Consider the following 42227-nt stretch of genomic DNA (forward strand, 5'->3'; position numbering starts at 1 on the left):
ATCTGGCTGTCAAAAGCCATATGCACAACAAGCTTCATACCCAGTTGAATGGTGCAGTCGTCTTCTGAAAATGACAGCCCGCCGACCGCGCCCGGGAGTGCAAAAAACCCTCGTTTGTTGGACCCGGCCGCGCTGGTTTCACTTGCAGTTATAACTACGCAGGTCGGCACGGCAGGTCACCATCTATGACTTCTCGATCAAGTACGGCAGCGCGCGGGTGAAATAACCGCTACCGTTGGCGACGATACCGTGTCGGGGGTTATGATCAGACTGGCCGGTGGCCCATTGCGATGACGCCGGCTCCAAGCAGCGCAAGACCAGCCCCAACGTAGTCGTTCCAGGTTGGCGTCACACCATCGACGACGGACAGCCAAACCAGCGCCATGACGATATAGACGGCGCCATAGCTGGCGTAGACCCGGCCGCTGGCCGAAGGATGGAGGGTCAGCAGCCAGACAAACACCGCCAGGCTCACTGCCGCTGGCACCAGAAGCCAGGCGGAACCCTTGCCGGTCAGCCATAGCAAGGGGAGATAGCAGCCCAGCAGTTCGGCCACTGCGGTTGCGGCGAACAGGCCTAAGGTGTGGATAAGCATTCCGTCCAAGCTCATTTCCGTTTCAATTCAGTGGCGACAAACGGCGCGGCTGCGGCCACTCGCAGGGATTTCGTGCCGTAGGACGCTGTCGCGGCACAGCTTGATGCGCCGACGTCAGGCGACGCCATGTCCTCGATAATTATGCAATCCCTGGTCAGCCCGCCGTTGCAAGCAGCATTACAGTTGCAGACGAATGCTTCCAGGCTTGCCTCCAGTTGGCGCATCTCTTCCAGTTTGGCGCGTACCTGGTCCAGGTGCACTTGAGCCAGGTCGCGCACTTCCACGCATGCGCGGTCGCCATCCTCAAACAGCCCGGCGAGATCGCGCACCTGTTCTATCGGAAATCCAAAGTCGCGGCAGCGCTTGATGAAGGTCAGCCGCTTGAGGTCATCGTCGCGATAGTAGCGATGGCCATTGGAAGCGCGCTCCGGACGCGGCAACAGGCCGATTTGCTCGTAATAACGGATCGTCGGTACTGTGCAGTGCGTCTTTGTCGACAAAGCGCCAATCGTCAGTTTCAGTGCAGCCATGAGATTCCTTAAAGTCCTTGTACCTAAAGTTACTTTAGGTATTAGAGTGGACTTTATCAGAAAATCACTTGGAGAGGGATCAGATGGAACTGTCAAGAAAGCGCGTCAAATTCTGGAGTGGCGCCACCGGGGTCGCTGGGGCTTTGTTGATCGCCTGCATGGCATGCTGCCTTCCGCTTATGGCACCTGTGCTGGCCTGGCTGGGTGTTGCGGGACTGGCGCTCATGGGGCCATATGGCCTACTGGCGGCAGCGCTCGCTGCAGCCGCCATCGTGAGCGTGATGCTGATGCGCCGGCGTCGGCGTTCGCAGTGCCAGGGCGTCAAATCAGGCGCGACATCGGCGTGCCAGGCAGGCTGCACGGCGCCGCAGAAGGTGGTGGAAGAAGCCATCGTCGCCCCGAGCATCCCAGCCCCGATCGCCTGCACACTGTCGACCAACGATTTCAAGGAGCGCGCACTCTGGTTGAACGAGTTGAAGGCACGCTCCCTGCTCAGCCATCGGTTCGCTGGCCTCAGCGTGCACTTGTCGTACCGACTCGATGCAGCCGACGATGTTGAGAAAATGGTGCGTCAGGAACAAGCGTGCTGCAGCTTCCTGCATTTTGATCTGCGCCGTTCGGGCACCGCCATGGAGTTGACCGTGACCGCCCCCGCAGAAGCCGCAGCCGACGCCAAGATTCTGTTCGCCCATCTGGTGCCAGAATGATGGCCGGCCAGGGCGCTGAGACACTGCACCGCACATACGACTCACTCACAAGCAAGATAAGGCGTTCCTGCGGAATTTTAAGGAATGTGGACCCTTTTCTCAGCCAGCGCAGCAAGAAAGCTGTTTAACATCTTTGTTGAAGGTCTGTGCAGCGAGCTTCAGACCCTCGACCATCGTCAAGTACGGGAATAGCTGGTTTGCCAGTTCCTGTACAGTCATCTGGTGGTGGATCGCCAGCGCTGCCGTCTGGATCAGCTCGCCTGCTTCCGGAGTGACCGCCTGCACGCCAATCAACCGCCCACTGCCGGCATCGGCCACTAGCTTGATAAAGCCGCGTGTGTCGAAGTTAGCAAGTGCCCTCGGCACGTTGTCCAGCGTCAGCGTGCGGCTGTCGGTCTCAATGCCGTCGTGGTGCGCTTCCGCTTCGCTATAACCTACGGTGGCCACTTGCGGGTCGGTGAACACCACGGCCGGCATCGCGGTCAAATCCAACGCCGCGTCACCGCCTGTCATATTGATCGCCGCACGGGTCCCCGCCGCTGCAGCCACATACACAAACTGCGGCTGGTCAGTGCAATCGCCGGCCGCATAGATATATGGCGCACTGGTACGCATGCCTGAGTCAATGACGATGGCGCCCTGCGGAGTGACCGTGATACCTGCTGCGTCGAGCGCTAGGCCGCGCGTGTTAGGCGTGCGCCCGGTAGCAATCAGCAGCTGGTCCGCACGCAGTTCGCCGTGCGCCGTGGTGAGCACGAATTTGCCGTCCGTATGGACGACCAGGCTGGCCTGCGTATGTTCGTACACCTCGATACCTTCAGCTCGGAACGCGGCCGTCACCGCCTCGCCGATGGCCGGGTCCTCACGAAAGAACAGCGTGCTGCGCGCCAGAATGGTCACCTTGCTGCCCAGCCGAGCGAAGGCTTGCGCTAGTTCCAGTGCCACCACCGATGAACCGATCACCGCCAGCCGCTCGGGAATCTTGTCGCTGGCCAGGGCTTCGGTGGACGTCCAGTAGGGGGTGTCCTTCAAGCCCGGGATTGGCGGAACGGCTGGGCTTGCGCCGGTGGCGATCAGGCAGCGGTCGAACGTCACCACACGCTCACCGCCGGCATTAAGTTGCACGTTCAGAGTGCGGCCGTCATTAAAGCGAGCTTCGCCTTGCAGGACGGTGATGGCGGGATTGTCGTTCAGGATGCCTTCGTATTTGGCGTGCCGTAGTTCATCGACGCGAGCTTGTTGCTGGGCCAGCAGTCGATCACGCAAGATCGTCGGCGATGCAGGCGGCATGCCGCCATCGAACGGGCTTTCGCGGCGAAGATGGGCGATGTGGGCGGCGCGAATCATAATTTTGGATGGTACGCAGCCGACATTGACGCAGGTGCCGCCAATGGTGCCGCGCTCAATCAGGGTGACGTGTGCGCCTTGCTCGCCCCCTTTCAGCGCCGCCGCCATCGCGGCCGCGCCGCTGCCAATGACGGCGATATGCAGCCCACCGATGTGGGAGCTGGCCTTGTCGCCGTCACCGCTTTCCCCCTGCGTGGTCGAGGCGTCGATAAGCGCCGCGCGATAACCGAGCCTGGCCACGGCAGCGGTCAACGCGGCGGGCGACGTGCCTGCCTCGACGTTTAGCTTGGCGCTGCCCTTGGCATAGGAGACATCCGCCGACTGTACGCCAGACACTTTTTCCAGGGCTTCCTTGACGTGTACTGCGCACGAGTCGCAGGTCATTCCGGTGATTTTGAGCGTGGTCATAGATTCTGATTCAACGAATTACTATTTGACGCTGGACGGGTAGCCGACGTCTTCGGTCGCTTTTGTCAGCTTTTGCACGCTGGTCTTGGCGTCGTCAAAGGTGACGACCGCTTCGCGTTTTTCGAAGGTCACGTCCACTTTACTGACGCCTTCGACTTTGGATATCGCCTTTTTGACGGTGATCGGGCAAGTAGAGCAGGTCATGCCCGGTACCCCCAGGATGACGGTTTGGGTGGCGGCCAATACTGGGGCGACAATTGCAGCGAGGATGAGTGAGGCAAAAAATTTCTTCATGATGTACTCCTGTAATTAATAAAAAAATGGCATGACGTAGGGGAAACCGAGCGCAACCAAAACAAGCACGGCTACAAACCAGAAAATGAGCTTGTATGTGGTCCGCACCTGCGGAATTGCGCAGACTTCACCGGGCTTGCAGGCAGGCGCCTGCCGGTATATACGACGCCACGCAAAGAACATTGCCACGAGCGCTGCGGCGATGAAGATCGGCCGAAACGGTTCGAGCGCAGTCAAGTTTCCGATCCACGCCCCGCTGAAGCCCAAGGCGACTAAAACCAGCGGCCCCAGGCAGCACGTCGAGGCAAGGATGGCTGCCAAGCCGCCGGCAAAGAGCGCGCCGCGCCCGTTTTGCGGTTCAGACATGTGCTTTTCCTTTCGAATTCATACTGGATAGAGTAACCTTACTTCCGTAGTTATGTACGGAGTCAAGCGAAATGGAAAATATGTTGGACAACGTGACCATCGGCGTTTTCGCCAAGGCGGCTGGGGTCAATGTGGAGACGATCCGGTTCTATCAGCGCAAGGGATTGCTGCCTGAGCCAGACAAGCCGTATGGCAGCATTCGCCGCTATGGTGCGGCAGATGTGACGCGGGTTCAGTTCGTGAAATCGGCCCAGCGGCTTGGTTTCAGCCTGGGCGAGATTGCAGAGCTTCTGCGGCTGGATGACGGGACTCACTGCGAGGAAGCCAGCAGCTTGGCTGAGCACAAGCTTCAGGACGTGCGCGAGAAGATTGCTGATTTAGTGCGCATGGAAACCGTCCTGTCTGACCTGGTATGCGCCTGCCATCGGCAAGGGAACGTTTCCTGTCCGCTGATAGCTTCGCTGCAAGGAAAACCTCGCAGTACCGACACGATGTAGCCAAAGGCTATACGCGTGGGTTGGCGCGCTACACAATCGGCCCCGAATACAGACCAGCTTTCCCGATGCCGCCACCGTTCGCAGCGTCGTGTCAGATGCAGATAATGTTGGTTTGCGGGGATGGAATGCAGGTCGGCGCGGATAAATGCAGGTTCACTTGCAGCTAATGCTGGTTTGAAGGGACTGTCAGTTGCAGTTATTCCTGGCCGAGAACAGGCTGGAATGCTGGTCGGGGCCGTTTCAAATGCAGGTCATTACACATAGCAAGCTGGCTTGGCCAGCGTGCCCACAGTCGAAAGGAAATGAAACATGAGCAAAGCGGTTTTGAGCCGGTTGATCTCCGAGAAGCATGGTGTGCCGAAGGCCCAGGCGGATGAGATCGTTGATACCTTGTTTGGCGGCATCAAGGATGCTTTGGCATCGCAAGGAAGTATTGGCTTCGTCGGCTTTGGCCGCTTTCATGTAGATAATCGCGAGCCTCGCGTGGGTCGTAACCCCTCGAATGGCAGCAAAGTAGATATCCCGGCCCGCAAGGTGGTCAAGTTCACACCTGGCGAGCCATTGAAGAAGCTCATCAACCAGTAGTACAACTAAAAGGACCTGTAATGAAATTCTCCCACTCCCTGATCGCTACCTGCTTCGGCCTGGCTCTGTTGACCGGCTGCGCTACCAACTACGGTAATTCGTCGATCACCGACGAAAAGAAGGTGGCCGCGATCGAGGTCGGCAAGTCGACCACCAAGGATGTCGAGGCATTGCTGGGCAAGCCCAGCTATGTACAGACCGAAGAGGGTGGCGAGCAGGTCTGGCTCTATCAAAATGTCAACATGAAAGGTTCGGCCTTCATCCCGTTTGCAGCGATGTTTGGCGGCACTATGAACGAGAAGAACCTGTCGGTCCGCTTCACCAAGAAAGGCGTTGTGAAGGCGACCGGCGCTGGCGAGAAGCAGCTGTAAAGCGGAAGGCGGCCGCGAACTGGCCGCCGTTTTTTTCTAACGTAATTGTATTGCGCAATACAATGTCCAGCATTCTCAAAACATCCCGTCCCACTGAAGTCGCCTACGCCGAGTTGCAGAGCGCATACGATTTTTACAACCTAGACCTCTTCGACGGAGTGCTTCCGTCGTGCATCCTCACGTTTCAGCGTGAGAAGCGAACGATGGGGTACTTTTCGTTCCAGCGCTTCAGGAACCCTGTTACTGGCCAGTGGTCAGACGAGATTGCCCTGAATCCGGAATACTTTGCTCTATATCCCATGCTCGAGGTGCTACAGACGCTCGTACATGAGATGGCCCACCAGTGGCAGTACCACTGCGGCAAGCCCAGCCGCACCTGTTACCACGACCGGCAATGGGCCGACAAGATGGAGAGCGTCGGCCTGATGCCATCTGACACGGGTCAGCCAGGAGGGAAGCGAACAGGGCAGAAAGTAGCCGACTACGCGATCCCTGGCGGGCGCTTCGAGAAGGCGACGTCCGCCCTGCTCGCCGACGGTTTTCAGATTTCCTGGCTTGACAGGTACCCGATCGCACCACCGCGGCATCTCGCCGGCACGCCGATGGCGCGTCCGCTCGACGAAGGCGATGCGCCGCCGGGTGCTGAGATCGGTGCCGATGCCCCCGGCGTAGGCCCGATCAGTACGTTCGAGGCGGCCAGCACGATGTCACTGGCTCAGCTTCACCCGGGCCTTGGCCTCGTCGAGCGACCTACCGGTGTCAATCGCAGCAACCGGGACAAATACACCTGCCCGGACTGCGCGATCAGCGTCTGGGGGAAACCGAAATTGCGCGTTAAATGCGCCGATTGCGACGAGCTAATGCTCGCAGGCAGTCAGCCGGACGAGCTGTCATCAACGACTGATGCCGCTGACTAAATACCACTTGCAACAGGTGCACAAGTGCACCTATACTTTGTCTGAAGAAACTACCGAGCCACCCATGAATACGGACACGCGCCCTCCTTTGCCTACAACCCCTGGCCACGTCATGACCCTTTTGCGCCAGCGCAAGGGGGTCCCTGCCGGCGACACTAGCTGGGACGTGGAACTGGACGCCATGCCGGCGATCGAAAAAGCGCGCGAAGCGCTGATCGCTGAAACTGGAGATGTGGACATGGTAGAGCGCGTGATATCGTTGCTCGGTGATTGCGGAGTACTGGCCAGCGCGAGCACTTCGCTCAAGGCCACAACATCGTCCACGAACGGACTATCTTCCCTAGTGAAGAACTTGATGGGTATTGGCGACGCTTTTTCGCTTGGGATCATGAACGGGATCCTTCGTCATGGAATGGATTTCGATACCGCCGCCGATCACGCTCGCGACATGGTGGCCAAGATCGCAAAGTCTGGATCGTCCGATGCCTACTCGATTGAAGTTCTGAGCGGCATGGTGGACGAGATGTATGAAGCCGCGCGAACGGACAAGCTGACCGGCCTGCTGATGCGGGCCGCATTCGAAAAAGAGTACCTTCGAATGCAGGAAGGCGTCAATGCACTGGTGCTGATCGATTGCGACCACTTCAAGCGCGTCAACGACACGCATGGCCATGACGCCGGCGATGCGGTATTGCGCGGCGTGGCTGAGCTGATTAAGCACGGCGTCCGTGCGGTCGACCTGGCATCCCGTTGGGGCGGTGACGAGTTCGTCGTGCTGCTGCCCAGGGCAACGCTGGAGGACGCGCAAACGGTCGCGGAGAGGCTGCGCATGGAGGCAGTCTCCGCCGATTTGAAAGGGGTCACCTTATCGATCGGCGTCGCGCTGACGAGCCGTGAGGAACCTCTCGCCGCAGTGCTGCAGCGCGCCGATGCCGCTATGTATGCGGCTAAGCGATCAGGTAAAAACGCAGTTGTCATTTCGTGAAATCGCAGTGGAGAAAAAATGAACGATCAGGAATTACAAAGTGAGGACGAAGCCCGCATGGTGGCCGCGGATTTCGCGGTGAGCAAAGATCTGGATGTGCGACGTGCACAGGAGTTTGCTGCGCAGTGGTTTCGCATGGGAGAAGGATTCCCTGAGCGCCGGAGCGAGGCTCTGGTCCGGATTCTGAAGAAGCAGTTTGGGCTCATCGAATAAGAGCTACACGTGACGCCAATTGAACGTACGTTACTGGCCCTGCTCGAACGCGAAGGACCTGTAGTCGGCACCGCAGCACTCGGGCGCGCTTTGTGGCCGGATCGTGACATGCAGGCACAAGGCGCTGCATTAGCGGCGAGCCGCGTGCTCAAGCGGCGGATGGAACAAGGCCATGTGACCACTACCGAGTACGATGGCCGGCATCAGTACCATCTTACTGATGCCGGCACCCAGGCGCTCGCTGCGGCGCGCCTGGCTGATAGCGATCCCCGCCAGCTGTCGCTATTGGACTAGGCCAGCTGGCCGCTTCGCTCACTTTGGACGTAGCGCCGGCGCGGGCTCTTCGTACTCCATCCGGTTCTCCGCCAGGATCCGGAGCGTATTGCGTGCATAGTCCACCATGTTGCCGGAAACTTGGTATGAGCGCCCCTCATCCTTGTTGACGAGGCGATAGCGATCGACGGCCCCAACCTTTTGCGTTTCCAGTGACACGAAGCCGTCGGCGATCACATCGTCTAGGAACTGGCGCGCAGACTTCTCGACTCCGTTGTGTCGCACACGCGTGCGCTCTAGGGCCGCAGTTGCATCTTGGATCCGGCGCTCCGCTTCGCGTGCCTGGTACTCAGCTTCGGCCCTCTGCTTGATGTCCGCATCGAGGCGCTTGCCCTCCTCCGGACTCATACCGGCCCAGCCGTAGATAGCTGTCCGAATATCGGTAGCGGTTCGTGGCAACTTCACGCCGGTGACCTGGCTGAAGAACTTCTTGGACAGGTCATTCTGGCCCTTGGGGCGCGCGAGCCAGCCGATGAAGAACTGATGGCTCTTGGCGGTCAATGCGAGAGCGAAATTGCGGTGCATGCTCGCGACCAGGCCGTTGTGGCGTTCGGGATCGTGCGACCGCATGAATTCGGCATATCGCTGCGCGAGCGTATTAAGGCCATCGCCGCCATCTTCTTGTGCCGATTTCGCCTTCGCCCAGGCGGTCTCTTCGCGGATTTTGTTGACAGCGGCAGCCAGTGCGGCCGCGGCATCCTGACGACGACCTGGCGCGGCCGCGTCAGCTGCAGCGATGACGATGCCGAACTGGGATTCGATCGGAATGCTGGATAGGACCAGCGAGCGATCGGACTCCCAGGTAAGCGTGAAGTCGTCGGGGATCACGACTGGATCTCGCCGGCGGAATCGCGGCGTGTCGTCGTCCACCGTAGCATCCGCATACTGCTGGCGCACGGCCGACAGCGTGGCCATGCCATCGCGCACCTGGCCGAACAGATCGGCAAACGAGCTCTCGTCGACCTCGTAGCGTGGCATATCGGTTTGATGCTCCTGCAGTGCACGATCGAGCCAGGCTTTCGCGGATGAGATCTCCCGGGCTGACCATAACAGCGAGTGCATCAGGGTGGTTTTTGGGCCAGTGGTCGATCCTTGACGCGACGGCAGGTACACGCCTGGGCTCTGGTACTCCAACATGGCGCGGAATGGCTGCTCGGGGTCCTTGAAGCGCAACTCGTAGGAATCTCGGCCCACAGAGTTGACCTGGAAGACAGCTGGATTAAGTGGCGCTAACGCCTGGCGCGGATCGTCGAGGTTTGCATTCGCCTCCTGGATCTGGATGTTGACCTCGGCCAGCAGCTGGTCGCCGTCAAACTTCTGCGCGGTCGTGCGGGCGAAGTTGATGGCGATGGACAATTCGGAATTGCTGGGGCGCACACTCGCCCACGGTTCTCCGAGGGGCCTCCACTGGCCGTCCAGATATGCCCTCGCCCATGTGCACGACTTTCCGGCCAGGTGCTTACGCGGATCGTACCGCGAGATCTTCCTGCGTTCGAATGCCACAGCCACGCCGGCGACCACCGCGTCGACGACGTGGCCACCGATCACATCGCCCTTGACGGCTACGCCGGCAGCTTGATCCGCTGGCTGCACACCTTCGTGGCCGGCGCGCTGTGTCTTGAGCTCGTCAGCAGTGAGGTATCGGATGTCCCTCTGCCCAAAATCAACCACCGGACCGAAGTGCGTCATGTCCGCAGATTCCGCCACGCGTTGGCCACGCTCAACAATGGCGCGCACGCCCAACGCGTCTTCCTCGATCGTGCGGCCGTCCGCGTTGACGCCGATAGCACGCCACTCGCGCTGCGCGCCAGACAAGGCGAATTCGACCTTGGCCATCAGGAGGTCCGTAGCCTGTTCCAGCGTGGCCGCTTGAGCCGAGAGGCCGACCAGGCCATCAGCAGTGACAGCGAGGCGTTTCCAGCCCGTGTAGGGGCCTTCTGGGACGTCAATGACGTTGTGCTGAGGGATAGCCGTCTGCGCCGCCCACGAGACCATTTCGCGCGCCGCAGCGCGCTGGCGATCGGTGGTGACGCTGTCGGAAGACTCGATGACGTTTTTCTGACGCCTCATGATTTCGCGGCATGCCGCGAAATTGGCGGCGAACTGGCTGGCGAAGCCTTGGCCATGCGAAGTGAGTGGGCAAACAGTGGATTGATGGCTGCCTTGATTGTGCTTGCTGTCGGCGGCGTAATACCATCGGCCGTCGATCTCCGCCAGGCGGATCAGCGCGGATGCCGCTTCGCGTTTGCCAATCTGCTGGCTGGAGACGAACGACAGGGTGATCACTTCCACGTCTGAAGGTGATTCGTCTGCGTCGAGGTTCACGACGTCGGTCTTGCCAACGGTTGGGCTCACGCCTGGCCGGGTCGCCTCGACCCGGCTGTGCACGAGGTCGTGGGTCAGCTCTGGGGTAAGACGCATGGGCATGACGCCGGCGACAACCTGGTCGTTCACTTTGGCCTGCACGATCATTTCGGCGGGCACTCCAGAACCCCACTGAGTGGCGACGAAGAAGGAGGCGGAACCGTGCTTGCTCACCAAGTAGTCGTAATATAGCTTGTCCATGCCGATGAGTCGACCGTCGGGGTGCGCGAAAAGCATTGCGTCCCGATCCTTCGTAAAATCTCGCTGCACAAAAGCGGGCCGCAGGGGCACCGAGGTTTCGAGCTCGATGTACCGGTGGATGTCCGGCCGCTCGGTGAGCGGCTTGCCCGCGAACCGCGAGCTGTGGAATTTCTCATGGCTAGCGTAGTGCGGCGCGGTCAAGTCGAACAAGTGGCCATTCGTCCACGCCGGCGCATCTCCGTAACGCACTTCGAACCAGCCGTTGTCCTGGCTGGCCCAAGCTTTGGAAAAGCCGATCAGGCTCGGAAGCGGCTTTTTCACAGGGCCAGGCTGGAACGGCTCAAATTTCTCCCATTTTTCGCGCTCGGCATCATCCATCTGCGCGTTCGCCTTCTCCTGGTAGTGCAGCTGCGCGACGCGGGCTTCTTCAAGCGCTTGGACGCGCGCCTGCGCCACAGCCGCTGCGATCTGACTCTCGGGGGACAACACCTGAAGATCAGCCAGCCGCGGTCCTGTCGTGCGGTCGAAGGACGCCTCGAATGCCTGCACCGCCTGCATCTGCTGCTCTGTGAGGATGGGGTAGTTCGCGGCCGGCGGCACTTCACGGTCGGCCAAGGCATCGATCTTGAGCTGTTGTCGCATTTCCACCAAGGAGGGGAAATGCTTTCCCATCAGGTCGACCAACTCCGGTTCTGTCTCCGGCACCGTCACGTTGAAGGTGAACTTTTCGGCCCACGAGCCGGCAGGCCTGCCGCCTTTTCCCTGAACCAGAGCATGGATGAGCGCCTCGATGCGACGGGGATTGTCTGGCCCCGTCATTGCGACCGCGCGGGCTCGTCCGAACGGCGACGGGATTGGAGCTGCCAGCGCGGGTTCGAGCAGCTCCGGGTACTCTGCGACGACTTCGAACGGCACCTTGTGGCCTTCCTCCAGCGCCTTGCGCACGACGTCGTAGTGAGTCGTGGGTTCGCCCAGGTTCTCGCGGGCGACCATGTCCCCAGCCAACGCCTTGGCGTGTTTCCATTCCGCGACGCCGAAGGCCAAAGCCTCCAGCCGCCCGATCCGAACGGCTTCGCTGCTGGCATTGACCACAGAAGGTGCGCGTAGCACGGCCCGGGCAGTGTGCCACTGGGCTGAAGTCATTTTCCATGGAACGGCGTCGACCTGGAGCGTGGCGCTGTCGGTACTCGCTGGCGGAGCAGCTGGAACGGAGGACGGCAGGTAGAAGATCTCGGCCGAGCTGAACTCGCGAGTGGCAGCTTGCGGGAAGTGGGCGCGGATCTCGTTCAATGTGAAACGAAGGCTGGAGCGCACATAGTGCTCGCCGCTTCGCGTGAAACCAAGATCGCTGACGCTGTCTGGTATCGGGTAGTCAGGGGACAGTGCTCGTAGCATGAGCACCTTCCCCGCAGTGGATTGATAAACGTTAAGACTTGCTTGGTGGGCGGAAAGATCAATCCAGGAGGGCATCCATTACCTCATTATCAACTTCGCTTTCGTTGTAAAAAGAAGTGTTTCAGGAGCCGATCGAACTCGTTCCGCTTGTTCGCCGCAACTGCGATTTCTTCCAGTTGCGTGAGCATGCCCGCTTTGCCGTTGTACTTGGCCTGCAACTGATCGAAGATTTTCCCCATCTCCTCGTCATTCAGGTGCTTCTCCAAGTTCTGCTTCGTGGCGTCCATCAGATGAATGATCGTCATCTCTGGCGTGGCGCAGTGCATCTCGAACTCGCCGAGCGGATCCTTGAAACCCGTCAACTCGTACATCCGCTTGTCCTCGAGCAGAGGGTGAACCATGCTCTGCACAATGCGGAAGTCGCCGCCGTAGGGAGCGATCTGCTTCTTGTAGGGGTATTCCCCGCCAACGAAGATCCTGCCGCCCACCGGCCGCTTGAACCAGGCCGTTGAGTGCGTGAGTGCTGCTTTCTGGAAGAAGTGATTCGCCAAGCGAATTCCATACTCCTCAAACAGCTCTGCAGGTTCCTTGCCGGCCCGGAAATAGACGCCTTGCGCGACCCTTATCAACAACTTGTCACGACGGCTAGCGAAGTAAGCCTCGTGCTTCGTTGTGTTGAATCCGACTATGAATACGTCGACGTTTTCGTCCATTTGACAAGTATTGTATTATTATTCGCTGTTATAGTACAACGAAAGTTATGCTAAAATCGGGTCATTGCCCGTCGTATGATGCAGTCTGTGCAAAAGTTCGGTAGAGTATGCACACATCTTCGATGCTACACGATAAAATAACCGAAGTTAATTCTCACCAATTGTCACGGAGGTCTAATGGAAAACGCAATGGTCAACTCGCTTAAAGCCCTTGTTTCGCAGGTGAACAACGCTTCTCTTCACTCTACGCAGAGCACCGCGCCACAGGCGCAATCCACTGTTCGCATCGCCGATGTGCGCCGTGCCGCTGAAGATGCCAAAGACACTCTGCGTCATCGCCTCGGCTCGTGAAACTCGCCGCCACTCGGATTTTTCCGACTATAGTCGGACAACACTTTTTAGCAATCTCCCTGCCTCCGAATACACAAAAACGCCCTGGTCTACCGTAACGGCCAGGGCGTCCTGCTTTTTTTTTGAAGTGATTGATTATTCATCAAACATTTCCTAATGCCAAGCTGTAGTGTACAGCAATCGGCTTTTGATTTACATACTACATTCGCAATCGTCTCGCGCCTTCCCGGAACTCCTCACGCCACTCGTCATCAGGCTCTTCAACGTGCCCTCCGGCGGTTGTAAAACCGAGGTCAAGAACATCGTAGGATTGGCCTGCAATTTCCTCATCAGGGTACGTTGACTTTAGTTCGTCAATATCGATCCAGACCGGTGCTGAATCGTGATCGAACTCAGCATTCGTCGTAGTGGAACCGTATAGCGGTCCGAGGACAGCACCCGTTTGCGCATCGAAGTCAAATTCACCCCAAGTGCCGCGGGCGCTGGCCACCGACCTAGGAGCCGCGCGCTGCTGTTCGATCAATTTTCCCGACTCAATAACAGCTCGCATGCCCGCCGGCGTCAGTTCAACCTCGGGCCAGCTGCCGCCAAGTTGGTTCGGGCGGTCACTGCCAGTGCGGCGGGCCAGCCCAAGCAGCACGAGGTGCGTCAGCGTCTCAGCGCCGCGGTTGCCGTCCGAGCCCCGGGTGTCGCCCCATGCGTAGCCGCCCTTCACGCCTTCGTGTCGGAAGATCCTGGCGATCTCGTCCAGACAGGGCGTATGGCTGCCGCGCAGCAGCTGCGCCATCGGAATGGCAAGGAGCGGCTTGGCCATGGCATCCTCTGGATAGACCCCCGCGTATACCAGCAGTTCACCGCTGACAAGGTTGTTCCCCTGTTTTGGCAACACGCCAAAGAAGGGAGCCTTCTCCAGATAGAGCCCGGTCTGCTCAAACGCGCAGTAACGCACTTCTTGCGTCGACGTACTCCCGTCCCCGAGCATGACCGGCGAGGTACCGACGTGGACGCGTTGAGATAGGGCGCGAAACGCCGCCAACGCGAAGTTCGGGGCCATGTCGCCGTCCAGTATGGTGTCGAGCTCAATGGCGCGGATAGCGTGCACCAGGTCGCTGTAGAACACGGCCAGCCCTGCATCGCGATTCGCCTGCAGCTTATCGAGTAAGGCCGGAATCGGTCGCCGGCCGTGGTCGTTGAAGATCTGGTACGCCACCGACCCGGCAAACTCCCAAGGGGAGGTCCCGTATGTCTCCGGCCAGGTCAGATTGCGCGTGTCGTCCCAGAACTCGCGCAATTTTTCCAACGTTGGAAATGTCGCCAGGAGCCGATCTACCCGACCGGGTAGACCAACTTCTTCACGTGGCCACTTGGCCAGGGCCTTGTCCTTGCTCGTCATACGGTCCCCCTGGTCGTTACGGGTGCATGCCCATCAGCGGCATGTCGGGTTCGAAATCGAAGTCGGAAGCATCGAAGATCTCTTCCGGCCCGCCCGCCTGCACGGCTGCGGTCATTTGGTCGCGGTGTTCAGTTTCTAGCTCGTCACGGAAGTCCGGGTGGAAGCTCAGGACATAGCGCGATAACTTCTCGGCGTCTTTGGCAGCGCGGAATATCTCCTTCTTATCTCCGCGCAGCAGCTTGAGGTAGCCATCCACATAAGCCGAATGGTTTTCGATGGTCGAGGGCAGACCGAGGCGCATCGAGAGCATCACGCTGCCCATTTCGGCGCGCAATTCTTCACGCGCATAACCTGGCGCTTTCCGATCAAAGCTGAACTCACGATTCAAGCGGGTTTCATGCCCGGTCCAGTGCCCAATTTCATGCAGCAACGTTGCGTAGTAAGCGCCATCAGATTCGAACGACTCGCGATCGGGCATGTAGATCTTGTCCTCGCGAGGACTGTAGTAGGCTTGGCGATAGCCATGCACGACGTCGACGCCGGCGGCCTCTACGATTTCCTCGCATAGCTGCACAGTCAGGTCCGAAACGTCGCGGGTATGATTTGCGGTCCGTTCCGGATCGGCTTCCGGCACGTTGTCGATCTGGGTGAGATTGAACACCGTGTAGCTCTTGAGGATCGGGATGGTTTTCACCTCAGGCGCGCCAGTTTCGAGGTCGATCTCGCCAGTTTTCTTCTGGAATGGCTTGTAGAAGTAGATGCGCGTGCCACGTTCGCCTTTGCGCACTTGCCAGTCCTTACCCTTTGCCTGCTGGTAAGTGCACCACCGCCCATCCTGGAAGCCCTCACTAGCCAGCAGCAGCACGTTGATGCCGTGATAGGGTTTGCCCGATGTCGGGTTCGATGGCCACAGCACGCTGCCGTCCCAAGGACGCTGCCACGGCGCGGTCCCGTTCTCGATCGATTCCATGATCGAATCCGTCACCTCCTGGTAGAGGTCGCGCGCCGCGACGTCCTTGGCCGGTCTGGCGCGGCTTCGCGATGCAGGCTGGCGCGGGGCAGCGGCAGGTTCATCCGTAGGTTCATTTACAATCGGAAGCGGCTCCGCCGCTGGGGCAGCTGGCGCAGCCGGTGTAGCCACAGGTGTGTACAAGCGTCGAATCACAGCCATCGCGAACGCTCCTACTGGTCGGCCGTATCGCCGTCCGCAGCCATGCCGGCTGGCTCGGGCTCGATGCCGAGGTCTTTGACCTCTTCCCAGCTTGTTTCGTTCGGATCGACTTGTTGCGCGACCTGGTCTTGCGCTGCCTGATTGGTATTGGACATCGTGCACTTTCATAAAAGCCCTGGCGAAGTGCCAGTGACTTTGATTGTATGTTCAAACAGGAACATAGTGCAACGAAAGTTATTTTTGAGGTGTTGTCCGATTATAGTCGGAGAGACAAAGCCAGGCATTGCACCTGGCCTAAATTGTCAGCCAAGGTCCTTCTCAACGTAGGCCATACGCTCGCGGAAACGGCGCTCCTCGACAGCATTCATGTCATCGACAGCATCGTCAACCATCTTGCGAAGCATGGTCAATTTCATAGCGCGCACAATGTCGTCCCGTTCTTCCACTTCAAGCATATCGACCACCACGCGATATGCCGCGTCGTCATCGATTCGGTGGGCGGCCACGACCGCCACGACTACGTCAAGCACAGCCTTGCGCACGATCGGCTGGAACTCCTCGTCGCTATAGCGCTCGATAAAATCTTCGCGTTCGGCTTCGTCCGCAATTTCCTGGGACGCATACAGCTCGATCGCGTCGACCAGAAGTGCTTCGGAAACGGTCGTTTGAATAAAACTGTCAAACAATTCTTTCGGATTTTCCATTCTTACGTGCTTTCCAAGACGTGCGCAAGCGGCAACTATTGCAGAGAAGAAACTGATGTTACCAAAAGCTAAGTACGATACCAGAATAGTTGCCTTGAGTCAAAGTGACCCTACTTATGTGCTACCGCAACAACGCTGCCAATTCAGCATCACTTGGCGATCCCATTGCAGTGCGGACCTTGCCGTTCTGGCGGTAAATAATCGTAGGTACACCAGTGTAACCGGTGTCGCGCAGCAACAGCAGGTTGTAGGCCATTTTCTTGTTGGCCACGTCGGAAATCGCCACAGGCTGCAACTGACGGTTCACCATGTCGCTCAGCACCTGAGACGGAGTCTTCGACGCATAGATGGCTGCCGCCAAGCCTTTGCTCGAATCCTTCAGGATCGCCACGGGCAGCCAACGGATCTGGACGTTGCCCGAGGCGACCGCGCTGCGCAAGGACGTCCACAGGCGATGGCAATAAGGGCAGTTAGGATCGAACAGCACGTAAATCGTTTTCTTCCCTGCGCCCTCCGGGATCCAGCTGAGCTTCTCCGCACGTGTCCAGACAGACTCCAACTCGGCATCGGTCAGCGTTTTCGCCCCTCCCACGTCGGTGACGCCGGCGCGGCTCATGTCCGAAGTGGTGACGTTCTCACCAGCCGTATCAAACACCATCCCCACGATCAGGCTCTTGCCGTCCGGCGTGACATAGAACAGGCGCTTTTCCTTCCCGTTATCAGCGATGATGGCCTTGAGGCCGGATGCCGACGGGAAGGTCTGCACGATCTGCACGCCCTTTGCCATCAGATTTTTTTCGACAGGCGTGACGTTGTCCGCCGCGCGCGCCGGCTCGCCAATCGCCATCATGGCCAAAGCTGCGGCCAGCATCCAGCCTTTAATCATTTGCTTACCCAAACTCGTACTCCTCCAACATCGGTGTGAATAAATTTGCGGCGGTCGATGTAGAACCCGACGCCGCCACTTCGAAATGCAGCCATCAGCTGCCCTTGGTACTCAATCGGCAGATCAACATACTTGCCGTCGGCCGCCATGGCCTTGGTATGAAACGAATCTTTTTTTGCACCTTCCGTCGTCGCATTGGTGTGTTCGCTACGGAAACCGCTATTGACCTGGTACGGTGCGCGGAACCCGTAGGCAGCCTCCAGCCATCCCTGCTGCCCGCGCAGCAGGTTGAGCAACCGGAGGTCCATCGCCACGGTCTGGTTCGCGCGCACGTCGCGCAACAGGTGACAGGCCTCGCGGTACCCCCCTTGGTCCAATTGCCCATCGCGCCAGTAGCACACCACGCGGTGCTCCCCTGTCTCCTTGCGGTACAGGTTCAGCGTGCGAGGAAGCGCCCAGAAGGCGGCCGCGTCTTGGTCATTCGCGTAGTACTGGGGAAGGAGCAGGCCGGATTGCTGGCGCAGCGGATTTGCAAACGATGATGTCCCCATTGCGCTCAGGCCGAGCATGATGGAGCGCTTGATGAATGCGCGGCGGCGGCGCAGCTGCTCGACGTTCTGCATCAGCGGCCCCCTATCAAGGATTCAAGGCTGCTCATGACGTCTTCCATCTCCTGCTCCTTGCCCTCTTTCTCCGGCTTAGGGGGATTCGGGTACTCGGTGCCGGTAGTGGCCGCCTGCACCATTGCTGCTGCGTTAGCGCGCGCATCCGCAGGGCTCGCGCCCAGCCCGGCAGCAATCGCGTTGAGCTTGACCGACGTTTCGCCAGCATCGAGCAACCCGCCGGTTCCAATCGCCTCGCCAGCTGGCTGTGCGGCGGTTGAGACCGGACGTTCCAGGGCGGTTTCAATAATCGGCAGCGCTGCGGCGGCCAATGCAATGATGTCGACAGCGAACTCCTGCTTAGCTTTGTGCTCAAACAAGTTCACGGCCTCGAGACTGCCACCGTCGAAGGTATGAGTGTCATCGGTCGGATCGGGCGCTACCGCAGATGCCAGCTGCGCGCCATCGCCTGGGCCTGAAGCGAGGACGGCGGGAGCAGCGTCCGAGGATGGGCCGGCGGCCAAGCCGGGCGCGCTCGCCAGCCCAACTCCACCACCACTGGTTTGACCGCCATCTTGATCAGACGATGGCACTGGTGCGCTGGCCGAGTCGTCAAACGCCAACAACAGGCAAATGCCGCGCTCCACGCCGAGCTTGGCTTCCAGGTACTGGCGATACCGCGGCGTCTCACTGAGCGGCCCTACATAGCCAAAATAGCCATCGCGGGGCCGGAGCTTGGCCATAGGGTTGGCCACCAGCGAATCGATCAGCGCACGCGCATTGACTTTCAGCTTCTGCAGGCTGGCCGGATCCGGAGGCATGACCTTTATAAAGTGATTCAGGCGATACTCTTTTGCGAGCTTAGGGGCCGCATAGAACACGCGGGCGCGAATCACCTCCCCTTTTACCATGATGTGGACCTCTCCCTCGATCTGGCGTTGAAGGTCCTGCAGCTCGATCCGTTTGACCTTTTCAATTTTTGCAGTTTGGTTGCCGCGATAGCCACCCACGCCTTCCAGGTTCTGCTCGAAGCCGTCTACCACCGAGACAAAAGCCTCCGCAGCCAGGCGCTCGATCAGGTCGTATGAATCGGTCGGGTCCTCAAGTTTTCCGAAGATCTTGATGTTGCTGTTGGAGACGATCGCAAGCGTCTCCTCCTTCGACGTGCGATAGAACGCCTGGAGATCCTGGCCGGCACCGACAAGCGTGAAGCCGAGCGATCGCGCCTGAGCCCACATCAGCGCACTATCTTCCGGAGGCATATAGGGACCCAATTCGTCCTTGATGGCGATGAATGGGGTAGGCGAATTCGTGGCGCGCGAGTCCAGCAGTTCCAGCTTGCTGCCTTCGAGCTTGTTGCCCAGCTGCGACCCCATCATGCCCTTCATGCCGGCAATGATGATCTTCCCAAGGTTCGCGAGTTCAGGCCTGGATTTTTCCAACGCGGGCAAGAGCACCAGCATGATGCGCCTGTTGGTGACGATGTCTTTGAAGTTAATCTCGCCTTGGGGCGTGTTGTAGATGTGTCCGTAGGTGTCCGCCAGCGAGCTCAGAATACGAGTGAACTGCATTTGCTGGTACCCGTACTGCTCGAGGAACGTGCTGCTTTGGTTTTCCCCTTTGTCACGTTTGTAGCCAGGAACATCGGCGAGGTAAGCCATCATCATTTCGCGGGAACGCTGCGAAATGTTCGGGTCGTTCATGAGCTCGATATACTTCCAGAAGGGCATGTATTCGCGGACACGGCCGATATATAGCATCAGGTAGCCCGCATCACGCAGCTCGATAAGCGCGGGCATGTAGGAGCTGAGGAAGGAGATCGCACGTCCCTTCCACATGTCCCCCTTGCCGTCGCCGGAGTCCATCAGGCTGACCAGCAGCTGAATATTGGACTCCGCGTTGCCGACCATGAGAGGGTTGTATGTGTTCGACAGTTTGTCGCTGCGCTTCTTCGTCGTGTCTGCGTTGCCGGTCATGTAGTTGATGACCAAGAGGTCGTCTTCGCGGCCCATTGCACGAACCATTGAGAACACTTTCGCGAAGAGCGAAACATCGCCCTTGCCATCGGTATAGGAGAATCCCGATCCCCACAGGAGCGCGTTGTACGCGAGCGAAATCAGCATCTCGGTCTTACCGGCTCCAGTGGAACCGAGAACGAACATGTGCGTTTTCAGCAAGTCCGCATCCGCCCAAATCTCTGCATCGTCCGAAATCCGATTTCCGAGAAAGCCGATGCCCCTGGACGTTTGCGCCTTTCTGGTTCCGGGGTGGATGTCGTTGTGGTCGACCTCATGAAGCGACTTTCGCTTGCGAAGCGGAATATCCGGCTTGCGCGACAGCGGGATAAAAAAATACACCACGCCGACCAGCAACACGAGTTCAAACAGCGGAGGGATGAACACGAGGCAGAACGCCAGGCAAACGTACATGATGACGACGGCTGGCAGCGTTGCCAGCATCTCCAGAACCTGCACGCTCATCGGCCGCGTGTCGCGCAAGATGCGACCGCGGTTGATTTCGTGCTTTTTCTCAATGCCCTGTAATGCCATTGCTCTGTGCTCTCGCTATGTGAACGATCTGTTCTGGCTCGCGCTTACTTCGACTTTGGCGCGCTTGGATTGGGTACAGTGAAGGCTAGGCCTGGGTCGCAGCCAGGGCCTGCCTGCCCCTCGGTCTTCAGGCCGAATGCATCGAGGCCTTTCGTGTCGCCACCATTCGTTGGCGGCATGTTCGCATGGTCAGAACGCGCCTTCGCGGCCATCGCCTGCTGGTAGATGTAGTCCGAGAGGTTGCCCGAACCCTCTGCGGCACCAACCGACGGCATAGCCTGCGGCCCCATCGCTGCCGGCGGCGTGAACTCCGCAGGTTTTTCTGCCGCACCGCCAGACGCCACTTGCAGGTAGCTGGTGACGAACAACCAGGCGAACCAGGCGATTAGCGCCCAGACGGTCCACTTGAAGACCCGCGTGCCGGTGAGCGCGTGGTTCAAAGCAGCCAAGGCCTGCTTAGCTTCCGCTTCGGAGCCGAAGGTCGCCAACGACTTCACCGGCGCATCACCAGCGAGCAACTGCAATGCAAACGCGCCTTCAGCGGCTGCCACATTGAACGTGATTGCTCCGCCCAGTCCTGGGCGCGGCAGCACGTGCAGGTCACCGCCTTGCGCGGCAGGAAGCCACACGAACAGGTTCTTGCGCGTCAGCTTGAACTTCAACTTCGGCTGGCTGGAGCGAACCACTTTTTTTACGCCTTCAATCATCTTCTTCAACATCGAGAATCTCTCCCAAATAAATTTTAAGTCCCACCAGCGCCTCGTCGATCATCGGATTGACGATCGGTGTTTTGGTGATGCGTTCGGCATTCCAGTGGGCACGGATGCCGCCAGCTTCCACGCTGGCCACTTCCATACCCAAATCACTAAGGGCGTACCAGGTCACGCGGTCGACGGTCTTTAGCCACCGGAACCAGGCCGCTGGCATAACGCCCGATTCACGCGCTCCTGACAACATTGACATGAGCACGGTTCGTTTGTATGCGTGGCGGGAAACCAGGCGTTTGACCGCCGTGGTGTTGCCATACTCGTGCAACGCCCGTTGCGCGCGCAGCGAATTGATCAGGGTGATCTTCTTCTCGCGGCGAGCTCGCAGGTAGGCCCGCGCGAGATCGTCGATGATCTGCTGCGCCAGTTTGTTGTCGTTGTTGAGCTGAGCAGCGCAGGCGGCGAAAATCGCCTTTTCGTAACCTCGCAACTCTCCAACGCCTTGCCAGACCTTGCCGAGCTGCTTGGTGAAGACGTCACGGGCGCGATCGAGTCGCAGCGCGCTGCGGCCGTCCAGAATTTCGATCTGCGCGGGGTCGTCCTTCTCTCCCAAACCTGCGATAGGCACGATGAAACCGTGCACACGGCCATAATCCCGCGGACGATGACGCATACCATTAATAGGGTCATCCAATGGAATATCGATCAGGCCAGCATCCAGCACAGGCTGGATGGCCGGGAATTCTTGCGCCTCCTGGCGCGCCAGGGACTGCATCGTGTACTTGCTTGCGTATTTGCTAGTGCGGTCCGGCGACTTATAGATCAAGTACCCAAACATACCTGTCAAGATCGCGAGCACGCCCCACCGTAGTGTGCGGCCCGCGACCATGCCGGACTGCCACAAAGCGCCCAGAGTCGCGTCCTTGGGATGGATCGTCGCAACCCACTGTTGGATAGCATCACGGCCCTCCTGGTCAAAGACCAGCAGATGAGCTTCGAAAATTCTCACCTTCATGACCACACTGGATATTTTTTCATGCCCGATCAGCCAAGCGGCGATAGCACCAACAAACAGCAGGCCCAGCGCCCAAAGCAGTTCATCGTCCGTTTTCGTATTCCCGTTTGCCTTCATTGCGTACCCCGATGCTGCCACTGCAGCTTCTGTAAATTTGACCAGACACGGCCCTGGTACTCCACGTTCAAGCTCGGGGTCCTCGACCGGTAATTGCCCACTCCCTGCCAAAAATCCTTCGCCTTGATAATCTCCTTCTGCAAGTAGTAGGTGCCGATGTAGATGTTTAAGCACGCATCCCGCACGAGCATGTCCTTGGTGATGCCGAGCTTGGAGAGCTCCGGTAAGTGGACAGTATTGATTTGCATTGGCCCCAAATCAGACGAGCCGTCCTTGTTCACGCTCACCTGCCCCACTTTGCCGTTTTCGGTCATACGTACGGCGCGCACCAGCAGCGGGTGGGCTCGGTAGTGGGCTGACGCCTGCTCGATGCACTGCTGCTCGGTGAGATACGGCGGGAAAGCTGCTGGCATATCCATCATTTGCTCGTGCGACCAAGAAGCCAGTCTTTGAACTCGAAGAATTGCCGACGACGGATCTGGGCAATCCGGAACCTGGTGGTGATGAACTTTGTGCCAGCGACGAAGAACACGCCAAAAGACATCGCACCGTGATTGACCCGAGTCCAGATGTTGGAACCGACATAGGGCGTCAGTACCAGAAAGAGAAAAGCAATACCAGCGATAAGGCCATACAGAAACGCCATCGCCGCGAGCTGTTTCGCCCGCTCGTCCAAGGCCTTCTGCGGCAGTCGCAAACGGGTTGCCGCCTCGTCGAACGTCTCGTTGCGGTACTTGCGATGCAGGATTCCCTTCACGCCATCCTTGATGCGTTTCGTGTTCTCCTTCAGCTCTGTGAGGTCACCGGTCACGCTCCAGACGTAAGCGCTACCGAGGCGCTTAGCTAAGCGCGCCGATCGGATAAAAATTCCAGGCTTTGCTGGCTTATTGCTCGCCATCTCAAACTCCCTTCCGATCCGCCGGCGCAGTCGTCTGCCGCATCATCTGCAGTGCGTACTGGGTCGTGCCCGTGAGACGACGCAAAGAGTCGGCAGCCCGCTGTTGCAGCGCCTCAAGGGGGAAGCCGTGCGTGTATTCCGGTCGTTGAAGGATGGCCTCGGCTTCTTCAACCGATGCGGCATCCTGAATCGCGCCGAGGACTTCGCCGCGACATTGCTCCCATGACGCGACAAGTACGCCTGCGCTTTGGGAAATCATCGTCTCGAACATGATCTTGCGATCGTCGTCCGTGACATCGTTGGCGTCTGAGATGAACCGTTCGAAATGCGAGAGAGCCTGCTCCAGCAGAAACTTTGACACAGCTTGCACCAGCACATCCACCTTAACCGGCTGCGCTGGAATGCGGGTGTTCACGATATGTGCGAAGCGCTCCACCTCGAGAGCTACCGGTGTCATCGCCTTCAACATGGCGATTTGCATAGCGCCGCCAAAGGACAACTGAAACTTCTCGGCTGGCGCAGGCAAATCGGCAGGAAGCTCCATGACGGCGCGCACCGCCGGAACGAAATATTCGACGCTGACATCAGGGGAATGCCCCGCGACCGCGCCACCATTGCCGAGTACAGTAGCGATCCAGTGGTTGGCCACCAGGTCGGCCGTGAAGTCATGCAAGTTGCGCTTGGCCCAGGCAGAGTCCATTTCAAGCTGGTCCCCGCGCGTAGCGATGTACTCGGCCAGGCCGACCGATACCTGGGACATCTGGCGGACGGCTGCCCCGATCTGCTCCGGAGCAGCGCCATGTCCCGGATAGACAAATGCCGCCTTGAATACAGGCGCAAGTGACTTCAGTATGTTGAGGTAATCCAATGCAGCGCGCGGCGCGCTCGATGAGGGGGCGGCGGTTTGCCGCTCAGCGTCGCCCGCGGCAGCAGCACGCTTGAGGAAGCCGGCCTGCATCTGCGGTTTTTGCGGCGCGATCTGCTCAGCCGCTGGCACGGAATTAGGCGCGAGGACCACAGTCGAGGTCGCGTTCGTTGGGGCCGGCACTGTTTCCTTTGCCACGTCGGTCAGCATACCTTCAAGCGCGCCCATGGCGTTCGATTCAGGTGCAACAGCGGCCGGCGTTGCCAAGGCCGGCGCTGGTTTAGCGCCTTCGACCTTGGCCTGGTCCTGCGAATGCAGTAGTTTGATGAGCTTGCTCATTCGCCCCCCAGTGGTGCGGAAGTAGTGGGTGCCAAATAGGCAGAGAAGCTGTCGCCCAGCACAAACTGCAGCGGATCAAGCTCAACGTACTGCCCTGCCCTTGGTAGCGATTCGACAATCATCGCGGTGGTAGCCAGCCGCCAGATCTGCGAATAGACTCCATTCACCGGGGCCTCGAATTCCACACGCGCGCCGAACAGCGAATTGAATTCACCTTCCAGGCGGATACCCAGATCGCATGCAACACCGCGCGCCTCAAGCTCGGCCTTGGCGGCAGTGAGTAGCGCCGGCGCGTATGTGGCACGATTGAAGACGTTTTGCGTCGGCACATGCTCACCGGCAAATCTGAATTGCCAGCCACGTTCTGCCGCGAGGTGGATCATGATGTGCTCGAAGTCTATATAGCCGGTCAGTTTTACGTCGTCGGGAGATAACATACCTGATTTCATTGAATCTACGTGATTAGGTTGCACGTATAATACAACAAAAGTTGCATGCGATGGCGCAACAAAGTCACTTTGACCGCATAAATTCTGTCTGCGATAGTAAGACGTTAGTCATTATTGCAATCTAGAAACGTCGTGTCATTCCTGCTCAGGACGGCAAAATACTCTATAGTCATCTGATATACTGTTTGCATATACAGTTGTTATTTCGAGGCTCAGATGCTGGTTTGGCTAGTTAAACGTCGCGAATTCGGTGCGGCCGCGCCAGAACCGGCGTATTCGTTTCAAAAAGACGGCGCTCCCGAAGCTGTCGAACTGATCATTAAAACTGGGACTGACGAAGGTCGACGCGAGGCAGGCAAAATTGCCAGGGTTTACCAGCCAGGCACGCAAAGAATCCTTGCTGAGCTAGAAAGGCCGAAACTGCTGAAGATGCGGCGAAAGTTTATCGTCCTGACAGGCATTGAGCACAATACAAACCAGTACGGCCGCGTCGGCTGCATTCAGACATGGGTGGCCACGTTCGCGCCGCCATTTGACCATTGGGAGATCAAGGTTTCCAGCCAGTTCACACTCGGCGTGGAAGTGCCGCGTAGCCGTGTCTTGGAAAGCGGATGGGCGGGACATGTAGAGGTAAATCAGATGCACGTTTCCGAGCTGGGACGATACGCCAACGTGGCATCTTTCATCGCGAATACAAGCTCTCAGGAATCGCAGCGTCTACTTGACGTAGATATTGCGTGGATCGGGCAGGATCGACTGGGATTAGGGGGGGTCCATCGAAAGGCGGCCTATCGGACAGAACCGGAAGCTCTGTATCAGGGCGGGTGGCTTTGCGTCTACCGCCCACATGAGGAGCCCGTTGACAATAGGCGATACAAAAACATCCCTTAGCAAGATATCCGTCTACGGATTCCCCCCCGCTGGGGGATACTCGTCGCTGATCAGGCCGTAGCCAGGATCCTGTCGTTTAGCCACCTCGATGATGCGTTGCACTTCATTCGCAGTCAGGCCATCTTGCCGGGCCCGATCATACTCCCGCGCTACTGCCGGCGAGTTCGTCCCGATGACGAAGTCTCGGACCAAGCTTTCCTGCTTCGATGTCAATGCCGGACTCAGGTCAAGCAGCGACAATGCCAGCATCAGCAGTGCAAGCCCACCAGCTGCCACCGCTGCCGCGACACGATGTCGACGCACCACGCGCATAGCGGCTTCGCCCCGGTCAAAAAGTTGGCCGATGACGGTGTTCCAATTCATCTTCATCAGTGTGTTCCAATTCCAGTTGTTCGATCACTTCATTCAATCGCACCTCATCACCGTCGGCGGCCGCCAGGAGCGCAGAGCGCACCAGGTCGGGCACCTCGGCTTCCGTGTCATCGAGCAGCTGCTCGATGTTCGCCGATGTGAGCACGTTCTTCAGACCAGGTGGCGCGCGATCGAACATCGCACGTCCTTTCGCAGTCAGCGTCAGGTGCTCGTCGACGAGCCCGCGTTCGATGAATCTGGCGGCATGTCCTGCGACCGTGCTCGGCCGCCCGATGCCGTGGGCGCTCATTGCCGTCAAGACCGCGGCCGCGGGATCCAGTGCCTGGACCGGCGCGGGATCCGGGGTCGCCCAGGGCAAGACCACGCGACGTGTGTCCCGGTGCCATTCGATGCTGCGCGCCCATGCCGGCACGGCTTGCAAGTCCGGTACTGCACGTTGAACCGGGACCCCCGCACACACCGACTGCCGAGCGATGATCGCCAGTGCAGCATCGCGCTCCGTCGCCTGTAGCTTCAGCGGTTTCCCAATGTCCAGCCGCGCCAGAAGGCCTTCGTTTAGCACGCGGATGGCCTCATGGGGCTCACGTGCTGACGGCGTCATTGCGGACACTATGCCGCGCTTGAAAGCCATGATGCCTTTCAGCCTGGCCAGGCGCGCGACCGCGTCGACGCCGGCACCGGTAAACGCCCTGGATTGCGTCCGCGGATAGGAAATGTCCCCTGCTTCGTACATTTGCTGTAGTAGGTCGCCTGCACGCTCGACGCTCATGTCCATACCGGTATTGAGGGCGAGCAGCGCATCGCTAAAATTCATCGGGCTGGCCATGGGCGTCGTCCAGCTATCGGCAACCGCAGCTGGCGACAAGTCAGGCGTGCCCAGCTCAGCCAGCAGCTGCGCGGGATTGCGTGCGCCCGTGACGGGCAACTTGCCCAGGAAGGGTTTGCCGCCGTCGGCGGCGGGCATTTTGAGATGGATCCGGCTATGCGGGATCCCTTGCTCTGCCAAGCCCAGTAGAGCGCTCTGTACGCGTCCAACCGGTGGCCCGTTCTCGAAGCCGGAAAGCCGCGATGCAATGAGCCGGTCGGCAATGCGACGGGCTGTCCCTGGCCGCGCCTCACTGTCGTCCACCGGCCGCAGTGTGTTGAGCGCCGCCTCGACGCTGGCCCGATCAAGTCCGCCGAAGGTCATGCGGTAGACGGGCTGCCGCACGCCCATCGCATCGATCAGGGTAGCGACGTCGGACGCGATCACACAGCCCTCTGCATCGTTGTCTGTGGCGATCAGGATGCGTCCTTCACAGCGCCGGATCTGTTCACGCAAATAGGCGAACGAATCGATCCGTTGCGGCTGCCGCTTGGTCTCGACGAATTCGCCATCGCGATATTCGATCGCCGTGTCCCGCAGGTCCGCAGGATTCTCAAGGAAGTGCCCGATGGTCGCGCAGATATCGGCATGCAGCCCGATCTGGTCAAAGACGGAGTGCAGCGTCCTAAGCTTCCCGGGTGCTTCGATGATGACCAGGTCGCGGCTCATCGAGGACGCGGGCCGATGATAGGTTCTTCAGATGGTGTGGCGTGATTGCCAGCGCGAAGTAACACCAAGCTTCGCCCATCGAACGTATTCTCAATTGCCGAACCAGTAATTGCCTGTAGGTCAACAACACATTTATCAGCGTCCAGCAAACGTCCTTCTTCATCGCAGTGGGAATAGGTCGCCCGAAACGCATCGCCTGCCACACCGTATATGTCAGTTCCTCCGGCATTGATCAGATAACCGCCGTGTTCGATTTGCATCAGCTCCCCCCAAGGTGCGCGGAACTCAACATTGCGCTCCAAGAGAACACCCAACACAGGTTTGCTAATGGATCGATATGAAACAAATCCCCCTTCAGACGAAGACATATCTGCGATTTCGTACTTAACAAGGAATTTCTCACTTGATACCAGATATTTTTCGCCCCCTGGATTTTGGACCACCATATCCGCTGACGTGGCGGTATTGGACGTCTCGAGCTTCCCATTGATATAGGTGTCAATTTTCTCCCCTTCTACAGCAGCCCTTGCAGTCACTCGGGCCGTTTTACGACACCATATCGCAGTCGCCACAGCGGCATCGAAGGTCACTTTGGGATCAATGTGTTCAAACATTGCAGTCATCTCTAATTCCTTAGGCAAAATTGGGGCTCATCGAGGACGCGGCATCGATGGTTCGGCGTCGTCGGGCGTGGCGATTTCAGGCATTCTGCCAATTGGGCTTGGGCGGCCGCCGGCAGCCGACAGCGACTGCAAGGCCATACTGCCACCGCCGAACGTATCCGTGATGCTGGGCCTTCGTTCCGATCGCACCTCATTCAGTTTCGTATCCAGGAAATTGCCGACGGCCTTGAAGCCACGCGACAGCAGAACACTGGCTGTCGACAGCACAGGCCCAACCGCAGCGACACCAAAGCCAACCCCTTGCTCGTTGCCGCCAAACGAGCGGTGTGCACCGGCAAACGCAAGCTTCACATACTCGGTCATCGAATCGATCGGCACGGCTTGCATGGCCGTGCGGTAGGCATCTACGGCCATGGAGCCGCCTTGCCGCAGCAGTTCTCCCTGGCCATGCACTTCCAGCCCTACGCCATAAAGCGCCGTACAAACGCCTATAGCCGCCGGCAGCGCAGCTGCGGCGCGCAGATCCACGCTCGCCATGCGATCACAGAATGCGCCGAACAATTTGCGGGCTTCCTGGCCCAAGTCTTCAAGGTTCATTTGTCGTCCTATACCTGTTGAGGTTCCAGATCGCTCTCCACCAGCATGCAGAACTTGAGGACCAACTCGGTCATCTGCAGCACTGTAGGGTTGAAAATGCTCACTCTGCCAGCCAGGACATCGGCCAGAAAACCAGCGTAGACCAGGCACTGGGCTTGCAGCTCGCCCAAGACGCCTGGCGACGCTGGCTTCGGTTCGGCCGCCAGCGCTGCGCTGAGTGTCTTGAACACGGCGTCCACGCGTTTGGAAAGTTGCTCGATTTGTTGAGTGTGGTTCACTGTGCCTCCCTGTTAGCGTGGCTTGAGGCGGCCCATGAGCGAATCGACCAGCTCGCTGATCCGTTCGCTGATCTGGCGCGCCATCTCCTGCAGGTGCTTGATTACGCCGTCCTTCTCGAACACGAAACCTTCCGTGGAGGCCGAAATAACTTCAAGATTGCGGTCGATGGCGTCGCTGTAGTCGAGATCCAGTTCGACGCCGGAGGCAGCGTAACGCGACGCGTTGAAATTGAACTCGTCGAGTACTTCCTGCAGTCTGGCGTACTTCTTGCCGAATTCGGGATCCTGCATCAAGTCCTGGAACCGCTTACCCAGGTGCTCGTACTGTCCCCCGGGTCCCATGCCGGCGCAGACCTCGCGCGCGGGTCGGCCAGTATCACGCATGGCGGTGATGAGATCCTCCATGCCATGCTGGCGCAGCGATTTGGTCAACGAAGCAATTTCGTTCGCGTGCTGGTCCAGCTGCGCTGCCAGGATGGAATGGCCGTTGATGCGCTCCTTGGCATACATCGACTTCGCTTTCCCACCCAATGCTTTGAGCGAGTTGAGCACCATGCTGCCGGCGGCGGCCGTCAGCGCGAACGGGGCGGACAGCATCTTAGACAGCATATCGACGCTGCCGACGCCTGCACCGCCGCCGCTTGGCTGCGCTGAAACCTGTTGGCCGTTCTGGCCGGCGAGCAGCTCATCCAGCGCCGACATGCTGTCTGGTTTGAACGTTGGGCGCTGCGCCCAGTTCGGTCGCTTGTAGCCGTCTGCGAACGCCTCGTCCGGGATCTCACTCACATCGACGTCGATGACGCCAGCGCCATAGTCGTTGTCGGGCCGGTACTCGTGGATATACGGTGCAGGAGCCTGCGCCAGGACAGGTTCGATGATGGCCGGAAGATCCTGACCAGCAGCGCCCAGCTGCGGTTCAGCGTGCATAGATTGGAGGACTTGGGCTAAGCCGTCATGGCCTGGAGGCGCGAACTCGTTCCACAGCTTATGCACTTCGACGCCATGACCAGCATCGACGGCCTTGCGGATCTCGCCCTCGATCAGGCCCCAGGCCATCGCGCCGCGGGCGCGCACGGCCGGGTCCGGCGCTTGTTCCACGGACCAGTCGCGCCCTTTGAGCAGTTCGTAGAGCAGCACCAGTTCCGCCGGCAGCTCGTCCTCTTTTGCGTGATCGTGCTCGTCTTTTGTCTTTTGCTCTGGCGTCTCTGTCGCCGTAGGCTCAGCGCCCCCGCTTGCGCTCAGGGCAGGCTCAGCAGCTGCGCCATGACTCGGTGCAGCTTGTTCGTCACCCGGGGTTGTCGCACGGGGAAACTGGCGCGCGCCGGCAACGGCAGCTTGCGCGGATTGAGCGGCCTTCGATGTCGCGCCCTCATTTGCTATCGCATCCGGAGGCAACTCCGGTGCTTCATCCGGTGCACTGTCCGCACCATCGTGTTCATCTTGCAATTTTTTCAGCAGCCCCATGATCGCCCCTAAGTTGATTGACAGCAGCAATTTTACTTTCGTTAGCTTATAACGTCAGCAAATATATGCAAATACCTGTTTCAACGGGTTATTTAGGTCGCCGAGACTTCTCGTTCCACCACCACCGCCGGGGTTCCCGTGTAGGTGAAATAAAGGTATTGCGATTCTGCAACAGATACGGCAGACGTGGCCACACGGACGCCGATCAGGGCGTTCGCGCGATCTGGCGCGGCCATTGCCAGCGTATCGAGTGCATCCTGCAGGTCACCCGCATCAATTCCATCGCTCGATACGAGGAGGCGTTTAGTGAACTGGACCATCGTAAATACCTCTTCGATGACCATGTGACCAGGTACCGCGTCGCAGGTGAGCAGTGCCCTTGTCGTCATTTCGCAGGACCTGCCTTGGCGGCAGCCTCGCGTTGACGCTGCAAGCGCACGGCGATCTCCCGCTTATTCTGCCTCGCGAATTTGGTTGCGAGCAGCGTTTCGACCCGATCCCGAGCCTGGCTCTTGTGGTACTCCAAATATTGCTCAAGCGCGAGCATGTGCAAGTACTCGACCAAAAGCGGAACCATGCCGCGCTCAGATTGCTCCCTGTACCAGTCGGGATTTCCGAACCGCTTACTTATCTCGGTCTCAAAGACCTCGGCCGTCGACATGTCATCAAATTGTTCGGCCTTAACTGCTGGGACACTGGGCTGCCCGGTGCCGCCACCGCCTGCCACCGGCGGGATAGTGCCTTCATTGCCGCCGGAGCACTGCCCGCCATCTGGATTGCAGGCCTGCACAGGGAAGCCGGCGACCGAAGCGGCGTCAGCCTTCCGGGTCACGCCTCCACACAACAGCGGTTCGGGGTTGATGTCGCTCTTCGCACCGCCCTGGTAAACCTCGAAGTGCAAGTGCGGTGCAGCCGACGCGTGACCGGTGTTGCCGGAGAGGGCAACAGCCTGGCCGGCTGACACGTGCGTGCCAGAATCGACAGTGGCACGCGTCAAATGCAGATATCGGCTGACAGTCCCATCGTCGCCAACGATACGCAACTCGTTACCGCCGCTCGCCGAGCTGGCGACTTGGACCACCCCACTGTGGCTGGCCACCAGGGCGGTGCTCATCTCAGCGCGCAGGTCGACCCCGCGGTGAAGCCGCCATGTCTTGAACACAGGATGGAACCGCCAGCCGTAAATGCTGGTGACCAGCTTGGACGGCGCTGGAACGGTCAAACACGCCGCCGCGTCGCCGGCCACGCTGAGAAACACGATTGCCGCAGCTGCGGCGATTCCCAAACGCTTCGCCATGCTTACCTCGCCTTCAACGCGTCGTCGATGATGCGACGCTCTACGGCCGTTGCGGCGAGGCGGTCCAGTCCCAGGTTGCCGGCGCTCACGGCGATATCGTCACGATAGATATCACCCATGACACGCAGCTGGGCCACGAGATAGAGCTCCGGCCGCAAGGACTTCAGCACCTGCTGCGCCTTGCTCGCGCGGGTGCGGAACTGGATCATGTCCACATCCTCTTCATCGGACGGGGCGAGCATAGCGTCAACAAAGTGGGCCAGGCCTTTGCCGCCCTGGCTTTGAGCGAAACCAGGCTGGATTCGGGCAATGCTAACCAGCGTTCCGCCGGCGATCGGGTAGCCGTTCATGAGCAGCCCCGCCGCCTGGTAATACAGCGCTTTCAGATATGCATCCTTCGTGCCGGCAAGGGTCCCAGCAGCGGCATACTGCTGCTGCAGCATGCCGTCCAGCTGGGCCACAGCCTGCTTGTCAGTGAGTTTGAATCGGGCCTGATATTTTACGGCAGCTGACCGGATCAGCGCTGGCACATCGACCGCGCCGCCTCGCACTATCTCGGTGGCAGAGCTGTTTGCGGTCATGGCCACGAGAGCCAGAAGCGCAGCGGCGAGCGCGCGAAAAACCTGTTTCATTGTTGGTGTCTCCGTGTACGGTGTGCGATTGCGGCATTGAAACTGTGAGCCGCCACAGAAAGAGCGGCCTGGTCGATCAACATGTCGGTGTCCGCAGCTTTAGCTTGCTCGGACTTTGCCGTTGCCGGCAAGCGCTGCAATGGAATTGGGTTCACGACGTTGCGCACGAAAGCGTTGGCGGCATCGCGCTCCTCATCGGACAGCGTGGCATACTGCCCATCACCCGGCGTAAAGATGGTATTGACCGTCAGGTCGGCATTCTGCATGGTCGACGACGCGATCGCATCACAGCGCCCTCGGTCCTTGTCCGAGGATGAGCAGTACGGCTGGTGCCGCGAAATCACCGTAGACGAATCCTGGGCACGAGTCGAGTACACTTCCGCAACAAAGGCCTGATCGGCAACAGTGACCTTCTGGCGCACAACGTCACGTTGCTCGGACAGAATCAGGGCATTGGCCAGCGTCAGGTTTTGCTGGGCGGGGGTTACTGCCCTCTCTGCCGCCTCGCCAGCAGCTTCCTGCATGTGCAGCTGAGTTTGAACGGTGATCTCACCCTGCTTGAAGATCTTGCCGGCCGCCGTCTGCTTCTGCATCTCGGCCATTTGCTTACCGAAGCCATTGCCCCAGCTAACGGAAAGCTGGAGCTCGATCACGTTGACGATCGAGCCGACGGACGCGGTAATGGTGCTGATTACACCGGTGCCGGCCTGCACGAATGCAGCGTACCCAACAAATCCCCATGGGTCGCAGCACACCTGGGCAACAGCCTTATACATTGGTCCGAGCGAAAGAAGAAGGGCAATGACGATTGCCCCGAAGATCCGCTTCATTGGCCGGCCTTCGCGGCAACGCTTCGCGCCGAGCTCAGGCGGCTCTCGGAGTCGCGCTTCACATCCATCGCCAGCTGCGTAGCGAGAATCGTCTCAACCCGCTCCATCTGCTGGAAGGACTTGTGATCCATCCAGAGCTTGAACGCCTGCATCTTGTTCATTTCACGCAGGAGATTCTCCATCGAGAAACCTGCGATCATGGTGTACCACGCTGGCGACTCGAAGCGCCCGCGCACCTGACTCTCCATGAGCTCGAGCTCGGACACGTCGGCCTTGTTCAGCATCGCAGAGGATCCCAGACCGACCACCGGCGTACGCATGGCGATGGCACGATTAAGCGAATTTGCGGCCACGGATGCGCGCGCCTGCTCGATATACTGCCCTGCCACAAACGCTTTGCCCTGAGGTGTCTTTTCCCAGTCTTTGGGAATGTTTTGCGTAGGAATCGGGTTAGCCAAATTGCCAACCAGCGAGCGGGCCGCATCGATCTGATCGGAAGTATAACTGCTGCTGTTGAGCATAGCGTCGGCACGCACATCCGCGTTTTGCATGCTCGAATCCACCGGATTCGAGCAGCGACCCAGCTGGGCGTCCTGCTGGGAGCAGTATTTGTTGACGTGGTCGTCGTAGATCTTCGATACCACCGCCGAGGTATTTGCCGTGAACAGTGTTCGCTTGGAAAAGTCGCGGTTCAAATCATTCAGATTTTGCTGCGCTTCGGCAGTAGCGGCCGAGCCGGCAATGCCCCCGGCACTCTCAAAGCAGACCCGTGGCGAAAGTTCGTACTTTGTAGCAGCATCAGCTCGCGCCTTCTCCATATACATCTGCGTCTGCGCGGCGATCACACCTTGTTCGAACACACGCTGCTGGGCTGTCTGCTTTGCCATCTCCCCGTACAGCTTGCCGAAGCCGGACGCGATGGTCATGTTGACACGTTCCATCCAGGTGACAATGGTGGTGGTCGCCGTAGCAACCGCAGCCGATACGGCCGCGCCGGCTGAGGACGCGCCGGCTGCCGCAATCGGGCCGTCGCCGCAGCACGCATCTGCTGTCGGAACGTTAGAGCCGCCGATGATGAGAACGCACACCAGCGTCACCGCCAGGTATTTCAATTTGTTGAATACATTGCGCATGGTGCTATCACTTGAGGAAGTTGATGACGCGGTCCACGGCGTTCGTTGCCGCGTTCGTGGCCGTATTCTTCAGCGTCGTGCCATTATCAGTCTTGATGATGGTCGATACCCCGGATGGTAAGCCCGCACCGGTTTGCGTCCCGACATTCACACCAGGAATCTGATTCACCCCGGTCACAGACTGGCCCACCGACTGTTGAGCGTCCTGCACCGACTTGTTGAATTGCTGCGCGGCCGACTGGCAAGCCTTCTGCATCATGGCTTGTGCCGCTTGCTGAAGAATGTTCGTAATGTCGCCCAAGCTCGGGATGTTGAACGAAAAGCCAACGTTGAACTTGTTGATGAAGTCGAGGCAGCTGGTAGTAGCGTCCTCGAAGGTCTTGCCAGGATCGGTTCGCGGCTGGTAGGTCTGGATATAGCGCAGCTGCGCATCTTGAGCAGCCTTCTTGATACCGTCACAATAAATTTGCACCGATTGTGGATCCACTGCATAGCTCACGGCGGGAGTGAGCAGCGCCATCCCGAGGATGGCCACGGCCAAGTTACGTTTCATGTCGTTCCTTCTCTTCCTGGTAATTCCCGATCGCCCGCGCAATGCTGTCGAGCATCGCCGGGTCCAATAGTTTCTTGAAAAACGGCGTGTTCTGAATCACGCGCAGCCGCTGAACCATGGTACTGGCCAGCATTGGGTCCAACACGTTGGCGAATGCGCCTTCTTGATCACGTGCCAGCAAAGCGTTTAAGCACTGCGTCCCAAGTCCACTCTGCGCGGTGTCCATCCACTGGATCAACCTCAATGCCTTGCTGCTGCTGATATAGACCAGGAAGAACAAGAGCTCATTCTTGTCCGCGCCGGCCAGGCGACGGGTGGCTTCTGGATCGGCCAACCTCAGGCCCATCCTTGACAGCCGCTCGCCAACATCCGGGCCACTGTCCAGCGTCCAGTCTTCTGTTTTTTCGATGCTCTCGAACAATTGACCTAACTCAGGGGAAACCTGTTGCCAATATTCATGAACATTGTCTGTTGAAAGGCTGAGCATGGTAGACGTTTGAACTTTCATTGTATTATCATGCGCTAGTATTGTTTAAAAAAGCCTGTCAGTCAATAGCGGATAATAACGTGCTACGCATCCTGAAGAACTACAAAACCTCACTATCCGATGCCGAAAAGACATCGAATACTGCACCAAAATCGACGTTGCCCGTTATAGAACGAGCTGCGGAGACGACGGCCGCGCCTACTTGGTTGGGAATGTCTTCCAGGCTGCTAGCTCGCCTGAATGTTGCCGACGAGTCAACCCCGGAAATGCAGATGCCGACGCCTTTGGCTCCTGCACCATCAAATCGCCCCAAGGGCTAGCTCATGAAAAAACTCTTCACCTTACTCGGCCTTTGCTTACTGTCGGGCGTCGTTCTTGCCGATCCGAACTCATCGACGACGCTCAACCAGTTCACGCCACCGGCCAGCGATTTGTCGGTGGAGTATTTGCGCGAGGTATTCGGCAGCATCATCGGCTTCATCCATAGCGGTGCCAACGTCCAAGGCGGCCAGACCACCGACGTGCTCGGCGCGATGATGAAGATCTTCAATAGCGCGGTCCTCTTCCTGGGCATGATTTTTGTCGGCTACACGACTGTCAAGGGAACGATCGACTCGGCGCACGACGGCGAAGTTCTGGGCAACAAAATGTCCTCCATTTGGGTGCCGCTGCGCACCGTCGGCGGGACCGCCCTGCTCCTCCCTTTGGGATCCGGCTATTCCCTGATCCAGATCTTCATTCTTTGGCTCGCTCTGCAAGGCGTGGGGATCGGCGACGCCATTTGGAAAGCTGCTATCGAGCAGATGAACCAGGACAACATGATCGCCCGGCCGATGATCCCTGACTCGCGCCCGCTCGCCGCCAATATCCTCAAGTTCGAAGTGTGCGCTGCGGCCATGAACAAGCAATTCCAGGAATCGAATCGCAGCACCCGGATCACTGCGGTATCGATACCGCAGACAGTGTCGAACACCGGTGAGCTGCTCAACTACGACGTCTTCGACGCGGTTGCACCAGTGGGCGTGTACACGACCATCAAGAACTTCTCGAACGCGCGCTACAGCGTGGTCGATTACAAGTGGCGCGCCAACGACAACACCTACCAGAATCCGGACGTTTGCGGCGGCATCAGCTGGAAGCAGTCCTGGGAAGCATCCGAGGGCAATAGCAACACCAAGGTGATCAAGGCCCCGATCATGGCGGCACACGCGCAAGCCGTTCAGAAGATGATCATTGCGCTGCAACCGATCGCCGACCAGATCGTGGCGGGTCAAAAGCCACCACCTGGTGCGCTGGAATCGGCCTCGGCCGACTATGAGACCGCCCTGCGCGCCGCGGCGAAAACCGCCGTCCAAAACACGAATGACCGCGCGCGCAGCGACTTTATGAAGGGAGCGCAGGACGGTGGATGGATCTTCGCCGGAACCTGGTACAACCATATCGTCAAAATGAATGATGTGATGCAGTCCACGCTCAACGGCTTGCCAACGTCGGACGCAATCGACATTTCCGACAAAGAGACCAAGGAAGCGCTCATGACCTACCAGGACGCTATCGCCACGGCCGACGAATACGTCAAGCATCGAGCCGACAGCGTACGCAGCGTCTACTACGCCGAGACCAACGTGCGTGCGCCGCGCGAGGGCGAAGGTGCCTGGGAATACGTTCGCAAGCTGATTTCCGCCCCATTCATGGGCGCGATCAATCAGATGACGCAGGAGATTGCAGGATCCAACCTCAATCACATGAGCCAGATGAAATCGTTCGGCGACACCATCGTCGGTACCGGTGAGGCAATGCTGGTCACGCTAGCCAGCGCTTCCGGCGTGGCTAATTCGCTGGGTGCGAAAGCGACGGTCGGCATCGGCTTCGATATTGGCGCAGTATTCCAGTTCCTATCCGGCATCCTGACCCTGTTACTGCTGGCCCTACTGGGATTCGGCATCACGCTATCGACCTACGTTCCCATGATCCCATCGATCACCTGGACCACCTCCGTGGTGAACTGGTTCGTACTGGTTTTTGAGGCCGTGATCGCAGGCCCGCTGTTCGGCATCGCCCACGTGCATCCTGATGGCGATGACGCCGTCGGCAAGGCGGGCCAAGGTTACATGATGATCCTCTCGCTGTGCATGCGACCGGCATTGATGCTGTTCGGCCTGATCGGCGCGATGCTGCTCACCCAGCCGATCACTGGTATCGTGAACGTGATGTTCATGACTGTGGTCTCCGGCGTCCAGGCAGATGCCTTGACCGGTATCGTATCCTTCATCTGCTATGTGGCGATCTATGTCATCACGATGACTACAGTGGTGCATATTGTCTTCTCGCTGATCCACTGGATCCCAGACAACATCTTGCGCTGGCTCGGCTCTCACGCCGCTGGTCTTGGCGGTGCCGAAAACAAAGGTGATCAAGGGCACGATGTTCTGGTGGGCGGTGTACGCGAAGCGAAACACGGAGCTGCGGGCGGTCTCGGCGGTGGCCGCGATAAGAAGGCGGCTCCGGAAACCCCGACCCCAAACGGGCCTACGAATCATGAGCTGCTCGGCTCAGGTCAATAAAGGAGATGAACGATGCCACTGCCCCCAGACCCTGAAGATTTTAACGAGGCGCGCGCACAGCTGGCCGCCGTCGCCCTGGACACTTATACCAGGAAGGCCTTCCATGATCGGCAAGATCCGGATGCTGGGACTTACGGCCTGCGCGATCTCCTGTGCAATTTGCGCCATTGGGCAGACCGCAATGGGAAAGACTGGGAAACCGAGTTGTCGGCGGCCATGGCCAGCTATGATGAAGAAACGCTGGATCCCGACCGCCCGCAACCTGGGCGCTGATTTCGCGTTAACAAAAAAAGGCCGGATCGTCCGGCCTTCTTTCTGGGTAAAAATTCGACTACCGAGGACGTGACAGCACTTGCCCAGTTGCGACATCGAACTTGTAGCCCTTCGCACCCAGCGCGCCCGCGATGTGACGACGACGCATCAGATCGCGGTTGCCTTTGTCCAGCAGCGGCGAGTTAGGATCTGCTTTTTTCAACGCCTCCAATGCCATTTTCAGCACCAGGTCGTTGGCATCGAACTCGGCCTGCTTGAATACAGCGGACTCATCCGCCTTCGCCAGACGCTGTTGCAAAGCCGAGGCGTGCCCCTGCCAATCAGCTGCTTCGGCGCGCTTATCCGTACCCCAGAAGCGCCCCATCATTTGAGCGCCCAACATATCCATAGCCATCATGGCCTCCGACTTTAGTAGACAATACGCCCCAAAGATAGCTCTTGCTTTGAAGCATGTCAAGAAAATTACCGTTTGTTGCCTTTGTTCAACGCCATGAAATACTTCATCTCACCGGACGGAATGGCATTCTCGGTTAAACCGCACCGACGGAGCGCCTCCCAGGCCTTCGTCGAAATCGCGACCATGGCTCCCCTGCTCTCCCGGTCGTTGGCCAAGTTCAGATATTCTGCAGGCCGAGACAGCCGTAAAACGCGAAGGTAGGCCTCTTGCAGGTGCAGATGGCCTACGAGGTTCCGGATCTGCTTGGGGGCCGAGTCGGGCTCGTTGACGCACACGAAGCTGGCCACGTGCGCGTGCGCGTTGATTTCGTCCACTACGTTGCCCAGATGATTATTTGGCGTACTCGGCATATATACCGAGTAGATCACCCCTTTCTCGTCTGGAAGCACGAAGGAGTAGACGTCCTTGTTCGCCAACGAGGGCCAAGGCGCTTGCGCACCGGCCTCGCGCGCAAGGTAGGGCTCGTAGTAGATTCCGTCGATAAAATAGCCGCGATGGACAGCAGACGCGATGTGAATTTCTTCGTGAACCGTCGTCGCCAATTTTTCAAACGGCGCGCGGAATCCCTGGCGATTCGCATACTCGCCGAGAGCTGCTTGATAGCTTGAGTACTCCTGATAGAGCGCGTACAGCGCTGGCTCCTGTTTCTTCAGCACATCCGCTGGCGACAGCTGCGCAGCTGCTGGTGCAACAGCAGCTGCGCACATCAGCACCGCAAAGACTTTGATCAGTTTGGACATCGAGAACTTGGCCTAGCGCACGCGGCGAACTTTGATGTACAACAGCGCCTCATCATCGATCTCGCACTCGCAATCGAAGCGCAAATACTTAAACGCCTGGTATCGGGCCTTGCTGCGCGTTTCGGCCTCGACCGTGAACCAGGAGGACGAATCGAACTCGTCGCGCCAGGGAGCGAGGCATTTCCAGCTTTTCGTTTCGGGCAGCTTCTCTAACTCGCCATACACCACTTCGTGAGTCGGATGGTAAGGAAGGATCTCGTTCCGACCGTCTAAGCGCACGCCGATGTATTGCCTGATCGGTTCCATGATGACGCCCGCCAGTCCGGAGCAAATCACGCGTCGACCACGCTCTGCGGGCACGCGATAGTGGTCTTGAATATATTGAAAGCTCATCTCGATCTCCGGTGTTAAACACGAAATATCTTAGGTGCACTTGTGCACCACGTCAAGAAAATATTTCCCTGAAGTTCGAAAATAGTCGGATGACATCTAGAGGCAACGCTCTGAAAATACTAGATTGCAAACAAAGTCTGTGACAGTCCACCCTCGAATGCGAAGAATGATAATTCCGGCGCTTCCTGCATGGCTTCTCCTAGAATTATATCAACTCATTTTATAGACTGCCCTATCGATTATCTGGATGACAAATAATGAAGCGTTTGGCGTGACACTTCGAGAAATACGCAACGAACAGAAGATGTCACAAGATGCGCTCGCATTTGACGCCAACTTAAATAGAACCTATATTTCCACCCTCGAAAAAGGGAGACGGTCTCCCAGCCTCGACACAATGATCGCTTTGTGTGAGGCGCTAGAGGTGCCATTGAGCACGCTCGTGCTCCGCATGGAAGCAATTCTGGCCGCCGGCGAGGGGCATGAATAACCCGACGATGCGGGTTGCGCTTGAGACCTACAGAGTCAAGGTATCCCTGCTCAAAAAAGGGTACGCTCAAGAAAAGTACCGCATCGAGCGACTGAAGCGCTCCTTCCTCGGCAAGAAGCGTGTGCGCGAGGTGACAAGCGTCGACATCGCCACCTACCGCGACCAGCGCCTCGCCGACCTCAACCCTCAAACTCAGCAGCCGTTGTCGCCGGCATCCGTTCGCCTAGAACTTTGTCTGCTCTCCAACTTCTTCGATCTGTGCCGCATCGAGTGGGGCTACTGCGACGACAATCCCGTCGCTAAAGTGCGCAAGCCAAAGCCACCGCCGGGCCGCGAACGACGGTTCACCGCGCGCGAGGACAGGCTGATTTTACGGTATTGCCATCAGCACTCGAATTCAAGTCTTTACTCCATAGTTGTGCTTGCGCTTGAAACTGCGATGCGTCAAGGTGAGCTATTGAAACTGGAATGGGAACACATCAACCTTAAAACCGGCATCGCGCATCTGCCGTCGACGAAGAACGGCTCAAAACGCGATGTCCCATTGTCACAAAGGGCTCGTGAGGCTTTGATGAGAATGGGCGTTCAGCCATCAGGGCGCGTTTTCACCTACACGTCAGAAGGGTTCAAGAGCACCTGGCGCTACATGATGGGCAAGCTCGGCATCGAGGACCTACACTTCCACGATGCACGCCACGAAGCTATATCCCGTTTCTTCGAACTGGGCACGCTCGACATCATGGAGATCTCGGCGATCAGCGGGCACAAGAGCCTCTCCATGTTGAAGCGGTACACACACCTTCGGGCAACAAAGCTAGTGCGAAAACTGGAGGGCAATCGGAATAAAGGCAAACAAGCAGTACTGAATAACCTTGTGCCCTACCCTGCCATGATCGAAGAGCGTGCAGAAGGCTTCGGATTCCGCTTCCCAGATTTCGACAATCTAGCCGGCATCGGGAACTGCAGGGACTCCACCATTCAACTTGCCAGGGACGCACTGCTTCGAGAGATCGTCACATCAATGCGCGGAAATGGAGCAGTTCCGGTACCCGACCACTACTTGGAAATAATCGACGAACGACACATTGTGATGATTGATCCATTGCCCATGACCATGTGAATACAGCTATGCCACATTATTTTCGAGAAAGCGTTAAGGATTTGGGCCTGATAACCCCCTCGCCAATCCGGTCTCAACGGATCGGCGCGCGCCGCGACCCTCCTGACCGCTCTGGCGCTGCCGGCGGCGGCCGGCCCGATCGACTGGGCACACCAGTCGGGCGCGGTCCAGGCGAACGGTGCTGTCACCGTCAAGAGCCTGTCTGGCGGTTCCTATGTCGCTACCAGCAACCCAGGCGGCGCGGTCGCGCGCGCTAACCAGAACGCGACCACGCAGCCGCCGACAGTTATTATTCAAGCTACGGGTGCTGGTGGAACCAATGTCGCCGCGACACGAACAAAATACTCCGGCAACCTTGGAGGACTATCTGGCGCTGATGCTATTTGTCAGTCGGCATTCGGTAGCGGATGGTATTTTGCAGACTCCGCTTCATTGTCTGGTGCGCAGACGGTCGACCGTGGGATATATGCTTGGTTCAACGCGTTCGGAATAAATTCAGCGAATAATACATGCCAAGCATTTACCTCGAGCGACAACGCTTTTACAGGGACCACCTCAAGTGGAAGTAATGTAGGCTGTGGTACATTGCTGTCTGTTATTTGCATTCGGCGATAGCCTCGCCAATCCGGTCG

Annotated in this window: 51 protein-coding genes; 14 read left to right on the forward strand and 37 right to left on the reverse strand. The window is 58.5% G+C overall.

Annotated features, from left to right (window positions below; translation table 11 throughout):
- Positions 1-265: 265 nt before the first annotated feature.
- A complete protein-coding gene (locus AC1RQG_RS25940; protein WP_493135989.1) occupies positions 266-610 on the reverse strand; it encodes a YnfA family protein in 345 nt (114 codons plus the stop codon).
- On the reverse strand, positions 607-1125 hold the full coding sequence (locus tag AC1RQG_RS25945; RefSeq protein WP_308925924.1) for a MerR family transcriptional regulator: 519 nt from the start codon (positions 1123-1125) through the stop codon (positions 607-609). Before AC1RQG_RS25945 ends, AC1RQG_RS25940 begins: the two co-directional genes overlap by 4 nt.
- Before the next feature lie 83 nt (positions 1126-1208).
- Here AC1RQG_RS25945 and AC1RQG_RS25950 point away from each other — a divergent pair, with 83 nt between their 5' ends.
- On the forward strand, positions 1209-1832 hold the full coding sequence (locus tag AC1RQG_RS25950; RefSeq protein WP_308925925.1) for a hypothetical protein: 624 nt from the start codon (positions 1209-1211) through the stop codon (positions 1830-1832).
- Positions 1833-1931: 99 nt separating this feature from the next.
- Here AC1RQG_RS25950 and merA read toward each other — a convergent pair whose 3' ends face one another.
- The 3 genes from merA to merT are packed head-to-tail and all read right to left on the reverse strand — an operon-like array spanning position 1932 to position 4247.
- Positions 1932-3587: a mercury(II) reductase gene (gene merA / locus AC1RQG_RS25955; RefSeq protein ID WP_493135990.1), complete on the reverse strand. Its 1656-nt coding sequence runs from the start codon at positions 3585-3587 to the stop codon at positions 1932-1934.
- Positions 3588-3608: 21 nt separating this feature from the next.
- Positions 3609-3881 (reverse strand): mercury resistance system periplasmic binding protein MerP, encoded by a 273-nt coding sequence (gene merP / locus AC1RQG_RS25960; protein WP_308925927.1) that lies wholly within the window; start codon positions 3879-3881, stop codon positions 3609-3611.
- A 15-nt stretch (positions 3882-3896) separates the two neighbouring features.
- Complete coding sequence (gene merT, locus AC1RQG_RS25965) at positions 3897-4247, reverse strand: mercuric ion transporter MerT (RefSeq protein WP_308925928.1); 351 nt, start codon at positions 4245-4247, stop codon at positions 3897-3899.
- 71 nt (positions 4248-4318) lie between these two features.
- Here merT and merR point away from each other — a divergent pair, with 71 nt between their 5' ends.
- The 7 genes from merR to AC1RQG_RS26000 all read left to right on the forward strand — a co-directional run bounded on the left by merR (position 4319) and on the right by AC1RQG_RS26000 (position 8109).
- Positions 4319-4744 (forward strand): mercury resistance transcriptional regulator MerR, encoded by a 426-nt coding sequence (gene merR / locus AC1RQG_RS25970; RefSeq protein WP_131687621.1) that lies wholly within the window; start codon positions 4319-4321, stop codon positions 4742-4744.
- A 309-nt stretch (positions 4745-5053) separates the two neighbouring features.
- Entirely contained in the window at positions 5054-5329 is a 276-nt protein-coding gene (locus AC1RQG_RS25975; protein WP_493135993.1) for an HU family DNA-binding protein, read from the forward strand.
- A gap of 20 nt (positions 5330-5349) precedes the next feature.
- A complete protein-coding gene (gene bamE / locus AC1RQG_RS25980; RefSeq protein WP_493135995.1) occupies positions 5350-5700 on the forward strand; it encodes an outer membrane protein assembly factor BamE domain-containing protein in 351 nt (116 codons plus the stop codon).
- Between the two features lie 62 nt (positions 5701-5762).
- Positions 5763-6617 carry a SprT-like domain-containing protein gene (locus tag AC1RQG_RS25985; protein ID WP_493135997.1) on the forward strand — a complete coding sequence of 285 codons (855 nt, stop codon included), beginning with the start codon at positions 5763-5765 and terminating at the stop codon, positions 6615-6617.
- Between the two features lie 112 nt (positions 6618-6729).
- The gene (locus AC1RQG_RS25990) at positions 6730-7602 is read left to right on the forward strand and encodes a GGDEF domain-containing protein (protein ID WP_493135998.1); all 873 of its coding nucleotides are present in this window, start codon (positions 6730-6732) and stop codon (positions 7600-7602) included.
- 18 nt (positions 7603-7620) lie between these two features.
- On the forward strand, positions 7621-7815 hold the full coding sequence (locus AC1RQG_RS25995; RefSeq protein WP_493135999.1) for a hypothetical protein: 195 nt from the start codon (positions 7621-7623) through the stop codon (positions 7813-7815).
- 9 nt (positions 7816-7824) lie between these two features.
- Entirely contained in the window at positions 7825-8109 is a 285-nt protein-coding gene (locus tag AC1RQG_RS26000; RefSeq protein ID WP_493136001.1) for a hypothetical protein, read from the forward strand.
- 18 nt (positions 8110-8127) lie between these two features.
- Here the strand turns inward: AC1RQG_RS26000 and AC1RQG_RS26005 are convergent, their stop codons facing one another.
- Positions 8128-12108, reverse strand: coding sequence for a hypothetical protein (locus AC1RQG_RS26005; RefSeq protein WP_493136002.1), 3981 nt, complete (start codon positions 12106-12108; stop codon positions 8128-8130).
- Between the two features lie 89 nt (positions 12109-12197).
- A complete protein-coding gene (locus AC1RQG_RS26010; RefSeq protein WP_493136004.1) occupies positions 12198-12821 on the reverse strand; it encodes a hypothetical protein in 624 nt (207 codons plus the stop codon).
- A 177-nt stretch (positions 12822-12998) separates the two neighbouring features.
- Between AC1RQG_RS26010 and AC1RQG_RS26015 the strand changes: the two genes are divergently transcribed.
- The gene (locus tag AC1RQG_RS26015; RefSeq protein ID WP_493136006.1) at positions 12999-13172 is read left to right on the forward strand and encodes a hypothetical protein; all 174 of its coding nucleotides are present in this window, start codon (positions 12999-13001) and stop codon (positions 13170-13172) included.
- A gap of 199 nt (positions 13173-13371) precedes the next feature.
- On the opposite strand, the gene AC1RQG_RS26020 is transcribed toward AC1RQG_RS26015, so the two are convergent.
- The 13 genes from AC1RQG_RS26020 to AC1RQG_RS26080 form a co-directional block, all read right to left on the reverse strand.
- Positions 13372-14565 (reverse strand): hypothetical protein, encoded by a 1194-nt coding sequence (locus AC1RQG_RS26020; protein ID WP_493136008.1) that lies wholly within the window; start codon positions 14563-14565, stop codon positions 13372-13374.
- Between the two features lie 16 nt (positions 14566-14581).
- Positions 14582-15736, reverse strand: a complete 1155-nt coding sequence (locus tag AC1RQG_RS26025) for an ArdC family protein (protein WP_493136010.1) — start codon at positions 15734-15736, stop codon at positions 14582-14584.
- Positions 15737-15747: 11 nt separating this feature from the next.
- Positions 15748-15891, reverse strand: a complete 144-nt coding sequence (locus AC1RQG_RS26030; protein WP_493136012.1) for a hypothetical protein — start codon at positions 15889-15891, stop codon at positions 15748-15750.
- 147 nt (positions 15892-16038) lie between these two features.
- On the reverse strand, positions 16039-16440 hold the full coding sequence (locus AC1RQG_RS26035; protein ID WP_493136014.1) for a hypothetical protein: 402 nt from the start codon (positions 16438-16440) through the stop codon (positions 16039-16041).
- A 121-nt stretch (positions 16441-16561) separates the two neighbouring features.
- Complete coding sequence (gene dsbG / locus AC1RQG_RS26040) at positions 16562-17338, reverse strand: thiol:disulfide interchange protein DsbG (protein WP_493136016.1); 777 nt, start codon at positions 17336-17338, stop codon at positions 16562-16564.
- On the reverse strand, positions 17323-17949 hold the full coding sequence (locus AC1RQG_RS26045) for a YcbK family protein (protein ID WP_493136018.1): 627 nt from the start codon (positions 17947-17949) through the stop codon (positions 17323-17325). The genes dsbG and AC1RQG_RS26045 overlap by 16 nt, the downstream gene beginning before the upstream one ends.
- Complete coding sequence (locus AC1RQG_RS26050; RefSeq protein ID WP_493136020.1) at positions 17949-20477, reverse strand: type IV secretory system conjugative DNA transfer family protein; 2529 nt, start codon at positions 20475-20477, stop codon at positions 17949-17951. Before AC1RQG_RS26050 ends, AC1RQG_RS26045 begins: the two co-directional genes overlap by 1 nt.
- A 44-nt stretch (positions 20478-20521) precedes the next feature.
- A complete protein-coding gene (locus tag AC1RQG_RS26055; protein ID WP_493136022.1) occupies positions 20522-21196 on the reverse strand; it encodes a hypothetical protein in 675 nt (224 codons plus the stop codon).
- Entirely contained in the window at positions 21177-22316 is a 1140-nt protein-coding gene (gene icmP, locus AC1RQG_RS26060) for a type IVB secretion system coupling complex protein DotM/IcmP (protein ID WP_493136024.1), read from the reverse strand. The genes AC1RQG_RS26055 and icmP overlap by 20 nt, the downstream gene beginning before the upstream one ends.
- Entirely contained in the window at positions 22313-22735 is a 423-nt protein-coding gene (locus AC1RQG_RS26065) for a lytic transglycosylase domain-containing protein (RefSeq protein ID WP_493136026.1), read from the reverse strand. Before AC1RQG_RS26065 ends, icmP begins: the two co-directional genes overlap by 4 nt.
- Entirely contained in the window at positions 22735-23214 is a 480-nt protein-coding gene (locus AC1RQG_RS26070) for a hypothetical protein (RefSeq protein WP_493136028.1), read from the reverse strand. The genes AC1RQG_RS26065 and AC1RQG_RS26070 overlap by 1 nt, the downstream gene beginning before the upstream one ends.
- 1 nt (position 23215) lies before the next feature.
- Positions 23216-24418: a hypothetical protein gene (locus tag AC1RQG_RS26075; protein ID WP_493136030.1), complete on the reverse strand. Its 1203-nt coding sequence runs from the start codon at positions 24416-24418 to the stop codon at positions 23216-23218.
- Positions 24415-24855, reverse strand: a complete 441-nt coding sequence (locus AC1RQG_RS26080) for a hypothetical protein (RefSeq protein WP_493136032.1) — start codon at positions 24853-24855, stop codon at positions 24415-24417. Before AC1RQG_RS26080 ends, AC1RQG_RS26075 begins: the two co-directional genes overlap by 4 nt.
- 228 nt (positions 24856-25083) lie before the next feature.
- Here AC1RQG_RS26080 and AC1RQG_RS26085 point away from each other — a divergent pair, with 228 nt between their 5' ends.
- Positions 25084-25758 carry a hypothetical protein gene (locus AC1RQG_RS26085; RefSeq protein ID WP_493136033.1) on the forward strand — a complete coding sequence of 225 codons (675 nt, stop codon included), beginning with the start codon at positions 25084-25086 and terminating at the stop codon, positions 25756-25758.
- Positions 25759-25770: 12 nt separating this feature from the next.
- Here the strand turns inward: AC1RQG_RS26085 and AC1RQG_RS26090 are convergent, their stop codons facing one another.
- The 13 genes from AC1RQG_RS26090 to AC1RQG_RS26150 all read right to left on the reverse strand — a co-directional run bounded on the left by AC1RQG_RS26090 (position 25771) and on the right by AC1RQG_RS26150 (position 35579).
- A complete protein-coding gene (locus AC1RQG_RS26090; protein WP_493136034.1) occupies positions 25771-26127 on the reverse strand; it encodes a hypothetical protein in 357 nt (118 codons plus the stop codon).
- A complete protein-coding gene (locus AC1RQG_RS26095; protein WP_493136036.1) occupies positions 26087-27664 on the reverse strand; it encodes a toprim domain-containing protein in 1578 nt (525 codons plus the stop codon). The genes AC1RQG_RS26090 and AC1RQG_RS26095 overlap by 41 nt, the downstream gene beginning before the upstream one ends.
- Positions 27661-28287, reverse strand: coding sequence for a hypothetical protein (locus tag AC1RQG_RS26100; protein WP_493136037.1), 627 nt, complete (start codon positions 28285-28287; stop codon positions 27661-27663). Before AC1RQG_RS26100 ends, AC1RQG_RS26095 begins: the two co-directional genes overlap by 4 nt.
- 27 nt (positions 28288-28314) lie before the next feature.
- On the reverse strand, positions 28315-28884 hold the full coding sequence (locus AC1RQG_RS26105) for a hypothetical protein (RefSeq protein ID WP_493136039.1): 570 nt from the start codon (positions 28882-28884) through the stop codon (positions 28315-28317).
- 8 nt (positions 28885-28892) lie between these two features.
- Positions 28893-29162, reverse strand: a complete 270-nt coding sequence (locus AC1RQG_RS26110) for a hypothetical protein (RefSeq protein WP_493136041.1) — start codon at positions 29160-29162, stop codon at positions 28893-28895.
- A 12-nt stretch (positions 29163-29174) separates the two neighbouring features.
- A complete protein-coding gene (locus AC1RQG_RS26115) occupies positions 29175-30656 on the reverse strand; it encodes a hypothetical protein (RefSeq protein WP_493136043.1) in 1482 nt (493 codons plus the stop codon).
- 62 nt (positions 30657-30718) lie between these two features.
- Positions 30719-30970, reverse strand: a complete 252-nt coding sequence (locus AC1RQG_RS26120; RefSeq protein WP_493136045.1) for a hypothetical protein — start codon at positions 30968-30970, stop codon at positions 30719-30721.
- Positions 30971-31011: 41 nt separating this feature from the next.
- On the reverse strand, positions 31012-31923 hold the full coding sequence (locus AC1RQG_RS26125) for a M23 family metallopeptidase (RefSeq protein ID WP_493136047.1): 912 nt from the start codon (positions 31921-31923) through the stop codon (positions 31012-31014).
- Positions 31924-31925: 2 nt separating this feature from the next.
- On the reverse strand, positions 31926-32555 hold the full coding sequence (locus AC1RQG_RS26130; RefSeq protein ID WP_493136049.1) for a hypothetical protein: 630 nt from the start codon (positions 32553-32555) through the stop codon (positions 31926-31928).
- On the reverse strand, positions 32552-33385 hold the full coding sequence (locus tag AC1RQG_RS26135) for a conjugal transfer protein TraW family protein (RefSeq protein WP_493136051.1): 834 nt from the start codon (positions 33383-33385) through the stop codon (positions 32552-32554). Before AC1RQG_RS26135 ends, AC1RQG_RS26130 begins: the two co-directional genes overlap by 4 nt.
- Entirely contained in the window at positions 33382-34518 is a 1137-nt protein-coding gene (locus AC1RQG_RS26140; RefSeq protein WP_493136053.1) for a conjugal transfer protein TraW family protein, read from the reverse strand. Before AC1RQG_RS26140 ends, AC1RQG_RS26135 begins: the two co-directional genes overlap by 4 nt.
- Before the next feature lie 7 nt (positions 34519-34525).
- Complete coding sequence (locus AC1RQG_RS26145; protein WP_493136055.1) at positions 34526-35071, reverse strand: hypothetical protein; 546 nt, start codon at positions 35069-35071, stop codon at positions 34526-34528.
- Positions 35061-35579, reverse strand: coding sequence for a type IVB secretion system protein IcmW (locus AC1RQG_RS26150; RefSeq protein WP_493136057.1), 519 nt, complete (start codon positions 35577-35579; stop codon positions 35061-35063). Before AC1RQG_RS26150 ends, AC1RQG_RS26145 begins: the two co-directional genes overlap by 11 nt.
- A gap of 302 nt (positions 35580-35881) precedes the next feature.
- Here AC1RQG_RS26150 and AC1RQG_RS26155 point away from each other — a divergent pair, with 302 nt between their 5' ends.
- On the forward strand, positions 35882-38122 hold the full coding sequence (locus AC1RQG_RS26155; RefSeq protein ID WP_493136058.1) for a DotA/TraY family protein: 2241 nt from the start codon (positions 35882-35884) through the stop codon (positions 38120-38122).
- 12 nt (positions 38123-38134) lie between these two features.
- Entirely contained in the window at positions 38135-38395 is a 261-nt protein-coding gene (locus AC1RQG_RS26160; protein WP_493136060.1) for a hypothetical protein, read from the forward strand.
- Between the two features lie 58 nt (positions 38396-38453).
- Here AC1RQG_RS26160 and AC1RQG_RS26165 read toward each other — a convergent pair whose 3' ends face one another.
- From AC1RQG_RS26165 to AC1RQG_RS26175, 3 genes are all read right to left on the reverse strand, one after another.
- Positions 38454-38792 (reverse strand): hypothetical protein, encoded by a 339-nt coding sequence (locus AC1RQG_RS26165; protein ID WP_493136061.1) that lies wholly within the window; start codon positions 38790-38792, stop codon positions 38454-38456.
- A 65-nt stretch (positions 38793-38857) separates the two neighbouring features.
- The gene (locus AC1RQG_RS26170; protein ID WP_493136062.1) at positions 38858-39592 is read right to left on the reverse strand and encodes a hypothetical protein; all 735 of its coding nucleotides are present in this window, start codon (positions 39590-39592) and stop codon (positions 38858-38860) included.
- A 12-nt stretch (positions 39593-39604) separates the two neighbouring features.
- Positions 39605-39985 carry a hypothetical protein gene (locus AC1RQG_RS26175; RefSeq protein ID WP_493136064.1) on the reverse strand — a complete coding sequence of 127 codons (381 nt, stop codon included), beginning with the start codon at positions 39983-39985 and terminating at the stop codon, positions 39605-39607.
- Between the two features lie 247 nt (positions 39986-40232).
- Between AC1RQG_RS26175 and AC1RQG_RS26180 the strand changes: the two genes are divergently transcribed.
- Positions 40233-40475: a helix-turn-helix domain-containing protein gene (locus AC1RQG_RS26180; RefSeq protein ID WP_493136065.1), complete on the forward strand. Its 243-nt coding sequence runs from the start codon at positions 40233-40235 to the stop codon at positions 40473-40475.
- Positions 40468-41595, forward strand: a complete 1128-nt coding sequence (locus AC1RQG_RS26185; protein WP_493136066.1) for a site-specific integrase — start codon at positions 40468-40470, stop codon at positions 41593-41595. The genes AC1RQG_RS26180 and AC1RQG_RS26185 overlap by 8 nt, the downstream gene beginning before the upstream one ends.
- Before the next feature lie 386 nt (positions 41596-41981).
- Here AC1RQG_RS26185 and AC1RQG_RS26190 read toward each other — a convergent pair.
- Positions 41982-42227, reverse strand: a 246-nt coding sequence (locus AC1RQG_RS26190; RefSeq protein ID WP_493136068.1) for a hypothetical protein, incomplete at its 5' end; no start/stop codon positions are given.

Source organism: Rugamonas sp. GW822-FHT03B10 (assembly GCF_058801745.1).

What these genes read in the sequence shown, in the direction of transcription:
- AC1RQG_RS25945 (WP_308925924.1), bottom strand. Translation starts at nt 1,125, where the DNA reads ATGGCTGCACTGAAACTGACGATTGGCGCTTTGTCGACAAAGACGCAC.
- AC1RQG_RS26070 (WP_493136028.1), bottom strand. Translation starts at nt 23,214, where the DNA reads ATGGCGAGCAATAAGCCAGCAAAGCCTGGAATTTTTATCCGATCGGCG.
- AC1RQG_RS26155 (WP_493136058.1), top strand. Translation starts at nt 35,882, where the DNA reads ATGAAAAAACTCTTCACCTTACTCGGCCTTTGCTTACTGTCGGGCGTC.
- AC1RQG_RS26095 (WP_493136036.1), bottom strand. Translation starts at nt 27,664, where the DNA reads ATGAGCCGCGACCTGGTCATCATCGAAGCACCCGGGAAGCTTAGGACG.
- AC1RQG_RS26020 (WP_493136008.1), bottom strand. Translation starts at nt 14,565, where the DNA reads ATGACGAGCAAGGACAAGGCCCTGGCCAAGTGGCCACGTGAAGAAGTT.
- bamE (WP_493135995.1), top strand. Translation starts at nt 5,350, where the DNA reads ATGAAATTCTCCCACTCCCTGATCGCTACCTGCTTCGGCCTGGCTCTG.
- AC1RQG_RS26150 (WP_493136057.1), bottom strand. Translation starts at nt 35,579, where the DNA reads ATGAAAGTTCAAACGTCTACCATGCTCAGCCTTTCAACAGACAATGTT.
- AC1RQG_RS25985 (WP_493135997.1), top strand. Translation starts at nt 5,763, where the DNA reads ATGTCCAGCATTCTCAAAACATCCCGTCCCACTGAAGTCGCCTACGCC.
- AC1RQG_RS26185 (WP_493136066.1), top strand. Translation starts at nt 40,468, where the DNA reads ATGAATAACCCGACGATGCGGGTTGCGCTTGAGACCTACAGAGTCAAG.
- AC1RQG_RS26030 (WP_493136012.1), bottom strand. Translation starts at nt 15,891, where the DNA reads ATGTCCAATACCAATCAGGCAGCGCAAGACCAGGTCGCGCAACAAGTC.
- icmP (WP_493136024.1), bottom strand. Translation starts at nt 22,316, where the DNA reads ATGAAGGCAAACGGGAATACGAAAACGGACGATGAACTGCTTTGGGCG.
- AC1RQG_RS26090 (WP_493136034.1), bottom strand. Translation starts at nt 26,127, where the DNA reads ATGAAGATGAATTGGAACACCGTCATCGGCCAACTTTTTGACCGGGGC.
- AC1RQG_RS26105 (WP_493136039.1), bottom strand. Translation starts at nt 28,884, where the DNA reads ATGAACCTTGAAGACTTGGGCCAGGAAGCCCGCAAATTGTTCGGCGCA.
- AC1RQG_RS26125 (WP_493136047.1), bottom strand. Translation starts at nt 31,923, where the DNA reads ATGGCGAAGCGTTTGGGAATCGCCGCAGCTGCGGCAATCGTGTTTCTC.
- AC1RQG_RS26075 (WP_493136030.1), bottom strand. Translation starts at nt 24,418, where the DNA reads ATGAGCAAGCTCATCAAACTACTGCATTCGCAGGACCAGGCCAAGGTC.
- AC1RQG_RS26015 (WP_493136006.1), top strand. Translation starts at nt 12,999, where the DNA reads ATGGAAAACGCAATGGTCAACTCGCTTAAAGCCCTTGTTTCGCAGGTG.
- AC1RQG_RS26055 (WP_493136022.1), bottom strand. Translation starts at nt 21,196, where the DNA reads ATGTTGAAGAAGATGATTGAAGGCGTAAAAAAAGTGGTTCGCTCCAGC.
- AC1RQG_RS25975 (WP_493135993.1), top strand. Translation starts at nt 5,054, where the DNA reads ATGAGCAAAGCGGTTTTGAGCCGGTTGATCTCCGAGAAGCATGGTGTG.
- merA (WP_493135990.1), bottom strand. Translation starts at nt 3,587, where the DNA reads ATGACCACGCTCAAAATCACCGGAATGACCTGCGACTCGTGCGCAGTA.
- AC1RQG_RS26025 (WP_493136010.1), bottom strand. Translation starts at nt 15,736, where the DNA reads ATGGCTGTGATTCGACGCTTGTACACACCTGTGGCTACACCGGCTGCG.
- AC1RQG_RS26140 (WP_493136053.1), bottom strand. Translation starts at nt 34,518, where the DNA reads ATGCGCAATGTATTCAACAAATTGAAATACCTGGCGGTGACGCTGGTG.
- AC1RQG_RS26170 (WP_493136062.1), bottom strand. Translation starts at nt 39,592, where the DNA reads ATGTCCAAACTGATCAAAGTCTTTGCGGTGCTGATGTGCGCAGCTGCT.
- AC1RQG_RS26145 (WP_493136055.1), bottom strand. Translation starts at nt 35,071, where the DNA reads ATGAAACGTAACTTGGCCGTGGCCATCCTCGGGATGGCGCTGCTCACT.
- AC1RQG_RS25995 (WP_493135999.1), top strand. Translation starts at nt 7,621, where the DNA reads ATGAACGATCAGGAATTACAAAGTGAGGACGAAGCCCGCATGGTGGCC.
- AC1RQG_RS26130 (WP_493136049.1), bottom strand. Translation starts at nt 32,555, where the DNA reads ATGAAACAGGTTTTTCGCGCGCTCGCCGCTGCGCTTCTGGCTCTCGTG.
- AC1RQG_RS26180 (WP_493136065.1), top strand. Translation starts at nt 40,233, where the DNA reads ATGACAAATAATGAAGCGTTTGGCGTGACACTTCGAGAAATACGCAAC.
- AC1RQG_RS26045 (WP_493136018.1), bottom strand. Translation starts at nt 17,949, where the DNA reads ATGCAGAACGTCGAGCAGCTGCGCCGCCGCCGCGCATTCATCAAGCGC.
- AC1RQG_RS25990 (WP_493135998.1), top strand. Translation starts at nt 6,730, where the DNA reads ATGACCCTTTTGCGCCAGCGCAAGGGGGTCCCTGCCGGCGACACTAGC.
- AC1RQG_RS26080 (WP_493136032.1), bottom strand. Translation starts at nt 24,855, where the DNA reads ATGTTATCTCCCGACGACGTAAAACTGACCGGCTATATAGACTTCGAG.
- AC1RQG_RS26120 (WP_493136045.1), bottom strand. Translation starts at nt 30,970, where the DNA reads ATGGTCATCGAAGAGGTATTTACGATGGTCCAGTTCACTAAACGCCTC.
- merP (WP_308925927.1), bottom strand. Translation starts at nt 3,881, where the DNA reads ATGAAGAAATTTTTTGCCTCACTCATCCTCGCTGCAATTGTCGCCCCA.
- merT (WP_308925928.1), bottom strand. Translation starts at nt 4,247, where the DNA reads ATGTCTGAACCGCAAAACGGGCGCGGCGCGCTCTTTGCCGGCGGCTTG.
- AC1RQG_RS26135 (WP_493136051.1), bottom strand. Translation starts at nt 33,385, where the DNA reads ATGAAGCGGATCTTCGGGGCAATCGTCATTGCCCTTCTTCTTTCGCTC.
- AC1RQG_RS26005 (WP_493136002.1), bottom strand. Translation starts at nt 12,108, where the DNA reads ATGCTACGAGCACTGTCCCCTGACTACCCGATACCAGACAGCGTCAGC.
- merR (WP_131687621.1), top strand. Translation starts at nt 4,319, where the DNA reads ATGGAAAATATGTTGGACAACGTGACCATCGGCGTTTTCGCCAAGGCG.
- AC1RQG_RS26175 (WP_493136064.1), bottom strand. Translation starts at nt 39,985, where the DNA reads ATGAGCTTTCAATATATTCAAGACCACTATCGCGTGCCCGCAGAGCGT.
- AC1RQG_RS25940 (WP_493135989.1), bottom strand. Translation starts at nt 610, where the DNA reads ATGAGCTTGGACGGAATGCTTATCCACACCTTAGGCCTGTTCGCCGCA.
- AC1RQG_RS26165 (WP_493136061.1), bottom strand. Translation starts at nt 38,792, where the DNA reads ATGATGGCTATGGATATGTTGGGCGCTCAAATGATGGGGCGCTTCTGG.
- AC1RQG_RS26010 (WP_493136004.1), bottom strand. Translation starts at nt 12,821, where the DNA reads ATGGACGAAAACGTCGACGTATTCATAGTCGGATTCAACACAACGAAG.
- AC1RQG_RS26160 (WP_493136060.1), top strand. Translation starts at nt 38,135, where the DNA reads ATGCCACTGCCCCCAGACCCTGAAGATTTTAACGAGGCGCGCGCACAG.
- AC1RQG_RS25950 (WP_308925925.1), top strand. Translation starts at nt 1,209, where the DNA reads ATGGAACTGTCAAGAAAGCGCGTCAAATTCTGGAGTGGCGCCACCGGG.
- AC1RQG_RS26100 (WP_493136037.1), bottom strand. Translation starts at nt 28,287, where the DNA reads ATGACTGCAATGTTTGAACACATTGATCCCAAAGTGACCTTCGATGCC.
- AC1RQG_RS26050 (WP_493136020.1), bottom strand. Translation starts at nt 20,477, where the DNA reads ATGGCATTACAGGGCATTGAGAAAAAGCACGAAATCAACCGCGGTCGC.
- AC1RQG_RS26085 (WP_493136033.1), top strand. Translation starts at nt 25,084, where the DNA reads ATGCTGGTTTGGCTAGTTAAACGTCGCGAATTCGGTGCGGCCGCGCCA.
- AC1RQG_RS26035 (WP_493136014.1), bottom strand. Translation starts at nt 16,440, where the DNA reads ATGGAAAATCCGAAAGAATTGTTTGACAGTTTTATTCAAACGACCGTT.
- AC1RQG_RS26065 (WP_493136026.1), bottom strand. Translation starts at nt 22,735, where the DNA reads ATGGATATGCCAGCAGCTTTCCCGCCGTATCTCACCGAGCAGCAGTGC.